The sequence below is a fragment of the Streptomyces sp. NPDC047525 genome (genome assembly GCF_040643025.1).
GTDB classification, from domain to species: domain Bacteria; phylum Actinomycetota; class Actinomycetes; order Streptomycetales; family Streptomycetaceae; genus Streptomyces; species Streptomyces durmitorensis.
In genome coordinates this window covers 627,490-683,523 of sequence record NZ_JBEYTL010000003.1, presented here as the reverse complement: position 1 = coordinate 683,523, position 56,034 = coordinate 627,490, and the positions used below count along the sequence as shown (strand labels likewise).

Below are 56,034 nucleotides of genomic sequence, written 5' to 3'. Positions count from 1 at the left end.
GTCGAGAGACTTCGTCTCCGTGCCCGCCGCATCGTCCCCGGCGGCGAGATCGAACCCGCCGCCGGTCCGCAGCGCGATGACCGTGGCCTGCTCGTCCATCGACGTACCCCGGTGGCCGAGCCCTTGCCAGTCGTCGAGCGCGGTCCACACGACAGGGGTATGGCTGTACGAGGCGTCCGACGCGACCCGCGCGACACGCTCCTCGACCCCGCTGCCGCCGAGCCGCACCGTGTCCCCGGCACCGAGGCCCAGGTCCGCAGCGGCCTTCTCGGAGAGCACGGCCTCACCCGGTGCGACGCCTTCCGGCGCGATCCCGGAGTCCGGTTCGACCCCGAAGGCGGACACCGCGGCCGAGCGGTCGCCCGCGGTGGCGTTGAGGGTGCTGATGCCGATGGGCTCGGCGGACCGTACGCCCGGCTGTCGCGCCCAGGACTCCCAGGCGCGCTGTTCCACCTGGGAGCTGGTGAAGGAGACGGACTGGCCGGGCGGCGGCGCGGCGAAGGCGAGGTGGTCGGCGGGGAGGCCGGTGATCGCTGAGGTGTTCTCCCTCGCGAGCCCGGCCGTGAGCCCGGAAAGCAGCCCCACGAGCAGAGTGATGAGCACGACGACGGCTCCCATCAGGGCGAACCGCCCCTTGGCGAACCGAAGGTCTCTCCATGCGACGAACATGCCCCCACCCTCCTTCCGCGCACGCCGCCGGGGCATCGCGCCACAGCACGCTTCACCCGAATCGAAGGGGGGAGCCCGCGATCAACCTTTCGGTTGACGGAAGGCGGGGCGGCTGCGCCTACGCTGGAGGGTCCGATGAACACCTCCACCGGTCCTCCACCCCCGCACCGGGTCGGTGCCCCGCCTCCGTACCTGGTCGGGCTCCGGCTTCGCACGGGGTCGGGCTTCCGTCCCCGCACCGGGTCGGTCCTCCGCCTCCGTACCGGGTCGGGCTTCCGTCCCCGTACCGGGTCGGGCTTCCCTCCCGGCACCGGGCCGGTCCTCCGTGTCGGGCCGTGCTCCGGCCTGTGCCGCAGGCCGAGTCCCGGCCGACGGCGCGGTCCGAGGCCCAGCCCGGGGTCGGGGCCGGGGTCGGCGTCGCGGTGCGGCCCCGGTCGGAGCCGCGGGACGGCCCCCGGCCCGTGGGTCGCGTCGGGCCCGCGACTCCGCTCCTGACCCCGCCCCGTCCCCGTCCCCGTCCTCGTCCCCGCTCCCGCTCCCGCTCCCGCTCCCGCCCCCGACCGAGGCCCCGATGCTCTCCGCCGACTCCCTGCCCTCCTCCCTGCCCCCCTCCCGGCTCCCTTCCCGGACCCCCGTGGCTCTGGCCCTGCGCCTCTGTCTGCACGGGCTGTTCGCCGGGCTGCTTGCGCTTGCCCTGGTGCGGGCCGTGGCCGACGGGGCGGCCCAGGGCGGTGCCGTCGTGGGAGTCGTGCTCGGCATGGGGGCCGTCTACGCGGCGGGCACGCTCAGCCCGGCCGTGGCGCGGTCGCAGCGCGCGGCGGCCGTGTGGCTCGCGGTGCTCGGCGTGTGCTGGGCGGCGCTGCTCGTCCTGTCGCCGGACGGGCTGTGGACGGCCTTCCCCCTCTACTTCCTGCAGCTGCATCTGCTGCCCTTGCGCTGGGCCCTGCCCGCGGTCGGGCTGACCGCCGCTGCCGCCATCGCCAGCTTCGTGCTGCACGGCTCTCCGATGTCCCCCGGCAGCTTCATCGGGCCGCTGCTCGGCGCGGCCATGGCCATCGCCACGGTTCTTGGGTACGAGGCGCTGTACCGGGAGAGCGAGCGGCGCCGCCAGCTGATCGACGAGCTCATGGCCACCCGGGCCGAGCTCGCCGCCGCCGAGCGGACCGCGGGCACCCTCGCCGAGCGCGAGCGCCTCGCCCGCGAGATCCACGACACGCTCGCGCAGGGGCTCTCCTCCATCCAGCTCCTGCTGCGCGCCGCGCAACGCGCGCTGCCCGTGGGATCGCCCGCCGCGCCGCACATCGAGCAGGCTCGTGCCGCCGCACAGGACAACCTCGCGGAGGCACGGCGTTTCGTGCGGGCCCTCAGCCCGCCGGACCTGGAGCACGGCTCGCTGGCCGGAGCGCTGGAGCGGCTCTCCGCGTCCGCGTCCGCCGCATCCGGCTCGCCCGGCTCGGACGTCCACGTCCAGTTCACGGTGAGCGGCACACCCACCGAGCTGCCGACGCCGTACGAAGTCGCGCTGCTCCGCACCGCTCAGTCCGCCCTCGCGAACACGGTCCGGCACGCGGGCGCGGGGCGCGCCGAGATCACGCTCAGCTTCATGGACACGTCGGTGTCCCTGGACGTCGTCGACGACGGGCGTGGCTTCGATCCGGCGTCCGCGCCCCGGGGGAGCGGGGCGGGCGGCGACGACGGGGGCTTCGGGCTGCCCGCGATGCGGGCGCGGGCCCGGTCGCTCGGCGGGACGCTGAGCGTGGAGTCGGCGCCGGGGCAGGGGACGGCCGTCGCGGTCACGCTGCCGCTTCCGACGGCAGCTGTTCCGAGGGCAGGAGTTCCGACCGCAGCCGTTCCGACCGCAGGTGTTCCGGCAGGGACTGTTCCGTCGGGAGCCGGTCCGACGGAGGCCGCGTTGTGAGCGCCGAAGTGCCGGAGCCCATCCGGCTGCTCCTCGCCGACGACCACCCGGTCGTGCGCGCCGGGCTGCGTGCGGTGCTCGACACCGAGCCCGACTTCGCCGTGGTGGCCGAGGCGGCGACGGCGGAGGCCGCGGTGTCACTCGCCGCGACCGGCGGCTTCGACGTCGTCCTGATGGATCTTCAGTTCGGGGCGGGGATGCACGGGGCGCAGGCCACGGCCGCGATCACCGCCGTGGCGGGGGCGCCGCGGGTGCTCGTCCTGACGACGTACGACACGGACGCCGACATCCTCGCCGCGGTCGAGGCGGGCGCGGCGGGCTATCTCCTCAAGGACGCGCCGCCGGAGGAGCTCGCCGCGGCGGTGCGGACCGCGGCCGCGGGGCAGTCCGCGCTCGCGCCGGCGATCGCGCATCGGCTGATGGACCGGATGCGGGCGCCCGGGGAGGCCTTGACCGGGCGGGAGTTGGAGGTGCTGCGGCTGGTGCGGGAGGGTCTTTCCAACCAGGAGGTCAGCAAGCGGCTCTTCCTGAGCCAGGCCACCGTGAAGTCCCATCTGGTGCACATCTACGCGAAGCTGGGGGTCGATTCGCGCACGGCGGCGGTGGCCGTGGCCACGGCGCGTGGGCTGATCCGGGGCGGCACGCACCGTTGATCACCGGCTTCACCGGCTTCACCGGCTTCACGGGCGTCGCCAGCGTCGCCGAGTTCGTTCTCGAACGCCGGACGGGCTGAAGATCCCCCCGACCGGGGATCTTCAGCCCGTCCGTGGCTGAGAGGGGGGAGCCCGTTACGCCGCAGGCCCCGAACTGGCCAGCGCGGCCGACAACTCCACCGCCACCTCCTGCAGCACCGGAACGATCTTCTCCACCGCGGCCTCCGTCACGCGGCCCGCCGGGCCGGAGATCGAAATGGCCGCCGCCGTGGGGGAGTTCGGGACCGAGACCGCCAGGCAGCGCACCCCGATCTCCTGTTCGTTGTCGTCGACCGCGAAGCCCGCCTTGCGGACCTCCTCCAGCGCTTCGAGGAAACCCTCGGGCGTGGTGATCGTCTTCTCCGTGGCCGCGGGCATCCCGGTGCGGGAGAGCAGGGCCCGTACTTCCTCCGGCGGCGTGTGGGCGAGGAGTGCCTTGCCGACGCCCGTGGAGTGCGGGAGGACCCGGCGGCCCACCTCGGTGAACATCCGCATGGAGTGCTTGGACGGCACCTGCGCGACGTACACGATCTCGTCGCCGTCGAGCAGCGCCATGTTCGCCGTCTCGCCGGTCTCCTCGACCAGGCGCGCGAGGTAGGGGCGCGCCCAGGTGCCGAGGAGGCGCGAGGCCGATTCGCCGAGGCGGATCAGGCGCGGGCCCAGGGAGTAGCGGCGGTTGGGCTGCTGGCGTACGTAGCCGCAGGCGACCAGCGTGCGCATCAGACGGTGGATCGTGGGGAGCGGAAGGCCGCTGCTGGCGGAGAGCTCGCTCAGGCCGACCTCGCCTCCGGCGTCCGCCATCCGTTCGAGGAGGTCGAAGGCGCGCTCAAGGGACTGGACACCACCGCTGGCAGCGGGCGGCTTGGAGGCGGCGACTTCGGTGGAGGCGTCGCTGGCGCTTGACGTCGGCACGGCGCAGTCCTTTCGGGGCTGACGGGCAAGGCAGCAGCCTACCGGGCGGTTCCTCGCGGGGGCCCTGACCGGCCCTGGCGTCTTTGCCGGTCAGGGGTGGTCGGGGACCGGTCGGGGAGCCTTTGTCCGCTTCTCCGCCGTCACGTCTGGTGATCGTTTGACGGCCCGGTTGTGCATAGCTACGTTCTGGCCTGCGGAATTCTAATTCCACTTTGTGGAAACGTCCAGAGTGCATCAGGTGGCCTCTTGACGGTTCGGGGTCGGCCGTGAAGACTCATTCAACAGAACGTTGAATTCCGTTTAGCGGAATCGAATGGTCTGTGTAGCGGAAAAGAACGAATCAAGAAGGCAACAACGAAGAGAGGGCGTTGAGGACGTGGACGTAGAACTGGTGCTGCGCTCGACCCGCGTGATCACCCCGCAGGGAACCCGCGCCGCGTCGGTCACGGTCTCCGGGGGGAAGATCGCGGCCGTGCTCGCGCACGACGCCGACGTACCGGCCGGGGCCAGGATCGAGGACCTCGGTGACGACGTCCTGCTGCCCGGGATCGTCGACACGCACGTCCATGTGAACGACCCGGGCCGCACGGAGTGGGAGGGCTTCTGGACCGCCACCCGTGCCGCCGCCGCCGGTGGCATCACCACCCTCGTCGACATGCCGCTCAACTCCCTGCCGCCGACCACCACGGTCGACAACCTGCGGACGAAGCAGGACGTCGCCCGTACCAAGGCGCACATCGACATCGGCTTCTGGGGCGGCGCCCTGCCCGACAACGTCGGCGACCTCAAGCCCCTGCACGACGCCGGTGTCTACGGCTTCAAGTGCTTCCTCTCGCCGTCGGGCGTCGACGAGTTCCCGCACCTCGACCAGGACCGGCTCGCCACCTCCATGGCGGAGATCGCGGGCTTCGGGGGACTGCTCATCGTGCACGCCGAGGACCCGCACGAGCTGGACGCCGCCCCGCACAAGAGCGGCCCCAAGTACACGGACTACCTGGACACCCGGCCGCGCGTCTCCGAGGACGTCGCGATCGAGGGCCTCATCGGGCTCGCCAAGCGGCTCGGCGCCCGTGTCCACGTACTGCACCTGTCGTCGTCGGACGCGCTGCCCCTGATCGCCGCCGCCAAGCGCGAGGGCGTCAAGCTCACCGTCGAGACCTGCCCGCACTACCTCACGCTCACCGCCGAGGAAGTCCCGGACGGCGCGAGCGAGTTCAAGTGCTGCCCGCCCATCCGCGAGGCCGCCAACCAGGACCTGCTCTGGGACGCGCTGGCCGACGGCACCATCGACTGCATCGTGACGGACCACTCGCCGTCCACCGCAGACCTCAAGACCGACGACTTCGCGACCGCGTGGGGCGGCATCTCCGGGCTCCAGCTCAGCCTCCCCGCGATCTGGACCGAGGCCCGCAAGCGCGGCCACAGCCTCGAGGACGTGGTGCGCTGGATGTCGACGCGCACCTCCGAACTGGTCGGACTCGACCAGAAGGGCGCCATCGAGGCCGGCCGCGACGCCGACTTCGCGGTCCTCGCGCCCGACGAGACCTTCACCGTGGACCCCGCGGAGCTGCAGCACCGGAACCGAGTCACGGCGTACGCGGGCAAGACCCTCAGCGGCGTCGTGAAGTCCACCTGGCTGCGCGGCGAACGCATCCTGCACGGCGGCGAGTTCAGCGAACCCGCAGGCCGACTTCTGGAAAGGAAGAACTGATCACTGTGACGGCGATACCGAGCTTCACCGGCGACGCGAGCCCCTACGGCGGCGGCGACCCGTACGCGGACTACCGCACCGCCGACTTCCCCTTCACCCAGTACGCGAACCTCGCGGACCGGCAGCTCGGCGCGGGCGTGATCGCCGCCAACGACGAGTTCTTCGCGATGCGCGAGAATCTGCTCCTGGCGCACGACGCCGTCTTCGACCCGGAGCACTTCGGGCACAAGGGCAAGGTCATGGACGGCTGGGAGACCCGCCGCCGCCGTGGCGTCTCGGGCGAGCACCCGTGGCCCACCGCCGACGACCACGACTGGGCGCTCGTACGCCTCGGCGCCCCCGGCGTCGTCCGCGGCATCGTCATCGACACCGCCCACTTCCGTGGCAACTACCCGCAGGCCGTCTCGGTCCAGGGCGCCAGCGTCGAGGGCTCGCCGACCCCCGAGGAGCTCCTCGCGGACGATGTGAAGTGGACGACTCTCGTGCCCCGCACGGCAGTCGGCGGCCACGCGGCCAACGGCTTCGCGGTCGACGTCGAGCAGCGCTTCACGCACCTGCGCGTCAACCAGCACCCGGACGGCGGCATCGCGCGCCTGCGGGTGTACGGCGAGGTCGTCGCCGACCCCAAGTGGCTCGCCACGCTCGGCACGTTCGACGTGCTCGCCCTGGAGAACGGCGGCCAGGTCGAGGACGCGTCCGACCGCTTCTACTCCCCGGCCACCAACACCATCCAGCCGGGCCGCTCCCGCAAGATGGACGACGGCTGGGAGACTCGCCGCCGTCGCGACAACGGCAACGACTGGATCCGCTACCAGCTCGTCGCCCAGTCCGAGATCCGCGCCGTCGAGATCGACACGGCGTACCTCAAGGGCAACTCGGCGGGCTGGGCCGCGCTTTCGGTACGGGACGGCGAGAGTGGCGAGTGGGTCGAGGCGCTGCCCCGCACCCGCCTGCAGCCCGACACCAACCACCGCTTCGTCCTGGACGCCCCGGTCGTCGGCACGCACGTGCGCATCGACATCTTCCCGGACGGCGGCATCTCCCGCCTGCACCTCTTCGGTTCGCTCACCGAGGCGGGCGCGAGCCGTCTGACGGCACGTCACCAGGAGCTCGGCGGCTGAACATCGGCCGCTGAAGCCCACTGAAGAACGTGGGGCGCACCGGGTGGACAGCCCCGGTGCGCCCCATCACCATGCGCGCGGTACCGCGCCCCGCAAGCGGAGCGATCAGGCCCCGTAGCCGCCGTCCACCACCAGCTCCGCGCCCGTGATGAACGCCGCGTCGTCTCCCGCGAGATAGGCGACGAGTGAGGCCACCTCGTCCGCCGAGCCGAATCGGGCGAGCGCCGTCGCCGCCTTCTGGGGCTCGGCGTACGGCCCGTCGGCCGGGTTCATGTCCGTGTCGATCGAGCCCGGGTGCACCACGTTCACGGTGATGCCCCGCCCCGCGAGCTCACGGGCCAGCGGCTTCGTCATGCCGACGAGCGCCGCCTTGCTCAGCGCGTACAGCGTCGCACCGGGACCACCCGCGAACCGCGCGAGTCCCGATCCGGTGGAGATGATGCGGCCCCCGTCGGCCAGCCTCCCGGCCGCTGCCTGCGAGGCCAGGAAGACCGAACGTACGTTGACGGCGAGCACCCGGTCGACGTCCGAGAGCGCCAAGTCCCCGATGGGGCCGAGGACTCCGATGCCCGCGTTGTTCACCAGGATGTCCAGGCGGCCCAGGTCGTCCGCCGCGCGCTCCACCGCGCCCGCCGCGTCCCCGGGGTCGGCCGCGTCGGCCCTGATGGCGAAACCGCGGCGGCCCGCCGACTCGATCTTGGCGACGACCTCATGAGCGGCGGCCTCGCCGTTGACGTACGTGATGGCCACATCGGCACCGTTCTGTGCGAGCCGCAGCGCGATCGCCGCGCCTATGCCGCGGCTGCCGCCGGTCACCAGAGCCGTCCTGCCGGTCAGAGAAGACATGTTCGTGAACCTCATTCGCGTGGTTATGTTCCGCAATGCGGTGAGAAGTGCTTGTGGGTTCAATGAAAGCGGGCGGCGCGTGCCGTGGCTGGCGGGAAATGGACACCGAAGCCACTGCCGCCGCACGGGCTGCACGGGACCGCACGGACCGCACGGTGAGACGGCCGCCGCCGTCCCTTCCCGGCGTGATCTCCGCCGGATACGGTGATCGACCCACGTGAGAGCCGCCGAAGTCTCCACACCGCCGCATCCGTTGGAGACCGCGCCCCGTGTCGACGCTCGCCGCCCCCGCCGCGCCCGCAGTGCGCCGCGCCTGGCTCACCGATCTGCCCGTCCTGCTCGTCGCCGTGGTCTGGGGCGCCAGTTACCTGGCGGCGAAGGGCATCACGACGACGCACACGGTCGTCGCCGTCCTGGTCCTTCGGTTCGCCGTCGTGCTGCCCGCGCTCGTGGTGGCCGGATGGCGCGGCCTGCGCGCGCTGACGGCGCCGCAGTGGCGCGGGGCGGGAGCGCTCGGACTGATCCTGAGCGGGATCTTCCTCCTGGAGACGTACGGCGTCGTCCACACCTCGGCGACCAACGCGGGCCTCATCATCAGCCTCACCATGATCTTCACCCCGCTCGCCGAGGCCGCGGTGACGCGGAAGAGGCCGCCGCGCGCCTTCCTGGCGGCGGCCGGGCTCTCCGTGCTCGGCGTGGTCCTGCTGACCCAGGGCGGCGGCTTCACGCGGCCCTCGACGGGTGACGGTCTGATCCTCCTTGCGGCGCTGGCGCGCACCGTGCACGTCCTGGCGATGTCGCGGATCAAGGCCGTCCGGGCCGCCGGGGAAGCTGACGCGCTCTCGCTCACCACCGTCCAACTGGGCTCCGCCGTGGCCGTGTTCGCGGTGCTCGCCGCAGCGGGCACGGGGGCGTCGCCCTGGTCCGTCGCCGCGGGCTTCGGCGCGCGCGAGTGGGCCGGACTGCTCTTCCTCTCCGTGTTCTGCACGCTCTTCGCGTTCTTCGTGCAGATGTGGGCGGTGCGCAGGACGTCTCCCTCGCGGGTGAGCCTGCTGCTCGGCACGGAGCCGTTGTGGGCTGCCGCGGTGGGGATCGCGCTGGGCGGGGAACGGCTGGGTGTGGTGGGTCTGGTGGGAGGTGTGCTGGTTCTGGTGGGGACCAGCTGGGGGCGCAGGGTGCGGTGATACCTTCCGTGGTCGATCAAGCAGGGGGAGACCATGAACGAGTACTTCGAGCAGGAATTCGCCGCGGGCGCGCAGAAGCGCCGCGTCTGGGGCGGCGCGCTGCTCCTCGCGGCGTGCGTCATCTGGATCGTGCTCGCGTACCAGCTGATGGCGCCGTTCAGCGACGGGGACGACTCGTACTCCAACAGCCGCAAGTGCCAGTCGATGCTGTTCTACGAGGGTGACGACCCGACCTGGGCCGAGGCCACGTGGGACGACTGCCGTGCGGAGCGCAGGTGGCCCGAGATGCTGGGCTGGCTGGGGCTCTCGGTGCCGCTGTCGGTGGGCGGCGCGGTGCTCTACACCAGTGGGTCCACCAGTCTGCGGATGCGCGAGTACATGGCGGAGCACCGCATCGCCGCGGCGAAGGCCGCGGCCGACAAGGACTGACGGCGGCCAACCGGTGGCGCTTGGTTAACTCCCGGAAAATTCACTGCACTTGACGTTGACACGACAACCTCTACGCGCGTCACACTGGTCGCATGCGAATCCCCCCACGAATCGTGAGCGTCACTGCCCTCGCCGCCGCCCTGCTCATCGGCGGCCCCGTCGCCGCCTCCGCGAGCGCGCCGCCGGACAGCCATTCCCCCGTGTCGACGGCGTACTCCATCACCGCCGTCGGCGACATCTGCTACTCCGCGCTGCCCTCCCAGGCGCACGACACCCTGGACCTGATCGAGGCGGGCGGCCCCTACCCGTATCCGCAGGACGACACCGTCTTCCAGAACAGGGAAGGCATCCTGCCCTCGCAGGGCTCCGGCTACTACCACGAGTACACCGTGGTGACGCCGGGCTCACCCGACCGCGGTGCGCGCCGCATCGTGACCGGTGAGAAGAACCAGGAGGACTACTACACCGCCGACCACTACGAGTCCTTCGACCTGGTCGACTACGCCTGCTGACACACGGTCCCAGCGGGCCGACGGGCCGGCGGGCCGGCGGGCTGGCGGGCTGGCGGGCTGGCGGGCTAGCGGGCCTTCCGGCTCTCCGCGACGGCGAACAGCGCGAGCGCGAGCACGATCAGCGTGACGCCCGCGTAGATCTCGTAGCCGTCGAGGAACCCGATCCGCTGCACGACGCCCCAGCCGCGCAGCCGGCCGGTCAGCTCGTGCACCAGGGCGGCCACGCCCTGGATCAGGAGAAGGACGCCGAAGACCTCAAGTACCTGCTTCATACCGAAGAGCCTCGCCCCGTGGACCCCCCACGCACATCGCCCACGGGGTGAGGCCTCTTCCTCCTGGCCCCCTCCGAAAGTCTGCGCGTGCGCGACTTTGGTAGACGATCACGTCCGGACGGCGCCCGATGCCCCCGACAGTGCGTAGATTTGTCGACCATGAGCGGCAGTGAGCCCCCGGCGGTCCCCTCGGCGCCCTCGGCCCCCCTGGCCAGGCGCCCCTGGGCGCTGCCCTCGGCCGTCGCCGCGGAGTTCGACCCGGACCGCGCGACGACGAAGGGCAAGGGCAAGGGCACGGGCAGGCGCAGGCCCCGGCGGACCGTGCGCGACTGGCTGGTCGACTTCGCCTGCTTTTTCGTCGCCGTCGCCATCGGCATGGTGGGCGCGGACGCGGTCGGCAACAACCCGCACGTCTCGCCCGGCTTCGCCGAGGCCGACCAGCTGATCGGCGCGCTCGCCTGCGCCGCCGTCTGGCTGCGCAGGCGCTGGCCGGTCGCCCTTGCCATCGCCATGGTGCCGGTCAGCGTGCTCTCGGACACCGCGGGCGGCGCGGCCGCGGTGGCCCTGTTCACCCTCGCTGTGCACCGGCCCTTCCGGTACGTCGGCTGGATCGGCGGGGTCTCGATCGCCGTGGTGCCGTTCATCTACTGGCTGCGGCCCGACGCCGACCTGCCGTACCTCGTCGTCGTCATCCTCGGCGGGCTGCTCAGCGCCTCCGTCATCGGCTGGGGCATGTTCGTGCGCTCCCGCCGCCAGCTCCTGCTGAGCCTGCGCGACCGCGCGATCCGCGCCGAGAACGAGGCGGCGCTCCGTGCCGAACAGGCCCAGCGCCTGGCCCGCGAGTCCATCGCGCGCGAGATGCACGACGTGCTCGCCCACCGCCTCACCCTGCTCAGCGTGCACGCGGGCGCCCTGGAGTTCCGCCCGGACGCGCCCCGCGAGGAGGTCGTCCGCGCGGCCGGGGTCATCCGGGAAAGCGCGCACGAAGCGCTGCAGGACCTGCGCGAGGTGATCGGCGTCCTGCGCGGCAGCGGCAACGGCGACGGTGAGGCGTCCGGCCGCCCGCAGCCGACCCTCGCCGCCCTGGAGACCCTGGTCGCCGAGTCCCGCGACGCGGGCATGAAGGTCGCACTCGACCACCGCGTCACCGACCCCGAGGCCGTGCCCGCCGCCGTCGGCCGCACCGCCTACCGCATCGCCCAGGAGGGCCTGACCAACGCCCGCAAGCACGCCCCGGGCGCCGAGGTGACCGTCCTGGTGTCCGGAGCGCCCGGTGAAGGCCTCACCCTGTCGGTACGGAACCCGCCGCCGCCCGGCGACGTGCCGAACGTCCCCGGTTCCGGCCAGGGGCTGATCGGCCTCACGGAGCGGGCCACGCTGGCCGGCGGCCGCATCGAGCACGGGGCCGCGGGGGACGGCGGCTTCCGGGTCGACGCGTGGCTGCCGTGGGACTCACCCTCCGGCCGGGGCGACGAGCTGTGAACGCAGGAGCGCGCCCACGGCCGCCGTCTCGTAGTTGAGAGAGAAGTGGCCGCCGGCAAACACCTTCAGGTCGAACCCCTGGGGCCCGGTGGTCGGCGCGGAGCGAGGGCAGGATCATCCGGCGTACGTCCGGGTCGGCGAGCAGCGCGCTGTGGGTTCCGGCGGGGCTCGCCCCTTCGCGCAGCAGACCGTCGTCGTCCCGCAGATGCACGCTCTCCTCGCGGAATCGGGAGGGGGCCCGGCGCCCCGAGGCGAAGAGCCTCAGCGGCACGGTGCCGTCGGAGGCGAGCCGCAGCGCCACCTCGAACGCCACGACCGCGCCCATACTGTGGCCGAAGAGCGCCAACGGCACGTCGGTCCAGGGCTTCAGGGCCTGATACGCCTGGTCGGCCAGGTCGGTGACGCTCTCCAGGGACTGCTCCGCGCTCCGGTCCTGGCGGCCCGGGTACTGCACCGCGAGGACGTCGACGTCCGGGGCGAGGAGCTGCGTGAGGCCGTGGAAGCAGCTGGCGGAACCGCCCGCGTGCGGGAAGCAGACCAGTCGGCACGGTGCCCCTGCTCCGCCGGCTTGAAGCGCCGTATCCAGTCGCTTGCCCGTCCACCGCTCACGGCGCACCGCCCTTTCCGGTCAGCGGGACTTCCCGCAGGTCGCTCAGGACGACCAACTGTGTCTCCGCCAGCATCCCGGCGAGGGCCTCCGGTGCGCTGCCCTCGTAACCGCACCCGGTCCACCGCGCCTCCCCGCCGCCCGGCGGATGGTGGAGCCCGGCAACGCCCCACCGCGCGACATGCCCGACCTCCAGGGCCATGGCGCCGCCCTCCCGCAGATGCGGGCAGTGCTCGGCGGCGACCGCCCAGCAGGAGCGGCAGGTGGGTGGCGTGCCGGTGGTGTGCAGGCGCTTGCGGCGGCTGCCGTACTCGGCGGCGGGCAGCAGCCACGGCAGGCGGCCGTCCTTCGGCGCCATCCGCTCGCCGCAGACCTGGCAGAGCGTGCGGAACATGCACTCCCGCTGGCGGCGGGCGTGCGTCTGGGAGAAGAGGGGGCGGCCCTCGCCGCGCGGACCGAGGTGGCGCATCCACAGGACGCCGTGGTCGTCGCGGTCCTCGGGCTCCTCGTGCGCGTAGCGGACGGCACCGCTGACCGGATCGACGCGCACCGGTTCCAGCCGGGACTCGCCCTCCCAGAGGGCGACCCAGGGCACCGCGGCGGCCGGGCTTGTCGGCCTTGACATGACGGAATCGGTCTCCTGTGGCTAGACGACGGGGGTGCTTGATCGCGGCGGTGCGAGCGGGTGGGTGCCCGGCTGGTCCGTGCGGTACGCCTCCGCCTGGAGGTTGTAGAGGTCGGCGTACAGGCCGTCGGACGCCATCAGCTCCTCGTGCGTGCCGCTCGCGGTGACCCGGCCGTCGGCCAGGACGTAGATGCGGTCCGCGTAGCGCACGTTGGCCAGGCGATGGGTGATCAGTACGACCGTGCGGTCCTCGGCGTGGCCGCCGATCGCGCGGAACAGCTCGTGCTCGGCCCGTGCGTCCAGGGCCGCGCTCGGCTCGTCGCAGATCAGCAGCCGTGCGTCGCGGTAGAAGCCGCGGGCGGCGGCCAGGCGCTGCCACTGCCCGCCGGACAGCTCGCGGCCGTTCGCGAAGCGCTTGTCCAGGAGCGTGTCGTAGGCCTGCGGGAGCCGGTCGATGAACTGGTCCGCGCCCGATTCGGCCGCCGCGCCGCGCGTCCGCCGTTCCTCGCCGCCGTCGCCCATCGCGATGTTCTCGCGGGCCGTGAGCGGCCAGTTGGTGGGGTTCTGCGCCACGACCGCGATGTGCTCCCACAGTTGGGAGCGGTCGGCGTCGGCGAGCGACGTGTCGTCCCAGAGCACCGCCCCGCTGTCCGGTGTGTACAGACCCGCGAGGATCTTGGCCAGGGTGGTCTTGCCCGAGCCGTTCTCCCCGACGAGGGCGATGACCTCACCCTTGGCGATCTCGATGGACGTACGCGAGAGGGCGGGCGTCGACGCGCCGGGATAGCTGAACGTCACGTCCCGCACGGTGATCCGCTCGAACGACGAGGGCGCCGCGCGTTTCTCGGACAGGGTGAGGACCCGCTCGGCCTCGGTGCAGAAGTCGAGGTAGTCGCAGAAGTAGAGGCCTTCGGTGTAGAGCCTGTTCATCTCCTGCACCAGCAGGTGCAGGGACTCCTTGCCGCTGCGGATGGCCAGCACCGCCGCGCCCGCGACCTCCAGCGGGATCGCGCCGACGCCGAGCAGCAGACCGAGCGCCGCATACGTCGCGCCGGTGGCCACCCCGCTCATGGCGTCGCCTGCCAGGCGCACCCCGGTCTCCTTGCGGGCGAGGTCGATCTGCACGTCGCGCTCGACCGTGGCCACCCGGTCGTACTGCCGCAGCAGGAAGTCCCGCATGGTGAACGACCGCACGTCGGCGGCCGACCGGCGGTCCGTCATCAGCTCGAACATGATCCATTTGCGGCGGCGGCTCGCGATCAGGTCCCACAGCGCGCGATAGCGCATCCGGGCCGAGCGCACGGCCGCCCACCAGTCGGGCGCGGCCGTGATGAGCAGCAGGGGGAGCAGTACCGGGTGCAGTACGCCCAGCGTGACGGCGACGGCGGCGAGCCCGACCAGGTTGCTGAACACCTCAAGGGTGGCGCGGGCGGTGACGGGCGCGTTCGCCGTTCCGCGCTCACGGGCCCGCTGCAGGCTGTCGTGGAACCGCGCGTCGTCGTACGACGCCAGGTCCACCTCTGTGGTCAGCTCGATGAGCCGCAGCTCGACCGCCCGCTCGATGCGGGGGATGAGCCGGGCCTGGGCCCACGCGGCCGCCGCCTGGAACCCGGACCGCAGCGCGAGGGCGAGCGCCACGAGCAGCAGCGAGGGAAGCGCGTCGCGCACCCGGTCCGGGGTGGGGCCCTCGGTGAACAGGGACTGCATCACCGAGGTCGTGGCCAGCAGGCCGAGTGAGAGGAAGCCGCCCGACACGGCGTTGAGGACGATGGCCGCCGACGTGTCGAACCGGCTGGTCCGCCAGGCGAGCCGGAGCACGTGCCCGATCAGCGCGGGCAGGCCGCTTGCCATGGCCCAGAACCCCGCGGAGAAGAGGTTCGCCTCGTTCATCTCCCAGGGTTCCTTGGCGAGTTCCGGGGTGCTGGGCGCGGTGGCGTCCCGCGCACCCTGCTGTCCGGCGTTCCGTCCGCTCCGGTCGGAGCGGCGCGACAGCCTGATCCGCATGCTTCTCCCTTCCTGCCGTGGTGTGAACTCCCGTTGTCTACGGCGGTCTACGGCGGTCTACGGCGCTGAAACCCGCCGGGCGAGCCAGTCGTCGATGAGCGCGCTCTCCCGTGCGGCGGGCAGGGAACCCGCCTCCGCCTCGCCCCCCGCGGTGTCGCGCAGCTCGGCCCAGGTGTCCTCGACCGTCTCGCCCAGCGGCCGGCAGGAGAGGCCCGCGGCGTACGCGGCGCCCGCGTCCACCGTCCAGAGGTGGTCGAAGCCAGGGGTGTCGTGCGGCGTCCACAGCGGCAGGTCGAGCCAGGGGCGCACCCCGGCGGCGGTCAGAAAGCGGTCGTCGGCCCACACCGGTTCGGCGCCCGCCCCGGTGACGGCCATGCAGGCGTCCATGAGCCCGCCCCGCGTCGAACACCCCACCGGGCCCGCGGCGTTGAGGCTTCCGGTCCTGCCCTCCCGCGCGCAGGCGAGCAGCCAGGACGCCACATCGCGGCAGTCGAGCAGCTGCACCGGATCACCGGGGTCGCCGCCCATGAGGACCCGGCCCCCGCGGGCGGCCCGGAGCAGCCAGCCGCGCACCGGACCGGCGTCGTCGTGCGGCCCGGTGATGATGCCGGGCCGCACGACAAGGGCCCGGTCGCCGAAGGCCGCGCGCACCGCCCGCTCGCAGCCCGCCTTCAGCGTCCCGTACCCGGTGTCCTCCATTCCCGCCCCCAACGGGCACTCCCGCGGCTCCAGTTCGTCGGACGCGGGCTCGGCGGGCCAGGGCAGCGCGGCGAGCGAAGAGACGTACAGATACGTACCCGCCCGGTCGGCGACGAGCCGCGCCGACCGGGCGACGGACGCGGGGACATGGCCGCTGGTGTCGATCACGGCGTCCCAGCGGCCGGAGGCGAGCGCGGCCAGGCCGTCCACGGCCTCCCGGTCGCCGCGCAGCGCCTCGGCCGCCGGATGGTCGGCCCCGGTCAGACCCCGGTTGAACGTGGTGACGTGCCAGCCGCCGAGCACGGCACGCTCGACGATGTGGCGGCCCAGGAAACCCGTGCCGCCGAGCACCAGGAGCCTCACGCGGGGGCCTGCGGGGCGCTCGCCCCGGACGACGGGCCGCCGGACACCGGACCGCCGGAGACTCCGTGCACGCCGTCGTCCGGGCTGCCGATCATGGCCAGCTCCCGCATCCTGGCGATGACCGGGGCCATCTTCGGGTCGCGCACGGCCTTCTCCACCCACCGCTCGTCGTAGCGGGGGTAGGCCGTCGTGTCGTAGGCGGCGTCCGGGTCGACCGAGCCCGCGCTGTGGAAGAAGCGACTGAACGCCGTCTCCTCCTCGTCGGTCGTCGGCTCGTTGGCGTAACTCACCGACCACTGGAGGCGGTCGACGCCGTTGATGCTGGCGTGCCACACCTGCCAGTCGAAGACGATGACGTCGCCGCGCCGGGTCTCGGCCACGTCGAGCGGCAGCTCCGACACCTGCTTGCGGACGGCCTTCTCGCCCCACTCGTCCGCCCAGATGCCGTACGTCTTCTTCCACACGTCGGAGGCGGCCGAGAAGTCGGCGTGGTGGGATCCGGGCAGGAAGCGCAGCGCGCCGGTGTCCGCGGTGAGCGGCTCCAGGTAGACCGCGAAGGTGACCCCGTGCATGCCTGGCATGCAGTCGCGGTGCAGCGGCGTCTGCGTGAACAGCAGGATGCTCTCCGCGAAGGTGGGCAGCGCGCGGGCCCCGACCAGGTCGTCGGCGACGCCGTAGAACCGCTTGTCCTCCATCAGTTCGAGGCTGAGCGGGGTCCGTTCCGTGCTCATCATCGGCAGCAGGTACGAGGGCAGCCCCTGGCCCTCGGGCCGTTCGCCCGCCAGATAGCCGAAGGCGTCGGCGTGGCACCGCTCGACCTCGGCGGAGAGCCGGGTCATCTCGTCCTCGTCGAGGAGCTGCGGCAGGACGAGATAGCCGAACGTGTGGAAGAAGTCGATCTGTTCCTTCGTCAGATACCGCTGGCTGTCCGTTCCTTGCTGGTCGTTCGTCATTCCGAGAACCTCCTTCGCGCCTGTGCCACCCGGGCACGTGCATCGGTGGATTCGCCGGCGTGCTCCTCATCGGCACGCCGCCACGCCTCCCACGCCGTCTGCTCGGGCGTGGTGAAGCCCGCGTTCTGCCGCCGGTCGAACATCTCGTCCTCGCCGAAGAGGCGCAGCATCCGCCGGTCCCGTGTCCGGCGCGCGGTCGCGACGATCGCCCGGACGTTGGGTCCGGCGTAGGACTCGTCGTGGCGCATGGCCGAGGTGTTGTAGCCGATGCCGAGGAACTGGCGTCGGTCCTCGCTCACGCTGTGCGTGCCGGAGTGCAGCAGGTTGTGGTGGATGAGGACGACGTCCCCCGGCGTGGTGTGCAGCAGCACCTCGTCCTCGTGCGGCTCCTCCAGGCGGTCCTCGGGGATGTTCACCGGGGTGCGGTGGGAGCCGGGGATGACCCGCAGCGGGCCGTACTCGATGGTCATCTCCTGCAGGTACGCGAAGCAGATGACAAGGAGCGGCTTCATGTACGAGCCGTTCGGGAAGTACCCGAACCGGTCCCGGTGCCAGTGCACGGGCCGCCCCTTCGCCTCCGGGTCCTCGGCGTCGGCGCTGAACAGGACGGTGCTGTCCAGCTGCACGGCCGGGCCCATCACGGCCTCCGCCAGGTCCAGCAGGGCGGGGCGGGTGACGGCGCCGAGTGCCACCCGCGGGTTGCGCTCCACGAGATGGCCGACGATCAGCGGGGGATCCTCGCGGCCGTGCACGAACTGCCAGTCGTCGGCGCCCTCGTCGTACAGGCGCCGGAACGCGGCGACCTCGTCCGTGCCGAAGACCCCGGGCAGGACCACATAGCCGTCCTCGCGGAACGCCCGTACGCGGTCGGCCAGTTCGGTGTCGCTCATCGTGATGTCACCTCTGTGCGGTCGGGTCGCTGTTCCAGGGCGTCCAGGGCCTTGCGCCAGAACGCGTAGATCTTCCGCTCACGGCTGGGGCCGATGCCGCACACCCGGTTGACGTGCATGTGGATCAGGCTGGCGAGGATCTCCCGCGGGTCCTGCCAGAGCGATCCCTCGCGGTGCAGCTCGGTCAATTCCTTCGCGGTGTCGGCGAGTTGGGTGTATGGCTCGGTCATGGCGAGCAGGACGCGGCGCTGCGGGTCGTCGGCGGGCCGCCGCCAGGGGCGCAGCAGCTCGCAGAGTTCGGAGCGGTGCGGCTTGAACGCCTCGCTGAACTCGTCCTTGTCGGAGCGGGCCCGGATGAAGGCGAGCCGCTCGTCGAAGCCGAGCCCCCAGGCCTGTGCGAGGCGGTCCAGGCAGTACGCGGTCGTCACCGCCGGGTCCAGGCGCAGCGCCCCGGCCTGCCGCGCGGCGAGCACGGCCTGGGCGGTCTCGCTGTCGGTCCCGAAGGCCCGCTCCATGGCGGTCATGGCCGCCGGGCCGCCGTACCGCCACACCTCGGGGAAGTACGTGTCGAAGCCGAACTTCCAGGCGAGCCCGGAGCGCACCAGCTCGCCCGCCCACGCGGCGGTCCTCGCCAGGAGTTCCCCGCCGCGCTGCGCGTCGGTGGCCAACAGCCGCACCCGCAGGTGCGGTTCGGGGTCGGCGAAGCGCATGAAGAACCAGTCGGCGAGCAGCCCGTCGGAGCGCAGCGCCGCCACGAACGGTGCGAGCGGCCCCGCGACGGCCTCGTCCTGCCGCTTGGCGGACGTGTAGAGCTTGAGGTACACCCAGTCGTCGCCGGGCAGCCTGCGCAGCTGCTCGGCGGCCGGCGGACGCGCCGGATGACGCGCGAGCCGTACCGGCAGCGGCTCGTCCGCACCGGGGCGCGGCGGCGTATCGGCCCGCGCGCGCCGCGTCACCGGCACGACGACCTCCGACGTGTACGCCCTGCCCCCGGTGTCCCGCAGCCAGTGGTCGCCGTGGCCGGGCAGCGCCTCCTGCACGGCGAGGCGGCCGGGGGCCTTGGTCTTGCGCAGCGCGGTGATCAGTTCGGCCACGCACATGGGGTGCCGCAGATCGAGCAGCAGCCGGTTGTCGAACTCGACCAGGTGGACCCAGCGGGGCACCCGCCAGCGCGCACGCCACTCCTGGACGCCCCGGAACCAGCGGGTGCTGTCGTCCCCGGGGCCCGTGGGAGTCACCGAGCCGTGCTGGAGGATCCACTGCGCCGGGCTGATGACGACCTTGCCCCGCACCAGGCGCGGCAGGAACGGCGCGCTCTTGTACGGGCCCCAGTGGAAGGCCGCGAGCAGCGGATGCCTGTCCTGCCCGATCTCCAGGAGGAACCGGCAGACGTTGGGCGCCTGGAGATCGGTCAGGAGATGGCTCTGCCCGACCACGACCTCCTTGCCGAGGCGCTGCGAACAGACGTAGAAGTGGCCGTCGTGCACGCCCACCATCAGGTCGGAGAGGGCGATCGTGCGGTCGTCGGGGACCGAGGCCGAAGCGTTCACCACGATCTCGTGGTCGCGCAGTTCCGGGTGGACGACGACGTTGGCGGCCCGCCGTACCAGGGGCAGATAGCTCAGCTCGGCGAAGACGGCGTCCGGCCGCGCGGCCTCCTCCAGGCGCGCGCAGTGCCGCAGCGCCCCGGTCACCCCCGGCGGCAGCACATCGGTGAACCGGCCGAACGTGCGGCCGCCGTCCGCGAGCGGCGTCGGGCAGAGCACCGCCCGCCAGTCGTCCCCCTCCAGCGCCTCGGCGTCGGCTGCCTGCAACTGCAGGTACACGTCGAGGACTTCGGGGGACCGCGGTCCGGTCTCCGGTCGCCAGGTGGAGAGTGTGTCGAGGAGGTCGTCGGTGAGCTCGACCTCCTGGGCGCCGGTGCGCAGCGCCTCGGACACCAGGCCGCACAGGGCGACGTCGCGGTGCGGGTTCAGGGGGGCGGGCGGTGCCTGGCGCGGGGGGTCGGGGAGCGGCTCGGTGTAGGTCGCGGGTGGTCCGAGGCCGGACTCGGTGCCGAGGAGTTCGAGCAGCGGGACCTGCGCGTCCTCGCCGTAGCGCTGCGCGAAGTCGTCGTGGTAGCCGCGCAGATGCTGGAAGCCGTTGGGGAAGAGCCCGAGGCGCAGAAGCGTGTCGGCGGCGTCGGCCGCGGCGTCCCCGACACCGTGCGGGAGACGGTCGCCCACGGTGTTGAGTGCCATGTCGACCTGGAAGGGCGGTGCGCTCGACTCGTGGATCCCGCTCTGGTGGTGGTGCAGCTCGGCGAAGAGGCGCTCGCGCTCGGCGGGCTCGGCGAGGTGCGTGCGCCCGGCGAGGTCGAGGGCGGTGCCGAGCGCGGCACGCAGGGGCGCGGTGCTGGGGCCGTCCGGCAGCAGCTCGGCGAACGTCTCGGCCGCCCGGGGGTCGCTCAGCGCGGGCCGCAGGTCACTCATCAGGAACCTGTTGGCCCACAACTTCCGCAGCAGCGCGTCGATCTGTGCCTCGCTCGCCTGCGGCAGATCGCGGACCAGACCGGCACGGAGATCCGCGTACGGCAGCGGGCTTCCGGCCCGGCGCAGCACCTCCAGGACGACCGAGGTGGCGCGCAGCGTGATGGAGCGTGTGTCGCGCGTGCCGTAGATGTCGGCGACCGGCAGGACCAGACGGTCCCCGGCGACATGGGCCGTGGGGTTGGCGACGACGCCGAGGAGGTCCGGCGAACCGGCGTCGCGCTCGACCTGTTCCACGAGCGCCATCAGCCAGTTCATGTCGGGCCTTGTCCGGACGGTCCCGGTCACGGGCAGGCCCAGCCGCAGCGCGGCCCCGGCCGCACCCGTCTCCTCCCGCGCGGTGTCCGTGAAGCGGCCGGCGGCGACGCCCGCGAAGAGGCCGAAGGGCGTGGCGCGGGTGCTCATCCGCGTCAGATAGCGCAGCAGGCTCCGGTAGGTGCGCTCGGTCCGCCGCTCCGAAGTACCGTCCGCGTCAAGGGAGTCCACGGCGGCGAGCAGCGGCGGGCTCGCGACCGCGAGCGCCTGCCTGACCTCCGCGTCGGACGCGTACTTGCGCAGCAGCGCCCGGGTCCGGTTGCCCGCGTCGCGCAGGGCCGGCTCCAGGTCCGCGCCCCCCGGGCCCTCGGGTACGTCGTCGGCGGGTGCCGTCAGCAGGTCGAAGGAGCCCATGGGCAGTGCGGGCGCGCGCAGCAGGAAGAAGCCCGCGGGTTCATAGGTGGCACCGGACCCGGAGGGGGACGGGGGAGGAGGTGTGCCCTTGTCGTGCCGGCTCATGGGTACGTGATTCCTGCCTTTCGGTCTACATGGGTCCACCGCGCCGCCCGCCCGGTCACGACATCAGCAGCGCCCGGTCCCAGGACGGGGCGACCGGGGTGGCCGCGGCGAGCAGGGCCAGCGCCACGCCGGCGGCGCCGGTGAGGAACCCCGGGTCGTCGACGAACACGCCGGGCTGCTCCTCGTCGCGGAAGCACAGGGGTGCCTCGGGGTCGAAGAGGCCGAGGATCTGCTCGGTCAGGACGGGAATGTGCTCCTGGATCAGGGAGTTGGGGGCGTCCGGCCCAGGGGAGCCGGGCTCCTCCTGGGCCAGCCGCAGGCACACCGTCAACAGCCCCGCCACGCCGTGGCAGAGCGACGGCGAGGGGATGTGCCGCTCGGCGGCCGGGCGGCGCAGCACGCTCTGAACGGCCTCGACGGCGAGCCGCCTCGGCTCGGGCGCGTCCAGGGCGTGCCCCGCGTGCCACAGCGCCATGGCGATGCCCGGCGCGCCGTAGCACCAGCCCGCACGTGACGGCGGCCTGTCGATGGCCGCGCCCCGCCCCGGCGGGTCGTGCAGGCCCATGTGGTTGGGCCAGTTGACGCCCCACGGATCTTGTACGCGGTGGTCCACGAGCCAGTCCGTCAGCGCCCGCACGGCCTGGAGCTGGCCGGGGACGCGGTACCCCGCACGGCAGGCGAGCGCGAGGGCGGCCAGCGGTCCCGCGGCGCCGTGGGCGGTCCCGAGGTCGAAGTAGCCCTGCGGGCACTCCTCCAGGAGCGCGGGGTCGACGGCGTCGGCGGGGGAGAGCAGCCGCCCGGTGCCGTTCCCCCCGGCGTCGGCGACACCGGTCAGGTAGCGGATCAGGAGCTCGGTCGCCTCCTGGCTCGCCGCGTCCTCGGCGCCGGTGGCGAGGAGCGCGCCGAGGACACCGGAGGCGCCGGTGACGACGTCGTACAGATGATCCTTCGTGTACGTCCCGCGGGGTTCGGCATCCTTCAACGCCCATGGCCCTGCCGTCACTTGACCCAGGAGCGCGGCGTGCACCTTGCCCGCCGACGGCGCGTACCGCGGCTCGGTCTCGGCCGCCCCGGCGAGCACCAGGGCGAGGCCGCTCGTGCCGCCGTACAGACCCGGGCCGTGCAGCGGGCTCTGCGCGGTCGAGCGCGCGGAGAGCCCGAGGGCGGTGTGCAGGCGCTGCTCCCAGCCCTCGCCGGGCAGCGCGCGCGTGAGGTGCAGGAGCACCATGGCGATGCTTGGGAAACCGCAGGCCAGCGAGGGCCCCGCGAACTCGAACCGGTGGGAGCGGCGGGTGGCTTCGGCCGCCGCGGCGTGCACCCGCTCCTGGTCCGCGAGCCGCAGGCCGACGGCCCTCGCGCAGGCGATGGCCCGCTCCTGGAGGGCGCCGGACAGTGCCGGCCGCCACGAGGGGACGGCCGGGCTACCGGTGTCATCGGGGCTCTGCTGGACCGTAGGGGGGTGTGCGCGCGACGGCGATGGCATGGGCATCCTTACGTGCGGTCGGTGCCAGAGCTGGGACGAGCCGCTGATGGACCGCGGCACGTCCCAGCCGCCGGTCTCCGTCGAGCGGAGTCATTCCGGCGGGAGCAAACGGTCGCTCCCGGTGCGGCTGCTAGTTCCAGTACTCGGTGGGCATGTTCTGCATGAGCTCACCGGAGCAGCACTTGGTCCAGCGACAGCTGTAGCGGTGGGTGCACCACCAGGCCATCGGGTCGGTGTCCTCCGCTCCGGCCTCCGGGACGTCGACCCGGATATCCAGATCGAATTCGTCCAGGGGTATGTCGATCAATTGCTGGGTTGTCATCGGTTGAGCCTCCAAGTCGATTGAGGCAGGACGGTCAGTGACGCTAGAGACCCCGCTCAAAGGCCGAAACCCCTATGTTGAACAAGGGGATGCCCCTATTCCGAAGGGGGTTCTACTGGGGTAGCCAGGGCGCGGGGCGCCTGTCAGCCTCATCGCCATGCGCGGATTCCGGTTTTCCTTCAACATCTGCCAGGCGGATTCCCGAGAAGCCTTCGCCCAGAAGTGCCGGGAAAGTGAGGAGTACGGCTATGACGTAGTTCTGGCGGCCGATCACCTGGGAATGCTGGCGCCTTTCCCCGCTCTGGTCGCCGCCGCGGACGCCACCGAGCGGCTGCGCGTCGGCACGCTGGTCCTGAACACCTCGTTCTGGAATCCGGCGCTGCTCTCCCGCGAGATCCTGAGCACCGACCTGCTGACCGGCGGCCGTCTGGAAGTGGGCCTCGGCGCGAGCCACATGCGCTGGCAGTTCGACGAGGCCGGCATCCCCTGGGACCCGATCGGCGTCCGTGCCGAGCGGCTGGAGACCACCGTCACCGAGCTGGAACGGCACTTCACGACGGAGGTCGGCGCGCCGCCCGAGGCGCGTGGCGAGTCACGTGCCGTGCAGCGACGCGGATTCCACCGCACGGGGCCGCCGCTGCTCATCGGCGGTGTCGGCGACCGGGTGCTGCGCATCGCAGCCGAACACGCCGACATCGTCAGCATCTCCGGCGTCCATCAACTGCCCGGGAAACCCGCGGGAGCATGCCGCCTCGGGTCCGCGGCGGAGGCCGCCGACCGCGTGCGCTTCGTCCAGGAACACTCGGGAGACCGGCTCCCCGACCTGGAGTGGCACATGCTGGCGCACGCAGTGGAGGTGACCAACGACCGGCGTGCCACGGCGGAGAAGCTGCTGACCCAGCTCGGCATGGGCATCAGCGTCGAGGACGCCCTGGAGACCCCCTACCTGCTCATCGGCACCGTCGAAGAGATCGCCGAACAGCTGGTGACCAACCGCGAGAAGTACGGCTTCTCCTACATCACGGTCCACCAGCCCTACATCGAGACGTTCGCCCCCATCATCGAGAAATTGCGGGGCAGTTGACCGGTCGTTCCCCCTGCGGCCGGCGTGCCCGCGGCGCCTTCCGTCCGGTTCCCCCACCGGACGGAAGGCGCCGTTCCATGCTGCCTCCCATGCCGCTGCCACTCCGCTCAGGCGTGAATCCGCCGATGGTACTGTCGCGGGTGCAAATGCCCCTCTTGAGTGTGGAAATGGGACGTACATGACCGAGACGCGGCAGCCCTGGCTGAAGCGGCCGTCCTCCCTGATCCTGCTGATCGGCGCGGCCCTCCTTGCCGCCTGGATGACGACGGTCATCGTCTCGATCGCCAGTGAGGAGCCGGACGGCGAAGCCACGCTGGACGGACTGAGCTCCGCGGTGCGACAGGCCCTGACCGACCGCGACGACGGGGAGTTCGGCCGTCTCGTCGACTCCGACAGCGCGGGCGACGACTACGCCAAGAACTACGTGGACCGCCTCGGCGACGCCGATCCGCGCCGGATCCGCGCCACCGTGTCCCAGGGCGGCGGGGCCCCGGTGATCACCGTCACCGCGGACGCCCGTGGCAAGGGCACGGTGTGCACCGCGTGGTCCGCTGTCCGCAGCGACGACCGCTGGGTCCTGGACGCCGCGCCGCCCGTGGGGAGCCAGAAGGAGTGCGGCGCGGACGCCGCGGGCTGAGCGCCGCGCACCGCGGGGTCGTACGTAGGCGTCGGCAGATGGCGGGGTCGCTCCTCCTCGTCCAGGCCGTGGAACAGGGCGGTCGGTGAAGGTCGCCAACCAGCCGTCGTGGCGCCGGAGTTCGGTGTGGTCGGCGACGTCGAGACCGACGTCCGGGCCGCGCCCGAGCATGAGGTCCGGTGCCCCCGGCCGATCGCCTCGGGCGAGGAGTCGACGCCGGTGACCCGGTACCCCCGTGAGGCGCGGAACGCGGCGTCCTCGCCGGATCCGCAGCCCGCGTCGAGGACTTCACTGCGGACGGTGCCCTCGCGGTCCCGCTCCACCACGGCGGGCTGCATCACGCCGATGTCCCACGGAGCCCGCTCGCCGGACGCGGCTCTCCCGTCATCAGGGCGTGCGTCCAGGAGTTCGCCCTGCCGGAAGGAGTCACCCGCGGCGGTCGGCGCCCGCCGCTCGCTCTCCAGGTGTAGCGGCACTCGTAGGGGGTGCTGTTCCGACCCCTACCGCGGGCCCGGACGCACGCCGGCCGCAGGCCGGCCCCGCACCGGACCGCAGGCGTGATCGGCCGCCCGGGATCTCGTTACTGTGGGCCCATGAACCCCATCCGCGTGCTTCTCGTCGACGACGACCCGCTGGTCCGCGCAGGCCTGTCCTTCATGATGGGCGGCGCGGACGACATCGAGATCGTCGGCGAGGCGGCGGACGGCTCCTACGTCGCCCCGCTGATCGCCGAGCTGCGCCCCGACGTCGTCCTGATGGACATCCGCATGCCCACGGTGGACGGCCTCGCGGCGACGGAGGCCCTGCGCAAGCGCCCGGACGCCCCCGAGGTCATCGTCCTCACCACTTTCCACGCCGACGAGCAGGTCCTGCGGGCCCTGCGGGCCGGGGCGGCCGGGTTCGTCCTCAAGGACACCCCGCCCGCCGAGATCGTCGCGGCGGTACGCGCGGTCGCCGCGGGGGAGCCGGTGCTGTCCCCCTCCGTGACGCAGCAGTTGATCACCCAGGTGACCGAGGTGGACCCCCAACAGGGCCGCCGCGAGCGGGCGTTGGAGCGGCTCGCGCTGCTGGGGGAGCGGGAGCGGGAAGTGGCGGTCGCGGTCGGCAGGGGCGCCTCGAACGCGGACATCGCGGCGGAGCTCTACCTGAGCGTGGCCACCGTCAAGGCCCACGTTTCCCGCGTCCTGACGAAGCTGGACCTCAACAACCGCGTGCAGATCGCGCTGTTGGCGCATGACGCGGGGCTGCTCGACGGCGTGGAGTAGCCCCCGGGAGCCAGGGGATCAGCGCCCGGCGATCTCCTCAAGGCGCACCAACCGCCTTTCCCGCCGGGACAGTTCGCACGCCTCCGCGATCCGCAGCGCCTCAAGCGCCTCCCGGCCGTCGCAGGGGTTCGGCCGTTCTCCCCGTACGACGTCCACGAACGCCGCTAGCTCCGCCTCGTACGCGGGCGTGAACCGTTCGAGGAAGCCGGGCCACGGCTTGTCGGGCGGCGGCGGTCCCGAGGGTTCCACGGACGACAGGGGCATGCGGTCGTCGAAGCCGACCGCGATCTGGTCGTCCTCCCCCGCCAGTTCCATCCGTACGTCATAGCCCGCGCCGTTGCACCGCGTGGCCGTCGCCGTGGCGAGTGTGCCGTCGTCGAGGGTGAGGACCGCCGCGGCCGTGTCGACGTCGTCCGCCTCGCGGAACATCGCGGGCCCGGCGTCCGACCCGGTCGCGTACACCTCGGTCACCTCACGGCCCGTCACCCAGCGCAGCATGTCGAAGTCGTGGACCAGGCAGTCGCGGTAGAGGCCGCCGGAGAGCGGGAGATACGCGGCCGGCGGCGGCGCCGGGTCCGAGGTCATCGCGCGGACCGTGTGCAGCCGCCCGAGCCGCCCCGACCGCACGGCCTCGCGTGCCGCCTCGTACCCCGCGTCGAACCGCCGCTGGAAGCCCAGCTGGAGCACCGTGCCCGCGGACTCGACCTCCTGGAGCGCGGCGAGCGTGCCGGGCAGGTCGAGGGCGATGGGCTTCTCGCAGAAGACCGGAAGTCCCGCCCGCGCCGCCTTGCCGATCAGCTCGGCGTGCGCGGAGGTCGCCGCGGTGATCACCACCGCGTCCACGGCACCCGACCGGCCGAGCCCCGTGAAGACGTCGTCCACCGAGGCCGCGGAGGCCGCGCCGATCCGCGCCGCGAGCCCGGCCGCCCGGCCGGTGTCCGCGTCGGCGACGACCAGCGCCTCCACCTCGGGATGCCGCTGAAGAGCCGCAGAGTGAAATGTGCCGATACGGCCCGTTCCGATCAGTCCGATGCGCATGGACCCACCCTCGCGACGCCCCGCGATCCTGTCAATCCTTTGTCCGGACAACAGAACTTCCGAACTTCCCGTCATCATTCCCTGCGACTACGCTCACAGCGTGTCCAAATCAGCCGCCAAACCAGCCGTGGACCCCACCGTCTCCCTCCAGCTCGGCGTCGACCGCAGCAGCCCGGTCCCGCTGTACTTCCAGCTGTCCCAGCAGCTGGAGGCGGCGATCGAGCGCGGCGCCCTGACCCCGGGCACCCTGCTCGGCAACGAGATCGAGCTGGCGGGGCGCCTCGGCCTGTCCCGGCCGACCGTCCGCCAGGCCATCCAGTCGCTCGTCGACAAGGGGCTGCTCGTGCGCCGCAGGGGCATCGGCACCCAGGTCGTGCACAGCCAGGTCAAGCGCCCCCTCGAACTCAGCAGCCTCTACGACGACCTGGAGGCGGCGGGCCAGCGCCCCGAGACCCGCGTCCTGCGCAACACCGTCGAGCCCGCGTCCGCCGAGGTGGCCGCAGCCCTCGGGGTCGCGGAGGGCGACGAGGTGCACCTGGTCGAGCGGCTCCGCCTGGCCCACGGCGAGCCCATGGCGTACCTGCGCAACCACATCCCGTCGGGGCTGCTCGACCTCGACACCCCACGCCTGGAGGCCACCGGCCTCTACCGCCTGATGCGCGCCGCGGGCATCACCCTGCACAGCGCGCGCCAGTCCGTGGGCGCCCGCGCCGCCACCGCCGGCGAGGGCGAGCGGCTCGGCGAGCCCGTGGGGGCCCCGCTGCTCACGATGCAGCGCACGACCTTCGACGACACCGGCCGCGCGGTCGAGTTCGGCTCGCACATCTACCGGGCCTCGCGCTACTCCTTCGAGTTCCAGCTCCTCGTACGGCCGTAGGTCCCAAGTCGCTCACAGTCGTCAGAATGTTCTGACAAAGCCATTGACGCTGCCGCGCGCCCGCCGCTAGAACTCCCCCAGCCGCACTCGGGCGGCCGGGAGAAGAGGTGGTCCCCCATGCGTACCCCCAGGCGTAGCCCCATGCGTACGGCCCGCACAGCCCGCACGGCAGCGGCTCTCACCGCGGTGATCGCGCTCGCGGCCGGGTGCAGCGGTTCCGGCGGCAAGGACGACGAGGACAAGTCGGGCGACGGCGGCGGAGGCGGCAAAGGTGTGAACACGCCAAGCCTCAAGATCGCGATGGTCACGCACTCAGGCGAGGGCGACACCTTCTGGGACATCGTCCAGAGCGGCGCCAAGCAGGCGGCCCGCAAGGACAACGTCGATTTCCTCTACTCCAACGACAAAGAGGCCAAGGGGCAGGCCGAGCTCGTCCAGTCGGCGATCGACAAGAAGGTCGACGGCATCGTCGTGACCCTGGCCAAGCCCGAGGCGATGAAGGCGGTCCTCGGCAAGGCTCAGGCCGCGGGGATACCGGTCGTCACGATCAACTCCGGCGGCGAGTTCTCCGCCGACTTCGGCGCGCTGAGCCACATCGGTCAGGACGAGTCCGTGGCGGGCGAGGCCGTCGGCGACGAGCTGACCGAGCGGGGCAAGAAGAAGGTGCTCTGCGTCATCCACGAACAGGGCAACGTCTCCCTGGAGCAGCGCTGCGCCGGCGTCAAGAAGACCCTCAAGGGCTCGGTCGAGAATCTCAACGTCGAGGGCACCAACGCGCCGAACGCCCAGTCCTCCATCAGTGCGAAACTCCAGGCGACCAAGGACATCGACGCGGTCGTCACGCTCGGCGCGCCCATCGCCGCGCTCTCGGTGAAGGCCAAGGAGGACTCCGGCAGCAAGGCCGAGGTCGCCACGTTCGACCTGAACGCCGAGGTCGTCAAGCGGCTCAAGGCCAAGGAGGTCGGCTTCGCCGTCGACCAGCAGCCCTACCTCCAGGGCTATCTCGCCATCGACGAACTGTGGCTCTACAAGACCAACGCGAACGTCCTGGGCGGCGGCAAGCCCGTCCTGACCGGACCCGCCATCGTCACCGAGAAGGACGTGCCGAAGCTGGAGAAGTACACCGCCCGCGGTACCCGATGAACACATGCGTGATCCGCGTGGTCGATACTTGGGCCGCTGGGGCCGGGGATCCGGACCGGCCTCACCGAGGAGCAGAGCTAGAAGGGCACGGCGTCGTGGCAAGGGTTCAGACAGGGGTACGTGCGGTGGGCGCCGTGCTGGTCGCGGTGCTCGGGGTATCCCTCGCGGGGTGCAGCAGCACCGGTGGCAAGCGCGCCGAGGACGCACGCAAGGCGGCAACGGCACAGGGCAAGGCCGCGGTGAACACGCCGAACTGGACGTTCGGCATGGTGACCCACTCGGGTGACGGCGACACGTTCTGGGACATCGTCCAGGAAGGCGCCGAGCAGGCGGCCCGCAAGGACAACATCAAGTTCCTCTACTCCCACAATGCCGAGGCCCAGCAGCAGGCCCAGCTCGTGGACTCGTACATCGACAAGAAGGTCGACGGCATCATCGTCAGCCTCGCCAAGCCCGCCGCGATGAAGGGCGCCCTGGCCCGCGCCAAGAAGGCCGGCATCCCGGTGATCACGGTGAACTCCGGCTCCGCCGAGTCCAAGGCGTTCGGCGCGCTCACCCACATCGGTCAGGACGAGACGATCGCGGGCGAGGCCGTCGGCGACGAGCTCAACAAGCGCGGCAAGAAGAAGGCGCTCTGCATCCTGCACGAGCAGGGCAACGTCGGCCACGAGCAGCGCTGCGAAGGCGCCAAGAAGACCTTCGACGGCAAGATGCAGAACTTGTATGTGACCGGCACGAACATGCCCGACGTGCAGTCCTCCATCGAGGCCAGGCTCCAGTCCGACAAGTCCATCGACTCGGTCGTCACGCTCGGCGCGCCCTTCGCGGACACCGCGGTGAAGGCCGCGGACAGCGCGGGCAGCAAGGCCGAGGTCGACACCTTCGACCTGAACGAGAAGGTCGCGGCGGGACTGAAGGACGGCACGCTCGGCTTCGCCGTCGACCAGCAGCCCTACCTCCAGGGCTACGAGGCCGTCGACCTGCTCTGGCTCTACAAGTACAACGACGACGTGCTCGGCGGCGGCAAGCCGGTCCTCACAGGACCGCAGATCATCACCAAGGACCAGGCCGCCAAGCTGGAGGAATACGCGAAGCGAGGGACGCGATGACAGCGACCGCACCCGCACCGGCGCCTTCGCCGGACACGAAGACGGACGAGCGCCTCCTGAAGGCGTCGCCGCTGAAGAAGCTGATGGGCCGCCCCGAGCTCGGCTCCGTCGTCGGCGCCGTCGCCGTCTTCGTCTTCTTCTCGATCGCGGCGGACAGCTTCCTGCAGACCAACAGCCTCGCCACGGTGCTCTACGCGGCGTCGACGCTCGGCATCATGGCCGTGCCGGTGGCGCTGCTCATGATCGGCGGCGAGTTCGACCTGTCGGCGGGCGTCATGGTGACGACCTCCGCGCTGATCTCGTCGATGTTCAGCTACCAGATGACGGCCAACGTCTGGGTCGGCGTCCTCGTCTCGCTCGTCGCCACCCTCGGGGTCGGCGTCTTCAACGGCGTGATGCTGACGCGCACCGACCCGCCGAGCTTCATCATCACGCTCGGTACGTTCCTGATGCTGACCGGCATGAACCTCGGCTTCACCAAGCTGATCAGCGGCACGGTCTCCACGAAGTCGATCGCCGACATGGAGGGCTTCGCCTCCGCCAAGGACGTCTTCGCCTCGACGCTCACCATCGGCGGCGTCGACTTCAAGATCACGATCCTGTGGTGGCTCGGCCTGATCGCGGTCGCCACCTGGATCCTGCTCCGCACCCGCGTCGGCAACTGGATCTTCGCGGTCGGCGGCGGCGAGGACGCGGCCCGCGCGGTCGGCGTCCCGGTCGCGGCGACCAAGATCGGCCTCTACATGGGCGTCGCCTTCGGCGCCTGGATCTCGGGCCAGCACCTGCTCTTCTCGTACGACGTCGTCCAGTCGGGCGAGGGCGTCGGCAACGAACTGATCTACATCATCGCGGCCGTCATCGGCGGCTGTCTGATCACCGGCGGATACGGCTCCGCGGTCGGCGCGGCCGTGGGTGCCCTCATCTTCGGCATGGTCAGCAAGGGCATCGTGTTCGCCGAGTGGAACCCGGACTGGTTCAAGTTCTTCCTCGGAGTGATGCTGCTCCTGGCGACCCTGCTCAACCACTGGGTCCGCAAGCGCGCGGAGGCGACGAAGTGACCACCGAGACGACCGACGTCACCGACGCGGTGCCGGAGCCGGACCGCACCCCGCTCGTCGAGCTCGACGACGTCAGCAAGTACTACGGCAACATCCGCGCCCTCGAAGGCGTCTCCCTGGAGGTCCACGCGGGCGAGATCTCCTGCGTCCTCGGCGACAACGGCGCGGGCAAGTCGACCCTCATCAAGATCATCGCGGGTCTGCACCGGCACGACGCGGGAGAGTTCCGCATCGAGGGTGAGGACGCGAAGCTCGGCTCGCCGCGCGAGGCCCTGGACCGCGGCATCGCCACGGTCTACCAGGACCTCGCCGTGGTCCCGCTGATGCCGGTCTGGCGCAACTTCTTCCTCGGCTCCGAGCCGACGAAGGGCGTCGGGCCCTTCAAGCGCCTTGACGTCGACCTGATGCGCGCGACGACCCGCGCGGAGCTGCTCCGCATGGGCATCGACCTGCGCGACGTCGACCAGCCCATCGGCACCCTGTCGGGCGGCGAGCGCCAGTGCGTGGCGATCGCGCGCGCCGTCTACTTCGGCGCCAAGGTCCTGGTCCTGGACGAGCCGACGGCGGCGCTCGGCGTCAAGCAGTCCGGTGTCGTCCTGAAGTACGTGGCCGCCGCGCGGGACGCGGGCCTCGGAGTGGTCTTGATCACCCACAACCCGCACCACGCGTACCTGGTCGGCAACCGTTTCGTCCTCCTGAAGCGCGGCACGATGTTCGGCAGCTACGCCCGCGACGAGATCACCCTGGACGAGCTGACCCGCCAGATGGCGGGCGGCTCCGAACTGGACGACCTCCGTCACGAACTGGAGAAGCGCTGACGGCGCCCCCTCAGGGGCGTGCGGAAAAGCCCCGTAAGGGGCGCGGGGCTGTGTCATTAGCGGCTCCGCCGCGGGGCGCGCCCGTCAGGGGCGCGGGGAACTGCGCGATCAGCCACGACGGGCCCGCAGCCGAAGACAGAACCGGCGGCAGCTTCGCCGGGCCACGGGACACCGGTGAGCCACAGCGGCAGCACAATGGCAGAATCGCCGCAATGAGCACCTACCGCGACCTCGCGCACCGCGGCTCCGCCCGAGCCACCGTTCTGCGGACCGTGGGCACGCGTGAGCGCCGATCCCATCTGACGGCGCCCCGCGTCCCCACCGTCGGCATCGACATCGGCGGCACGAAGGTGATGGCGGGAGTCGTCGACGCCGACGGCAACATCCTGGAGACGCTCCGCACGGAGACCCCGGACAAGTCCAAGAGCCCCAAGGTCGTCGAGGACACCATCGTCGAGCTGGTCCTGGACCTCTCCGACCGGCACGACGTGCACGCGGTGGGCATCGGCGCGGCGGGCTGGGTCGACGCGGACCGCAACCGCGTCCTGTTCGCCCCGCACCTGTCCTGGCGCAACGAACCCCTCCGCGACCGCATCTCCGGCCGCCTCGCGGTCCCCGTGCTCGTCGACAACGACGCGAACACCGCCGCGTGGGCGGAGTGGCGCTTCGGCGCGGCCCGCGGCGAGGACCACCTGGTCATGATCACGCTCGGCACCGGCATCGGCGGCGCGATCCTGGAGGACGGCCAGGTCAAGCGCGGCAAGTTCGGCGTCGCCGGGGAGTTCGGCCACATGCAGGTGGTCCCCGGCGGCCACCGCTGCCCGTGCGGCAACCGCGGCTGCTGGGAGCAGTACAGCTCCGGCAACGCGCTGGTCAGGGAGGCCCGCGAGCTCGCCGCCGCCGACTCCCCGGTCGCGTACGGGATCATCGAGCGGGTCAAGGGCAACATCCCCGACATCACGGGCCCCCTGATCACGGAGCTGGCCCGCGACGGCGACGCGATGTGCGTCGAGCTCCTCCAGGACATCGGCCAGTGGCTGGGCGTCGGCATCGCGAACCTCGCGGCGGCCCTCGACCCGTCCTGCTTCGTGATCGGCGGCGGCGTCTCGGCCGCCGACGACCTCCTGATCGGCCCGGCCCGCGACGCCTTCCGCCGCCAGCTGACCGGTCGCGGCTACCGCCCCGAGGCCCGTATCGCCCGCGCCCAGCTCGGCCCCGAGGCGGGCATGGTGGGCGCCGCCGACCTGGCGCGCCTGGTGGCACGCCGCTTCCGCCGGGCGAACCGCCGCCGGGTGGAGCGCCACGAACGCTACGAGCGCTACGCGGAAGCGCGCCGCACCAACGACCGCACCTCTCAGGGAACCCAGTAAACAGATGACCGTGCCCCGCCAACCCTCGTCCCCGGACTCCCCGGATCCCGCCGACGGGGGTGGCGGCCCCCGCGAGGGCCGCCGCCACATGATCCGCCGCCGCTGGCTGACGGCCACGATCATCGTGCTCCTGATCGGCGTACCGGCCGGCTATCTGGTGATCTCCGCGAACCAGAGCCGCAACAGCGGCCGCGACAAGGAGGCCAAGTACTCCGCGACCGGCCTCACCGCGGGCTGGCCCTCCAAGGTGCAGCGCCGTCTCTACGACGTGCCGATCCCGCGCTACTCCAGGGAAGTCGCCTACTACGAGACGAACAACTGGCGCACCAGCCGGCTCTACGCCCAGTTCCTGACGAGCAACGAGGGCCTGGACAAGTTCCTCAAGCAGATCGGTTCGAGCACCAAGACGCTGAAGAAGAACGACATCACGATCAGCAAGCGCGACCGCAAGGTCGTCGGCTGGGAGTTCACGGACCCGGGCCCCTGGCTGGGCCTCACCCACGTGAAGAAGGACCCGGCGCCGACCCTGGACGTGGTGGTGAACCGGGGCAACCCGAAGCACCCCATGGTGTATGTAGTGTCTACGACAACCCCGTAACTGGCGTGTTTCATCGGTGAGTTGTCCAAGGGGCGGCTCATACGATGGCGCCCATGACGCCCATGATCTCCACAGAGACGTCCGACGGGTCATCCGAAGAGGAGTACGACAGACGCCGCCGCGCCCAGTGGCTCGCGGGGGAGGCACGGGCGGACGGGGTGGCACGCAGGGACATGCTGCGGCTCCTCGCGGCGGCGGGGGTGGCGGCCGGGGCGGCGACCGCCCTGCCGATGACGCTGGGAGCCCCCCGAGCACAGGCGGCGGCCGCCACCGCGACCGCCGCCATTGTGAAGCCGCTCCCCGAGGACCGCTTCACGATCCGCGGCACGAACGCGGAGACGAAGTTCGATGCGCTGGCGCAGACGGGCCACCTCACCCCCGCGTCCCACTTCTTTGTCCGCAACCACACGGCGACGCCACGCCTGGACGCGAAGACCTGGACGCTGAGGATCTGGGGCGACGGACTGCGGGGCGGGGAGCGGGAGTTCACGCTCGCGGACCTCATACGCCTCCCGTCGACCTCACGCACCGCCTTCGTCGAATGCGCGGGCAACGGCAGAAGCCTCTTCACGACCCAGCAGGGTCAGTCGGCCTCGGGCACGGCCTGGACCCTGGGAGCGATCGGCAACGCCCACTGGCGCGGCGTACGCCTCTCCGAAGTCCTGCGCCGGGCAGGCGTGTCGCGCCACGCGGTGGACGTGATGCCGAGCGGACTCGACGCGGACTACGTCACGGACGACGGCACGAACCTGGGCAGGGTCCGCCGCCCGCTCCCGCTCTCCAAGGCGATGGACGACGTCATCCTGGCGTACGAGATGAACGGCGCCCCGCTCCCCGCGGACCACGGCTACCCGGTGAGGGTCCTGGTCCCGGCGTGGGTGGGCATCGCGTCGATCAAATGGGTGGGCGACATCGAGGTCTCGTCGAAGCCCCTCTTCTCCCCCTGGAACACGCAGTTCTACCGCCTGTTCGGCGAGACGTACCCGCCGGAGGGCAGCGCCCCGCTCACCCACCAAACCCTGAAGTCAGCCTTCGAACTCCCCTGGAACGCAAGCGTCGACGCGGCCACGACCCACCACCTGACCGGCCGCTCGTGGTCGGCGACGGGCGCGATCACCCGCGTGGACATCAGCACGGACGAGGGCGCGACATGGCACCGCGCCCGCCTCAAGGACACACCCCACCGCGCCACATGGACCCGCTGGACCACCCCGTGGCACCCCAGGACCCCGGGCCCGACGACACTCCTGGCCCGCGCCACGGACACCACGGGCCGCACCCAGCCGGAGACGACGGTGCACAACACGCAGGGGTATCTGTTCGATGCGGTGGTGCGGCATGCGGTGACGGTGGTGTGAGGAAGGGGCGGCCTCGGGGGAGGGAGGGCGAGGTCAGCCGAGGCCCGCCCACCGCTCGTACGCGGCCGCTCCCACGCCCAGATCCTCCCAGGCCATCCCCGCCGACTTGAACAACCGGGGCCGGTCCTCGGTCAACTCCGCCTCGCCCCGCACCAGTTCGCCCAGAGTCCGCAGCCGGCCCATGTCAAAGGCCCCCGCGTCCACCGCGAGCACGATGTCCCCGCACTCCCGCAGCGCCACCTCATGGGACTCCGCCACCACCAGGCCGCGGCTCAGGAGCCCCTCGTCCACCTCGCGCGCGTCCGGCTCGTGCGAGCCCACCGCCGCCACCGTCGCGTGGGGCGGGAGCAGCGCGCTGTCGAAGAGCGGTGCGCGGGCCGTCGTGCAGCAGCAGACCACGTCGGCGGTCGCCACGTCCGCCGGGGTCGCGGGCGCCGCCGACAGGCCCGCCTCGCGGCAGCGGTCGACGAAGGCCGCCACCCGCTCGGGGTTGCGCGCCACCACGTCCACGTGTTCCAGCGCCGGGCGCACCGCGCGCACCGCCTCCACGTGGCCCCAGGCCTGCGGGCCGGTGCCGAAGACCAGGAGGCGGCGGGCCTCCGGGACCGCGAGGTGCTTGATCGCGGCCCCGGAGACCGCCGGGGTGCGCAGCGAGGTCAGGGCGATTCCGTCGAGCAGGGCGAGCGGCGTGTGCGTCTCGCCGTCCATGAGGAGGTACACGCCCTGCACGCGGGGGAGGTCGCGGGCCGCGTTGCCGGGGGTGACCGTGGCGATCTTCACCCCGGTGTACGACGCCGTGGAGGACGGCATCAGCAGGAGCTGGCCGCCCGGTACGCCCACGACCCCCCGCGCGGGCTCCGCCTCCGGGTCCAGGCCTGCCTTGAGGACGGCCTCCACCGCCTCGATCGCCGTGGACATCGGGACGAGCCGGGCCATCGCACCGGCGTCGATGTAGGGCGGGGCCTCGCTCATACGGGGTTCCTTTCGGGGCTGGCTGCTCGACGGGCTGCTCGGCTGGCTGTTCAGGGGCCGTTCTGCTCGCAGTGCGGCCCCTTCATGATCACCCTATGGAACAGCCGGGCGGGGGCTCGCGTCACTTTCGCCAGAACAGATGGTGCGTCACCGCCCCGCCCGGGCTCGGTACGACGTCGAGGTGGAACCGGTCGAGCAGTTCGTCGGGCGACTCCCACAGCCGCGACCCGGATCCGAGCTTCACCGATGAGACCGCCACGTGCAGCGTGTCGACGAGGTCGGCGTCGAGGAACTCCCGGATGGTGGCGGCCCCGCCGCCGAGCCGGACGTCCTTGCCCTGCGCGGCCTCCCGCGCCCGCTCGAGCACCGTCGCCGGGTCGTCGTCGACGAAGTGGAACGTGGTGTCGGAGAGCGTGAACGAAGGGCGCTCGTGGTGGGTCATGACGAACACCGGGGTGCGGAACGGGGGCTCGTCGCCCCACCAGCCCTGCCACTCGTGGTCGTTCCAGGGCCCGCGCTGCGGCCCGAACTTGTTGCGGCCCATGATCTCGGCGCCGATGTTGCGGGCGTAGTCCCGCGTGAGGTAGTCGTCGAGGCCCCGGCTGCCGCCGGGGTCGGTGCGCATGGGCCAGCTCGCCGTGGCTCCCGCCCAGGCGAACATGTCCCCGGGATCGGCGTCGCCGAACGGTCTCTCCAGGCTCTGGTTCTCACCGGCACCGAAGCCGTCCTGCGAGACGTTGAAGTTCTGCACTCTCAGCAACTGGGGCACGTGTCTTCTTCCATGTCGGAGGACCAAAGTCGCAGGACCCATGTCGGAGGTCCTGTGTCAGAGGTCCTGTGTTGGCGGCAACGGTAGGACTGTCCGGGCCGGGAAAACTCATCGGCGTGGCCCGTTCCGCTCGCTGGCCGCCGGCCGGACCCCGGAGATCTCCGTCACGTTCGCCTGCACGACGCCCGCTCGAACTGGGGCGGTTCGGTGCAGGCTGCCACCCGCGTCCGTGAGATTTGGCGAGATGTGGGAGCGTGAGCGGGTGAGTGAGAAGACGACTGCGACCCTGCAATACCGCTTTGACGGGCCGGAAGACGCCCCGGTGCTGATCCTGGGACCATCCCTCGGCACCACCTGGCACATGTGGGACCGGCAGGTGCCCGAGCTGGTCAAGCAGTGGCGGGTGTTCCGCTTCGACATGCCCGGACACGGTGGCGCCCCGGCACATCCCTGCGGCTCCGTCGGCGAGCTCGCCCAGCGGCTCCTCGCCACGCTCGACGAGGTCGGCGTGCAGCGCTTCGGCTACGCGGGCTGCGCGTTCGGCGGCGCGATCGGCGCCGAGCTCGCCCTGCGGCACCCGCAGCGCGTCGCCTCCCTGGCACTGATATCTGCGTCGCCCCGCTTCGGCAGCGCCGACGAGTTCCGCCAGCGCGGCGTGATCGTGCGGAGCAACGGCCTCGACCCCATCGCGCGTACGTCCCCCGAGCGCTGGTTCACGCCCGGCTTCGCCGCCGCGCAGCCCGCGATCACCGACTGGGCCGTACAGATGGTGCGCACGACCGACCCCGGCTGCTACATCGCCGCCTGCGAGGCCCTCGCCGCCTTCGACGTGCGCGCCGAGCTGAACCGCATCAGCGTGCCCGCCCTCGTCTTGGTCGGCTCGGAGGACCAGGTCACCGGGCAGGGCGAGGCCCGCACCCTCGTCGCGGGGATACCGGACGCCCGCCTCGCCGTCGTGCCGGGGGCCTCCCACCTCGCCCCCGTCGAGCAGCCCGCCGCCGTCACCGACCTTCTCGTACGTCACTTCTCCACCGCCTGGCAGCTCGCGACCGACGCCACCGGGACGCACGCGGCGATCAGCGCACCGCCCGTCAAGCCGATCCTCGCCCCGCCGCCGCCCGTCTTCCCCGTCGCCGAGATCGGGCCCATGGAGCAGCCCGAAGCCGTGGGCGGCGGACGCCCCGACCCCTACGACGCGGGGATCAAGGTCCGCCGCGAGGTGCTCGGCGACGCGCACGTCGACCGCGCGCTGGCCGCGGCCGACGACTTCTCCACGGACTTCCAGGAGCTCATCACGCGCTACGCGTGGGGCGAGGTCTGGAACAGACCCGGCCTGGACCGCCGCTCCCGCAGCTGCGTCACCCTCACCGCGCTGGTGGCGGGCGGCCACCTCGACGAGCTGGCCTTCCACACCCGTGCGGCCCTGCGCAACGGCCTCACCCCGCAGGAGATCAAGGAAGTGCTGCTCCAGGCGGCCGTCTACTGCGGCGTCCCCGCGGCGAACTCCGCCTTCAAGGTCGCCCAGGCCGTGATCCGCGAGGAAACCACGCCGCAGGAGTAGCAGGATGGGGGCATGACGACTGCCGCGAAGCGCATCAAGCTCACCAAGAAGACACACGCCTGTGTCCGCCTGGAGCGGGACGGACGGAGTCTCGTCATCGACCCCGGCACCTTCAGCGAACAGGACGCGGCCCTCGGCGCCGACGCGATCCTCGTGACGCACGAGCATCCGGACCACTTCAACGAGGACCGGCTGCGCGTCGGCCTCGAGGCCAACCCGGCCGCCGAGATCTGGACCCTGCGCTCCGTCGCACAGAAGATCTCGGCCGCCTTCCCCGGGCGGGTGCACACCGTCGGGCACGGCGACACCTTCACGGCCGCAGGGTTCGACGTGCAGGTGCACGGCGAGCTGCACGCGGTGATCCACCCGGACATCCCGCGGATCACCAACGTCGGCTATCTGGTGGACGGTTCGGTCTTCCACCCGGGCGACGCCCTGACCGTGCCCGAGCAGCCGGTGGACACGCTGATGCTGCCGGTCATGGCGCCCTGGAACAAGATCTCCGAGGTCATCGACTACGTCCGCGAGGTCAAGCCGCAGCGTGCCTACGACATCCACGACGCGCTGCTCACGGACCTGGCCCGGCCGATCTACGACGCGCAGATCGGGTCCCTGGGCGGAGCCGAGCACCTGCGGCTCACCCCGGGGGAGTCCGCCGAGCTGTGACCGGCGGCAGGACCGACGGCCACCGGCCGACCTGAGACTGTCAGTGGCGCCCGGTAGGTTGTGAGGCATGCGCATTGCCACCTGGAACGTGAACTCGATCACCGCTCGGCTGCCGAGGCTGCTCGCCTGGCTGGAGAGCAGCGGTACGGATGTGCTGTGCATCCAGGAGACCAAGACCACCGCCGAGCAGTTCCCCGCCGACGAGCTGCGCGAGCTCGGGTACGAGTCGGCGGTGAACGCGACGGGCCGGTGGAACGGCGTGGCGCTGGTCTCCCGGGTCGGCCTGGACGACGTGACGGTCGGCCTGCCCGGCGGGCCTGACTACGAAGGGGTGCAGGAGCCGCGCGCGATCTCCGCGACCTGCGGCCCGGCACGCGTCTGGTCGGTCTATGTGCCGAACGGCCGCGAGGTGGACCACGCGCACTACGCGTACAAGCTCCAGTGGTTCGAGGCCCTGAAGGCCTCCGTCGCCGCCGATGCGGCGGGCGCGCGGCCGTTCGCGGTCCTCGGGGACTTCAATGTGGCGCCGACCGACGCGGACGTGTGGGACCCCGCCCTGTTCGAGGGCGCCACGCACGTGACCCCCGCCGAGCGCGCGGCGCTCGCCGCCCTGCGGGAAGCGGGGCTCTCGGACGTGGTGCCGCGCCCCCTGAAGTACGACCACCCGTTCACGTACTGGGACTATCGCCAGCTCGGCTTCCCCAAGAACAGGGGCATGCGCATCGACCTGGTGTACGGGAACGAGGCGTTCTCGAAGGCCGTGACGGATTCGTACGTCGACCGCGAGGAGCGCAAGGGCAAGGGCGCGTCCGACCACGCGCCGGTCGTGGTGGACCTGGACGTCTAGGCAGGAGCAGGGGCCGGATCTTCCGGCCCCTGCGCCGCCCGGCCCCTGCGCCGCCCGGCCCCCGCTCCGCCCGGCGGCTGCGGCTAGTCCGGGACCAGCACCCCCAGATCAACCGACTCCGCGATCGCCGCGAGCCCCGCGTCCCCCGGGTGCAGATGGTCCCCGCTGTCGTACGCGGCCAGCATCCGCGCCGGATTCGCCGGATCCCGCAGCACCGCGTCGAAGTCCAGGACGGCGTCGAAGTCACCGCCGCCCCGCAGGTAGTCGTTGACCTTCATGCGTTCGGTGTCCGCCGCGGCCGTGCAGAGCGACTCCCCCTGGCAGGGGGCGATCGTCGCCGCCACCACGCGCAGGCCCCGCGCGTGCGCCCGCTCGGAGATCTCCCGCATACCGGCGGTCACTTGATCTGCCGACGCACCCCAGCGGACGTCGTTGATGCCTTCGAAGACGACGACCGTGCGGGCCGACGTCTGGGCGAACACATCACGGTCCAGGCGGTGCAGCGCGCTCACGCCGCCGGTGTCCGTGGAGACACCGTCGCCGGGGTAGCGGTCCGCGACCACGCGGTTCGCCGAGATCCCCTGGTTCAGGACCCCGAAACGCGGGACCTCGTCCTGCTGCAGGAGCCGCGTCGCCAGGATATTGGGCCAGCGGTGGTTCGCGTCCTGCGTCGACCTCACCCCGTCCGTGATGGAGTCGCCGAGCAGCACCACAGAGCCGGGCCCGCCCGACACGTCGACCCCCGTGAGCAGCGGCCAGGTCGTGATCGTCGACGTGTAGGCCTCCGGTGAGCCGTCCGCCGCGTGGTCGCCGGGGCCGCTCACGTACGAGCGCTGAATGGCCTGGCTGTGGACGGGCGCGGTCGTCACCGTCTGAGGGAGGTGGAAACTCACCAGGAGGTTGGTGTCCTCGGGCACGTCGAAGTCGAGCGGGTCGCTGAACGCCTGCGCCCCCGCCGGGACTTCGGTGCCGCCCTCGCCCCGGAACGAGAGCCGCCGCGGCTCGCCCCGGGCCCCCGCTCCGGACTCCTGCACCGCCACCGTGGCGCTCCCGATCCGCACCGGCGCCGAGGCGAAGGTGTTGTCGAGCCGGATCCGCACGCGCGGCCCGCCCGTGCTCGTGTGGACGACGAGCCGCACGGTCCGGTCGGCCCACGGGCCCACCGCCGTGTAGCCGGCCGTCGACGCCGACCAGCTGCCGGTCCACCCCTTCGCGGGCTGCCGCACGGAGAGCGAGAAGACGTGCAGGTCGGGGGCGCCGGGGTCCTTCGGCAGGGTCACCGAGGCGATCTCGCGCCCGCGCGCCACCGGCACGGTCACGACGTACAGCCGTGTCTTCTCGGCGAGTTGGCCGCCCGGAGTGTTCAGATGCGGCAGCGCGACCGCCTTCGTGGCGAGCGGGCCCGAGCGCCAGTCCGGCGCCGTCAGGCGGTACGTCCCCTTCGATCCGTCCCGGTAGCGCACCGTCCCCGTGCCGCCCGCGTCACCGCCCGTGCCCGCGACCAGGAAGGCCAGGGCGTCCCCGCGTCCGCGCACCCGTACGGACTGCCCGTCCGCGCGGACATTGTCCGCCTCTCCCGCGTCGGTCCGTGGCAGGGCGAGCCGCGCCCCGTCCACGGCGATCGAGCGGCCCGGGGTCCAGCCCGCCGTCGTCAGGTCCTGGGCCGAGAGCGAGCCGCCCGAGCCGTCGAAGTCCGCGTCGCCGGGCCGCGCGTCGTCGCTGATGGCCCTGTTGTCGAAGAGCCGCTCCAGGGGGAGCGGCCCGGGTCTGTGCGGGGCGGCCTGCGCCGCCGCCACGGGGACGATGCCGGTGGTGAGTACCGCGAGTACGGCGGCCGATCCCCAGATACGTGAGATACGCGAGGTACGCGAGCTGCGTGGGTTGCGTTGGCGCACACCAGACCCCTCCCCTTGGCTGAAGCTGACGTGACGACAGGTGCGCCATGAAGCTAAGGAGGTCAGGGAGACGCGTCAATGAGGTGCGCGTGAACACGACCCGAACTCGCCGGGATGCCGGATCAAGGGAGTGGCGCGGTGCCCGGCGCGGCGAGCCGCGCGCTACTCGTCGACCCGTACCGGCAGTTCGCCGACGCGGCGGGGCCACTCGCATGATTCCGTGATCAAGTGACGCAAGTTACATTCGTTGGACCGGGGAGCAGAGGCACCCTCACGGAGAGGCCGATCATGAACATCTCCTTCTTCGGCAAGTGGCGCAAGCAGCACGCCGCCGACCGAAGCCCAGGACTCGCCTCGGCGTTCGACGAGGACCCGGCCGGTGTGGCCGAACTCCTCTCCGAATGCGAGCTGCTGCGCTCCCAGGCGGCCACCGCAGGACTCGAACTCGACGACTCCCCGGCCTCGTTGACCGCGCTCGACCAGCTCCTGCCGCGCTGGCGCGATGACCCCGAGCTGCTCCCGTGGCTCGGCAACGACGCGGGCCTGTACCTCGGTTCGGTCATCGTCCGTACGGTGCCCGGCGCCACCTGGCACGTCTGGCCCGGCGGCGGCCCCGCCGTGCGGCTCGCGTCGGGGCGTGAGATCCAGGTGGTCGAGGCGGGGCTCGACTGGGCGGTGCAGGGGGCTCCCGAGCTGTCCCAGGTCTACGCGGAGGCGTCGGAGGCGTAGCCGCGGGACGCCTGCGTGATGACGTAACTGCAAATACGGTTAATGCCCATAAGTGCGTGTCGTCCAGTAAGTCCCGTTTTCACGTGGATAGTTTGCGACGACCGACACCGCTGAGAGTGGGCAGGGCAGGGCATGGCCGTCGATCCGCTGATCGAGCTGCGTGATGTGAACAAGTACTACGGGGAGCTGCATGTCCTTCAGGACATCAACCTCACCGTCGGCAAGGGGGAGGTGGTCGTGGTCATCGGCCCGTCAGGGTCGGGGAAATCAACGCTCTGCAGGACGATCAACCGGCTGGAGACGATCCAGTCCGGAGCCATCGCACTGGACGGGCAGCCACTTCCGGAAGAGGGCAAGGCACTCGCCACACTCCGTGCGGACGTGGGCATGGTGTTCCAGTCCTTCAACCTCTTCGCACACAAGACAGTGCTGCAGAACGTCTCCCTCGCGCCGGTCAAGGTGCGGGGCAAGAAGAAGGACGACGCCACGCGGCGCTCCCGCGAGCTCCTGGAACGGGTGGGCCTCGCGACACAGGCCGACAAGTACCCGGCACAGCTCTCGGGCGGCCAGCAGCAGCGCGTGGCGATCGCACGCGCGCTCGCCATGGAGCCCAAGGTGATGCTCTTCGACGAGCCGACATCGGCCCTCGACCCCGAGATGATCAACGAAGTGCTCGAGGTCATGCAGGGGCTTGCCCGCGACGGCATGACCATGGTCGTCGTCACCCACGAGATGGGCTTCGCCCGTTCGGCCGCCAACCGTGTCGTCTTCATGGACGCCGGCCGCATCGTCGAGGACCGGGCCCCCGAGGACTTCTTCAGCAACCCGGAGAGCGACCGGGCCAAGGACTTCCTCTCCAAGATCCTCAAGCACTGACGGGGGGCCAGCCATGATGCGTACGACACGTCTGCTCGCGGCGCTCGTCATCGCCGCCTGCGCCGCCAGTGCCTGCGGCAAGGAGGGCAGCCCTCCGGTGAAGGGGCCGCAGCCCGACGAACTGCCCAAGTACCAGGTGGCGAAGGGATTCACGCTGCCCGGCTCCGGCACCTGGAAGAAGGCGAAGCGGCGCGGCCACCTCGTCGTCGGAGCCAAGGAGGACCAGCCGTTCCTCGGGGAGAAGAACCCCGCCACCGGGCAGTACTCCGGATTCGACATCGAGATCGCCAAGATGATCTCGGCCTCGCTCGGCTTCGAACCGAAGTCGATCCGGTTCAAGACGATCGCGTCGGCGAACCGCGAGACCGCCCTGCAGAACGGGCAGATCGACTACTACGTCGGCACCTACACCATCAACGACCTCCGCAAGAAGCTCGTCGGCTTCGCAGGCCCCTACTACATGGCAGGACAGGGCCTCCTCGTGCGCACCGACGAGGACGACATCAAGGGGCCGCAGGACCTGAACGGCAAGAAGGTCTGCTCGGCGGCCGGGTCGACCCCCTACCAGCGCATCCAGAAGGACTACCCGAAGGCGACGCTCGTCGCGTACGACACGTACTCGGTCTGCGTCGACAACCTGCTGACCTATCAGGTCGACGCCGTCACCACCGACGACGCCATCCTGATCGGCTACGCGGCCAAGGTGCCCGACGAGCTCAAGGTGGTCGGCAAGCCGTTCTCCGAGGAGCCCTACGGCATCGGGGTCCCCAAGGGCGACAACACCCTGCGGTTCGCCGTCGACGACGCGCTCGCCGCCCGGGAGAAGAACGGCGACTGGAAGAAGGCCTACGACGCCACCCTCGGCCTCTCCGGGGTCCCGGCGCCGAAGCCGCCCGCCATCGACCGCTACCCGGCGAGCTGAGGAGGCGTCGTGGACGTACTGACAGACAACTTCTCCACCTTCGGCAAGGGGTTCGTCGGCACCGTCGAACTCACCGTCTACGCCTCCATCCTCGCCCTCGTGCTCGGCTTCATCATGGCGTCGTTCCGGGTGGCACCGGTCGGCTCCTTCCGGGCGTTCGGCACCGCCTGGGTGACGGTCCTGCGCAACACCCCGCTCACACTGCTCTTCTTCGCGGTGCTGCTCGGACTCCCGCGCTTCGGACTCGTACTGCCCTTCAAGGTGTTCGCCGTCCTCGCGCTCGGCTGCTACACCTCCGCCTTCATCTGTGAGGCACTGCGCTCGGGCATCAACACCGTCCCCAAGGGCCAGGGCGAGGCCGCCCGCAGCCTGGGGATGACCTTCGGTCAGACGCTGTCCATGGTCGTGCTCCCGCAGGCCTTCCGGTCCGTCATCCCGCCGGTCGGCTCCACCCTCATCGCCCTCGCCAAGAACTCGGCCATCGCCGGCGCGTTCAGCGTCACCGAACTGCTCGGCACGTACAAGACGCTCAGTGAGCTCGGCTACAACATCATCTGGACGTTCGTCTGGATCGCCGTCGGCTACCTGATCATCACCCTCGCCATCAGCGCCGTCTTCAATGTCCTCGAGAAGCGCTGGGGAGTCGCCCGATGAAAGCCCTCTCCCACGAATCCACCGCCCTCTACGACGTACCGGGCCCCAAGACCGAGCGCAGGCACAAGCTCTACGGGCTGATCTCCACCCTGGTCCTGCTCGCGCTGGTCGGCTGGATCATCTATCTGCTCTTCGACACCGACCAGTTCACCGCGACGAAGTGGACGCCCTTCGAGTACAAGGGCATCCAGGAACTCCTCCTGAAGGGCCTGGGGAACACGCTCAAGGCCTTCGCCATCTCCGCGGTCCTCGCGCTCGCGCTCGGCGGCCTGCTCGCCATGGGGCGGCTCTCCGACCACCGTCCTGTGCGCTGGATCGCCACGCTCCTCGTGGAGTTCTTCCGCGCGATGCCGGTCCTGGTGATGATCTTCTTCGTCTTCGTGGCGCTGAAGGTCCAGCCGCTTCCGGCCCTGGTCGCCGGGCTCACGCTCTACAACGGCTCGGTGCTCGCCGAGGTCTTCCGCTCGGGCGTGAACTCCGTGGAGCGCGGACAGCGGGAGGCCGCGTACGCGCTCGGGATGCGCAAGACGCAGGTGATGACGCACGTCCTCGTTCCGCAGGCCGTGCGCGCCATGCTGCCCGCCATCATCAGCCAGTTGGTGGTCGCCCTCAAGGACACCTCGCTCGGCTATCTGATCACCTATGAGGAGTTCCTCCACGCCGGGAAGCTGATCGCGTCGAACCTCGACTACGATCTACCTTTCATCCCCGTGGTTCTGGTGATCTCGCCGATCTACATCGGGATGTGCATGCTGCTCTCGTGGTTCGCCCAGTGGGTGTCCAAACGACAGCGGCGCAATCCCAAGACCGAGGCCGCGGACGTGGCCCCGGCCGAACCAGGGACGCTGCTGCCGGGTGTGCAGTAGCTAAAGGGGCCAGGGCCCGACCCGGCAGCAGCCGGTGATCACTTCTCGCGCAGCGGGACCGACACGTACGACGGGTCGGACGCGGGCGAGGAGAAGGTCAGCTGCGCGCCGGTCGGGTTGTGCTCGATGTAGAGCGGGTCGACCGTGTCGACCACCAGGGCGAGCCTGTGTCCTGCCGGAACGTCGTAGGCCGTGGAGAACAACTCCAGGTCCACGCCGAACGGCCGGCCGGGGGTCTTGCCGTGGAAGGTGTACGGCGCGTTGCTGACCAGCTTGCCGAGGCCGAGCGGGCCCACGTCGTAGAGGTACGCGACGAGGGTGCCGCTCTCCTTGGTGCTGGTGAGCGTGGTGTGCAGCTTCGCCGTCCCGCGCACCCGCTGGTCCGTGGCGTACTTCTCGGACTGCCAGACGCCCGCGTAGCGCCTCGGGAGCAGCGGCATCGAGGCCACCGGCGGGATCTTGAGGAACTGGTCCAGGGCGTTCGAGAGCAGCACGGTGCCGCCGTTGGCGCCCGAGTCGACGTTCGCGCGGATCGTGGTGGACCCCGCCAGGTCGATCTTCTTCTTCGTCGCGCCGACGGACTTCCAGTCGGGATAGCCCTCGTAGCCGCCTGTGGAGCGGGACTTGAGCTGGACGGGCTGCTCGGTGTCGACGCCGTTCTTCTCGCCCTTGAGGTAGCGGTCGAACCAGCGCTGGGTGGAGGTCCAGGTGTCGTTGGGCAGCCCGAGCAGACCGGTCAACTCGGATGTCGCATGGTCGCCGGGCCGGAATTCCAGGCGCTTGGGGCCGGTCAACTGCTCGTAGAACTTGGCGTATTGATTGGGCGGGAAGATCGTGTCGCCCCAGGCGTTGCCCATCATGACGGCCGCGCCGTTCTTGTTGATCTGGTCGATGTAGGTCGCGGGGGAGCGCTTGGCGCCCCACGCGATCATCTCGTCCTCCTTGTCCAGGTTGGACGCGAGGAAGTCCTTGAGGGTCTGCTGGAGTTCGGGGCTCGGGCGGCCCGTGAGCACTCCTGCGCCGCCGAGGAGACCGGCGGCCTGCTGGTGCTGGGTGCGGCCGCTGTAGATCGAGTCGATCAGGTCGCCCCAGCCGCTGAGCGCCGCGACGGCCTTGATCCGCTTGTCGTGCCCGGCGGCGAGCAGGCTGATGCCCGCGCCGTACGAGACGCCGCCCATGCCGATCTTGTCGGGGTCGGCCGCGGTGTTCTCCAGGGTCCAGTCGATGACCTTGGAGGCGTCCGCGATGTCCTCGGGGCCGCCGGTCTCGATCTCGCCGCCGGACTGCCAGAAGCCACGCGAGTTGTAACTGACCACCACATAGCCGGAGTTCGCGAGCTTCTGGGCCTGCGCGACGTACTCGATCTGCGGCATGGCCCAGCTGGTGGGCAGCACGATCGCGGGGAACTTCTCGCCCGCCTTCGCGCCCTTGGGGGTGAAGACGTTGGCCTTGAGGATCGTGCCGCCGTCGCCGGGGATGTCGACGAAGCGCACGTCCGAGGAGCTCGCCGCCTGTGGAGCGGCCGGCGGGTTTCCACCGGCCGCTTGGGCGGCCGGGGCGATGCCGAAGGCGGCGCCGGCGACGAGAGTCGCCGACACGGCGCCCACGGTGGTCGTACGCAGAGCCTTGCGCGGTTGTCCCACGGGTCACTCCTTACTCGTGCAAGCAAAGTGACCCGACGGTAACCGCGTGTCCTTACCGGGGGTAACCCGTCGGTAAGTTACGCACCGGTAACGATTGTTGAGCGCTTGATCGTCAGCTCAGCGCGCTCTTCGTCTGCCAGTCGTTCCAGGAGATGTTCCACTCGCCGTAGCCGTTGCCCGGGTCGGGGACGCCCTTCGAGCCGCTGCCGGAGACCTCGAAGGGGTCGCCGACCTGGACCTGGCCGTAGAGCCAGGACGCGTCGCCGTCGCTCATGCCGATGCAGCCCGAGCTGTGGTTGGTGTTGCCGAAGTACGAGGCGTTCCAGGGAGCCGCGTGCGCGTACATGCCCGACCAGGTCAGACGCATCGAGTTGTCGACCATCTTGTCGTAGGCGTCGCCCAGGCCGACCGTCTCGGAGCGCATGTTGATCGTGCCCTCCTTGGCCATCAGGACGGACGTGCCGCCCCAGGACGCCTTGTCGCCGCCGGGGGTGCCCGCCGACATCGGGACGGTCTTGACGCTCTGCCCGTCGCGCACGAGCGTCGCCTGCTTGCTGTCGAGGTCGACCTTGACCTTCTGGCTCTTGCCGACGGTGAAGCCGGTGACGTAGTCACGGACGAACCAGCCGCCGCCCGTGCCCGAGTCGACGCCGTTGAGCTGGGCGTCGAGCTTCACCTTCGTGCCGGACTTCCAGTAGTCCTTGGGCCGCCAGTCGATGCGGTCCTTGCCGTCGTAGTTCTTGATCCAGCCCCAGGACCCGGTGGTGTCGTTCGAGGTCGTCACCTTCAGGTGCTTCTCGATCTCGGCCTTGTTCTTCACCGGGTGGTCGAAGACGACCGACAGGGGCTGTGCGACGCCGACCGTGGTGTCCTTGCCGGGCGTCAGGCTCAGCTTGTTCACCTGCTCCGGGGCGGCTGTCTTGAAGGAGGTCCGCGCGCTGCCGCCCTCGTCCGTCGTCGCTTCGACCTTGTACGAGGTGCCGGGCGCCGCCTTGCGGTCCGAGGTCCAGGTCTTGCCGTTCGCGGCGACCTTGCCGGTGAGCTTCGTGCCCTTGGAGTCGGCGACCGTGACCTGCTTCAGCTTGCCGTCGGCCAGCTTCACCTCGACCGGGGAGCCCGCCTTGGCCTGCTTGCCGTGCAGGTTGACTGATATGTCCGGCTTGTTCGCAGATGTGTCGGCGGATGCCGGGGTGCTGCCCGAACAGGCGGTCAGCGCGGCGGCCAGTGCCGCAAGACCGGCGGCCGTGACCGCGGCCCCGGTGTGGCGGGTGCGTAGGGGGCGTCGGTGACTCGGCGAGCTCAGGGGCCTCAAGGGAACGTACCTCCGTGCGAATGTGGAACTGCACGGTGAGATGGCCAAAGGTCCCGTTGGGTTGTCTCTTGCCCCGAATTGCCGAATAGGTCACAGAGGCGGGATATCGGCCGGGTGTGGAGGTCGCGCCCGGTGGTCGGCGCTCGGTGGCCGGTCGCCTACTTGGCGCGATGGGACGTGCGCGCCGGTGCGATCGCGGGAGCCGGGGCTTGGGCGGCGCGGGTGACGTCACCGACGAGCTCGACGACGTCGGGACCGTACGCCTGGGAGTTGACGACCTTCAGGAGCAGCACGAAGGTGTTCGCGCCGTGCTTGCGGGCGAGGCGCTCGTGGTGCCGGGCGAGATAGCGGGTCGCCGCCTGGTTGGTGATCGCGCGCTGGCCGCAGAAGAGGAAGACGGGTCTCGCCTCCTGGCCCTGCCCCGCGGTGAGCCGCGCGAGGATCACGTACTCCGTGATGCCGCCCTCCATGCGGTACCGCTCGCTGCCGATCTGGAAGGCCCCGCGGTCGGGTCCTGGCTCCGGCTCGGTGTTGATGCGGACGCCGGGCAGCAGGGAGTGCATGTGCGCGGCCATGCGGCGGTTGGCCGTGGGGGAGCCGACGCAGAACTCGGTGCGTTCGCCGAAGCTCTGCTGGGCGGCGTCGTGCGCGACGAGCTGGGCGTGCGCCCCGCAGTCCTTGATCAGCGCGGCGAGTTCGAGCAGCGCGAACACGTCGTGACGTACGACGGTGAGCTCGGGGCCGCCCGCCTCGCGGTTCACCACGAGCAGCGACTCGGAGTTGTCGGGCAGCCCGAAGAAGGCCTGCTTGCGGCGGAGCTTGCGCCGCCAGAGGTAGGTACGGGCGAGCCAGCCCAGCACGGCACCGAGGCCGGCCGCGATCAGGCCGAGGACGATATTGCGCACGTCTTCAGTCATGGGGGCGCATGCTAGCGGGCTCTAGGACCCGTGTTCGAGGGGGTCCTGACGTGGCGGGTGCACCGAAGTTACGCTGCGCAGACGGTTGTTGACTGGAGGTACGAATGCGTCGTGCTGTCGTACGGAATCTGACGCTATTGGCGGTCGGAGGGGTGTTGGTGTCGGTCGGAGCGGCCGTGCCCCCTTCGTCTCCGCGCTCAGCTGAACCGGCCTCGCGGTCCCCGGAGAAGGAGCCGGTGGCCGTCGGCTACGGCGGCGCGGTCTCCAGCGTCGACGCGGACGCGTCGGCCGCCGGGATCGAGGTCCTGAAGAAGGGCGGCAACGCGGTGGACGCGGCGGTCGCCACCGCGGCGGCCCTCGGCGTGACCGAGCCCTACTCGGCGGGCGTCGGGGGCGGCGGCTACTTCGTCCACTACGACGCCAAGAGCCGCAAGGTGAGCACGATCGACGGCCGCGAGACGGCCCCGCGGACCGCCGACTCCGGCCTCTTCCTGGAGAACGGCAAGCCGATCCCGTTCGCGGACGCCGTCACCAGCGGCCTTGGCGTGGGCACCCCCGGCACGCCCGCGACCTGGCAGTCCGCGCTCGACCGGTGGGGGAGCAAGCGGCTCGGCACGCTCCTGAAGCCCGCCGAGCGGCTCGCGCGCGACGGGTTCACGGTGGACGGCACCTTCCGCTCGCAGACCGAGTCGAACCAGGAGCGGTTCGCCGACTTCCCGGACACGGCGAAGCTCTTCCTGCCCGGTGGCGCGCTGCCCGTCGTCGGCTCGACGTTCAAGAACCCCGACCTCGCGCGGACGTACGAGGAGCTGGGGCGCAAGGGTGTCGGGGCGCTCTACCGGGGCGGCATCGGCAAGGACGTCGTACGCACCGTGAACAAACCGCCCGTGGACCCGGCGTCCGGGCGGGTGGCCCGGCCAGGCGATCTGTCCGCGAAGGACCTCAAGGCCTACGCGGTGAAGCGGCAGGCGCCGACGAAGACCTCCTACCGTGGGCTCGACGTCTACTCGATGGCCCCCTCGTCCTCCGGCGGCACCACTGTCGGCGAGGCGCTCAACATCCTTGAGCGGACCGACCTTTCGAAGGCGTCGAAGAAGAAGTACCTGCACCGCTACATCGAGGCGAGCCGCGTCGCCTTCGCCGACCGCGGGCGCTGGGTGGGGGACCCCGCCTTCGAGGACGTACCGACGAAGGAGCTGCTCTCGCAGAAGTTCGCCGACTCGCGGGAGTGCCTGATCCGCGACGACGCCGTCCTCAAGAGCCCCCTCGCGCCGGGGAACCCGCGGAATCCGGCCGCCTGCAAGTCCGGGGACAAGGCCGCCCCGACCACGTACGAAGGGGAGAACACGACGCACCTCACGGCTGCCGACAAGTGGGGCAACGTCGTCGCCTACACCCTGACCATCGAGTCGACGGGCGGCAGCGGGATCACCGTGCCCGGACGCGGTTTCCTGCTCAACAACGAACTGACCGACTTCTCCTTCGCGCCGGCCGACCCGGCCGTGCACGACCCGAACCTGCCGGGTCCGGGGAAGCGGCCCCGGTCCTCGATCGCGCCGACGATCGTCCTGGAGAAGGGCAAGCCGGTGGTCGCGCTCGGGTCGCCGGGCGGAGCCACGATTATCACGACCGTCCTGCAGACCCTCACCGGATTCGTCGACCGGGGTCTACCGCTCGTCGAGGCGATCGCCGCGCCGCGCGCGAGCCAACGCAACGCCGCACAGACCGAGTTGGAGCCGGGCCTCTGGGAGAGCCCGGTGCGGGCCGACCTGGAGGCGCTCGGGCACTCGTTCAAGCAGAACCCGGAGATCGGTGCGGCGACCGGGGTGCAGCGGCTGCCGGGCGGCAAGTGGCTGGCCGCGGCGGAGAAGGTGCGGCGCGGTGGCGGGTCGGCGATGGTGGTGCGGCCTGGCTGAGGGACGGTCCGGGCGGGCCCGCGGGGGCCCGCCCGGCGGGCTCAGCGAGCCGCGCAGTTCTGCTCAAGCTCGTTGGCCGCCCAGCGGATCGCGCCCTCCGGGTCGTCGTGCAGATGTCGCAGCGTCGGCAACGCGTCGCGCACCGCGGCCAGTTGGGCGTCGCCCCTGCCGCCGCGGGCCTGGTGGACGTCCGCCAGGTCCGCGATCAGGAGCAGCAGCGTGCTGCGCGAGCGGTTGTCCGGGTCCGTCATGAGCTCGACCAGGAACGGGACGGCCGGGACCGCGGCGGTCGATGCCGCCTCCTTGGAGACGAGGAGGCGGTAGAGGTCGTGGACCGCGTCCATGGCCGTCTTCTTGTCGTCCGACGCCACCTTGCCGATCAGCTCGGGGACCATGTGGCCGGGGCCGCGCGCCGTCCACAGCGAGCCCCAGTCGACGCTCTCCAGGCGCAGCTGGAGGTCGCGGTGCGGCCACAGCTTGGCCAGGTCGAGGCGGAGCGCTGCGGTGGAGTCCGCGTCCGTGACGCGCAGGATGCCGTCGGCGCCGTCCGCTTCGAGGCCGAGGAACTTGATGCCGGTGCCGAGGCGGAGGTTGGCCACCGCGTCGGACGCCAGGTCCCAGACGCGCACCAGGCCGTCCGCCCAGGCCGCGGCGAGCGCGGGCCCGGTCGGCAGGACCGCGGCGGCCAGTGAGGCGACCGGGGTGCTCCTGCGGGCGAACGGCGCGCGCAACGGCTTGCGGCGGGTCGACCAGTAGCGGATCACGCCGTGGGCGTCGCCGCTGAGGACCAGGCGCGTGCCGGTCGCGAGCTCCAGGCAGGTCACGGAGGTCACCGGCGCGCGGTGCAGTCCGAGGGTGATGGTCTCCGGGTCCTCGTCGTCCGTCTCGCGGACGTGCACGTGGCCTTCCGTGTCGCCCGCGACGAGTAGCGTCGGCCCGTGGAGCGAGGCCACCGCCCTGAGGGTGCCCGGGGTTTCGACGAGCGCGGCCGCCGCTCCGGCGACGGCGGGCGGCTGCGGGAACTCGCGGGTGAGGACCGTCCACCGGCCGCGCGGGTCGGAGTCTGCCGCGGAGAGCGAGACCGGCCCCAAGTCCTCCAGGGGTACGGGTACTTCGGCCGGCGGACGGATGTCCTTGTCGGTCCACTCAAGGCCCAGGGTGCGGGCGACATCGAGCAGGGCGTCGCGGGTGCGGGCGTTGATCACGATCTTGAAGTCGGCCCTCGGTCCGCGTCCGTGACGTATGACCGCGTCCGGGGCGCCGTACGAGAGCGCGTCGGTGCCCATCTCCTGCCAGGGCAGCAGGCCCAGTTCGCGGTACGAGGCCTCAAGACGGCGCACGATCTCGGGGTCGGCGTCGACGGTGTCGCGGCCGAACCGCAGCGTCCAGCCGTAGTGCGCGGGCATCCGCTCGAAGGCGAGCTGCATCAGGAACTCGGAGAGCGAGCGGCTCTGCTCCACCCACTGGCCGCCGACGCTCACGAGGACGCGGGGGTCGGGGAGTTCGGCCTCGGCGGCGAGGTAGCCCCACTCGTGGGTGTAGTGGTACTCGGACATGAACACGCACACGCGCGCGTCGTCATCGGGGGTGACGATCCCGCCGGACCCGTCCGTCGAGTCCACGTCTAGCTCGGAGATCTTGGGCGGCCACTGCGTGTGGACCCAGTACAGGCGCGGGTTGAAGGCGAAGGAGTTGAGCGGGGAATCCCACCATTCGTTCAGCGCCCGGGGGACCGGGAGGTCCCAGTCGACGCCGTGCTCCTCGTTCTCGCCGCCCCAGCGGGAGTGGCCGGGCTCGCCGCCCGGGTCCTCGTATCCCCACTCGCGCTGCACCTCGTCGAGCAACGTCCATCGGGGGCGCCCCTGTTGACGCTCCAACCGGTCCGCGAACTGTCCGTAATCAATGATCTCGTGTGTCACCGAGGCATCGTACGGATGATCTACGTGGCGGATGTCGCCACGGCGTCACGGTGCTGTGCCGAGCTGTGTGACGTGTCCGTCGCGAGTTCGACCCTGCCAATTACTATACCGGTATGAGAATGGTTTTCCGCGCGCGGTGGGACTAGGATGGGCGCATGGTACGGACTCCCCTGACCCCAGAAGAGCGCGAGCGCGGTGAGCGTCTTGGCCGCCTGCTGCGTTCGGCGCGTGGCGAGCGGAGCATGGTGGAGGTCGCCGCGTGCGCCGGACTCTCCGCGGAGACACTCCGGAAGATCGAGACGGGGCGGGCCCCGACGCCCGCGTTCTTCACCGTGTCGGCCCTTGCACTGGCGCTCGGCCTCTCGCTGGACGAGGTGGCTCAGGCGTGCGCGCTGGTGCCGCTCGCCCCTGTGTGAGGGGTGGCGCGGGCCGCCGGGCTCACGGGGTCACGGCCCCGGGGTCCACTCGGCGGCGTGCTCGGCGGCGAAGTCCGCAAAGCCGCGGGCCTGCCTGCCGGTGATCCGCTCGACGGCGGGATCCACGCGGTCCTCGGACCCGTGCGCGATGGAGTCGTCCATGGCGGCGAGCACGCGGGCGAACGCCTCGGGCATCCCGGTGGCGACGAGCTGCTCGCGGAAGTCCGCCACGGGGACGGAGCGATGGCGGATCCCGCGCCCCGAGACCTTGGAGACCGCCTCCGCGACGTCCGCGTAGCTGAGTGCCTGTGGCCCGGTGATCAGGTGCGCCGCGTTGTGCGGCCGCTCGTCCGTCAGGGCCCGTACGGCGACGGCGGCGATGTCGCCCGCATCGACGAACGCCACCCGGCCCTGCCCGGTGGCCGTCACGATCTCGTCCGCGGCGCGGATGCTCTCGACATGGAGATGCCCCGGGTTGACGAAGTTCTGCATGAACCAGGACGGGCGCAACACCGCCCACTCCGGGGCCAGTTGACGTAGCGCCCGGTGTACCTCCCCGGCCCCGGGGGCGCCCTCCTCGATCGCGGAGGAGCTCAGGAGCACGAAGCGGCGCACACCCGCGGCCAGGGCCTGTTCCAGGAACGGCACCATCAGCCGGGCGGGCTCCGCGTCCCCGATGGGCGGCACCAGATAGACGCCGTGCGTGCCGGTGAGGGCGGGGCCGTGGGTGGTGGGATCGGCCCAGTCGAAGCGGACCTGGCGGGTGCCCGGCGCCGGGGCGCGGCTCGCGACGCGTACGGACGCGCCCTGGTCGTCCAGTGCCTTCGCCACGCGGCTTCCGGTGGTGCCGGTGCCGCCGGTGATGAGGAATCGCATGGTCATCGGGCCTCTCCGGAGTGCGTGGCGCCGACGGGGATCGGGCCGTCGAAGGCGTCGGCGGCCAGTGTGCCGTTCCAGTAGTCGCGGAACCGCGTGATCCGTCCCTCGTGGACGGTGACGACCTGGATGTACGGCATGTCGAAGGGGCGCCCCGTGGCGACCACCCGGCCGATGCCGCGCAGCTCCACGACGATCGTCCCGGGGTCCTCGGTGCGGTGGACGGACAGGTCCTCGAAGCTCCGCAGGTCGATGTGGTCGGGGTAGTCGGCCATGTAGGAGCGCACGGCGTCGCGGCCGACGAGCCGGTGCGGGGCCCCGGGGAGCACGAAGGGGAACTCGAGGACTCCGTCCGGCGCCCAGAGGGCGACCCAGCCGTCGATGTCCTTGGCAAGGAGGAGGTCGAGGGAGCGGGAGAAGACTTCGGTGGGTGAAGCGTGCGTCGCGGGGTGTGTCGTCATGGGGGCGACGTTAACCTGACCCCGGGTCCGTTTACAAGTACCGGACCCTGGGTCGACTTATGCTGGTGGTCGTACCGCCGTTCCGTTCGCCCGTCACCGAGTCGCTCGCCGCCGAGCCGCCCGCCACCGAGCCGCTCGCCGCCGAGCCGCCCGCCACCGAGTCGCCCGTCACCGAGGAGGAATCATCACCGCCCGCAAGGAGAGAGCCGACTCCGTCCGCAACAGGGCCGCGCTGCTGGCAGCCGCCGCCCGGCTCTTCAAGGACGCAGCCGACCCCGACACCGTCAAGATGGCCGACATCGCCCAGGCCGCCGGGGCAGGCAAAGGCACGGTCTTCCGGCACTTCTCCGACCGCATCGGCCTGGTCAGGGCGCTGGTCATCGAGGAGACGCAGCAGCTGCGCGAGCAAGTCGTCGACGGGCCACCGCCGTTGGGGCCCGGCGCGCCGGTCGCCGAACGGGTGCCC

General features: G+C 71.3%; 52 protein-coding genes and 2 pseudogenes (2 of these 54 cut by a window edge). 30 read left to right on the top strand and 24 right to left on the bottom strand.

Annotated features, from left to right (window positions below; translation table 11 throughout):
• A protein-coding gene (locus tag ABZ833_RS11970) for an ABC transporter permease (protein ID WP_361044533.1) crosses the window boundary here: on the bottom strand, positions 1-669 show its 5' portion. Its footprint begins 417 nt before the window's first position; the window shows 669 of its 1,086 coding nt (coding positions 1-669); it begins with the start codon at positions 667-669; its stop codon lies beyond the left edge, outside the window.
• Positions 670-1,240: 571 nt separating this feature from the next.
• On the opposite strand from ABZ833_RS11970, the gene ABZ833_RS11965 reads away from it, so the two are divergent.
• Positions 1,241-2,587, top strand: a complete 1,347-nt coding sequence (locus tag ABZ833_RS11965; protein ID WP_361044530.1) for a sensor histidine kinase — start codon at positions 1,241-1,243, stop codon at positions 2,585-2,587.
• A gap of 8 nt (positions 2,588-2,595) precedes the next feature.
• Positions 2,596-3,240 carry a response regulator transcription factor gene (locus ABZ833_RS11960; protein WP_361044843.1) on the top strand — a complete coding sequence of 215 codons (645 nt, stop codon included), beginning with the start codon at positions 2,596-2,598 and terminating at the stop codon, positions 3,238-3,240.
• A 135-nt stretch (positions 3,241-3,375) separates the two neighbouring features.
• On the opposite strand, the gene ABZ833_RS11955 is transcribed toward ABZ833_RS11960, so the two are convergent.
• Positions 3,376-4,191: an IclR family transcriptional regulator gene (locus ABZ833_RS11955; RefSeq protein ID WP_361044528.1), complete on the bottom strand. Its 816-nt coding sequence runs from the start codon at positions 4,189-4,191 to the stop codon at positions 3,376-3,378.
• Positions 4,192-4,567: 376 nt separating this feature from the next.
• Between ABZ833_RS11955 and allB the strand changes: the two genes are divergently transcribed.
• Both allB and alc read left to right on the top strand, forming a co-directional pair.
• Positions 4,568-5,902 carry an allantoinase AllB gene (allB, locus tag ABZ833_RS11950; RefSeq protein WP_361044526.1) on the top strand — a complete coding sequence of 445 codons (1,335 nt, stop codon included), beginning with the start codon at positions 4,568-4,570 and terminating at the stop codon, positions 5,900-5,902.
• 5 nt (positions 5,903-5,907) lie between these two features.
• Complete coding sequence (gene alc, locus ABZ833_RS11945; RefSeq protein ID WP_361044523.1) at positions 5,908-7,023, top strand: allantoicase; 1,116 nt, start codon at positions 5,908-5,910, stop codon at positions 7,021-7,023.
• Positions 7,024-7,128: 105 nt separating this feature from the next.
• On the opposite strand, the gene ABZ833_RS11940 is transcribed toward alc, so the two are convergent.
• Entirely contained in the window at positions 7,129-7,869 is a 741-nt protein-coding gene (locus ABZ833_RS11940) for an SDR family oxidoreductase (RefSeq protein ID WP_361044521.1), read from the bottom strand.
• 269 nt (positions 7,870-8,138) lie between these two features.
• On the opposite strand from ABZ833_RS11940, the gene ABZ833_RS11935 reads away from it, so the two are divergent.
• From ABZ833_RS11935 to ABZ833_RS11925, 3 genes are all read left to right on the top strand, one after another.
• Positions 8,139-9,053: a DMT family transporter gene (locus ABZ833_RS11935; protein WP_361044518.1), complete on the top strand. Its 915-nt coding sequence runs from the start codon at positions 8,139-8,141 to the stop codon at positions 9,051-9,053.
• Positions 9,054-9,086: 33 nt separating this feature from the next.
• Complete coding sequence (locus tag ABZ833_RS11930; RefSeq protein WP_361044515.1) at positions 9,087-9,482, top strand: hypothetical protein; 396 nt, start codon at positions 9,087-9,089, stop codon at positions 9,480-9,482.
• A gap of 92 nt (positions 9,483-9,574) precedes the next feature.
• Positions 9,575-9,994 (top strand): ribonuclease domain-containing protein, encoded by a 420-nt coding sequence (locus ABZ833_RS11925; RefSeq protein ID WP_361044513.1) that lies wholly within the window; start codon positions 9,575-9,577, stop codon positions 9,992-9,994.
• A 65-nt stretch (positions 9,995-10,059) separates the two neighbouring features.
• On the opposite strand, the gene ABZ833_RS11920 is transcribed toward ABZ833_RS11925, so the two are convergent.
• Complete coding sequence (locus ABZ833_RS11920; RefSeq protein WP_361044511.1) at positions 10,060-10,266, bottom strand: hypothetical protein; 207 nt, start codon at positions 10,264-10,266, stop codon at positions 10,060-10,062.
• 159 nt (positions 10,267-10,425) lie between these two features.
• On the opposite strand from ABZ833_RS11920, the gene ABZ833_RS11915 reads away from it, so the two are divergent.
• Positions 10,426-11,748 carry a histidine kinase gene (locus ABZ833_RS11915; RefSeq protein ID WP_361044509.1) on the top strand — a complete coding sequence of 441 codons (1,323 nt, stop codon included), beginning with the start codon at positions 10,426-10,428 and terminating at the stop codon, positions 11,746-11,748.
• Positions 11,749-11,890: 142 nt separating this feature from the next.
• Here ABZ833_RS11915 and ABZ833_RS11910 read toward each other — a convergent pair.
• The 9 genes and pseudogenes from ABZ833_RS11910 to ABZ833_RS11870 all read right to left on the bottom strand — a co-directional run.
• Positions 11,891-12,364 (bottom strand): annotated as a pseudogene (locus ABZ833_RS11910) (alpha/beta fold hydrolase); the annotation flags it as partial.
• Entirely contained in the window at positions 12,354-12,980 is a 627-nt protein-coding gene (locus ABZ833_RS11905; RefSeq protein WP_361044507.1) for a hypothetical protein, read from the bottom strand. The gene ABZ833_RS11905 and the pseudogene ABZ833_RS11910, both read right to left, overlap by 11 nt.
• Positions 12,981-13,001: 21 nt before the next feature.
• A complete protein-coding gene (locus ABZ833_RS11900) occupies positions 13,002-14,984 on the bottom strand; it encodes an ABC transporter ATP-binding protein (RefSeq protein WP_361044504.1) in 1,983 nt (660 codons plus the stop codon).
• A gap of 57 nt (positions 14,985-15,041) precedes the next feature.
• The gene (locus ABZ833_RS11895) at positions 15,042-16,046 is read right to left on the bottom strand and encodes an NAD-dependent epimerase/dehydratase family protein (protein ID WP_361044502.1); all 1,005 of its coding nucleotides are present in this window, start codon (positions 16,044-16,046) and stop codon (positions 15,042-15,044) included.
• A complete protein-coding gene (locus ABZ833_RS11890) occupies positions 16,043-16,999 on the bottom strand; it encodes a phytanoyl-CoA dioxygenase family protein (protein ID WP_361044500.1) in 957 nt (318 codons plus the stop codon). The genes ABZ833_RS11895 and ABZ833_RS11890 overlap by 4 nt, the downstream gene beginning before the upstream one ends.
• A complete protein-coding gene (locus tag ABZ833_RS11885; protein ID WP_361044497.1) occupies positions 16,996-17,889 on the bottom strand; it encodes a phytanoyl-CoA dioxygenase family protein in 894 nt (297 codons plus the stop codon). The genes ABZ833_RS11890 and ABZ833_RS11885 overlap by 4 nt, the downstream gene beginning before the upstream one ends.
• Positions 17,886-21,191, bottom strand: coding sequence for a lantibiotic dehydratase (locus tag ABZ833_RS11880; RefSeq protein ID WP_361044494.1), 3,306 nt, complete (start codon positions 21,189-21,191; stop codon positions 17,886-17,888). Before ABZ833_RS11880 ends, ABZ833_RS11885 begins: the two co-directional genes overlap by 4 nt.
• A 55-nt stretch (positions 21,192-21,246) precedes the next feature.
• On the bottom strand, positions 21,247-22,674 hold the full coding sequence (locus tag ABZ833_RS11875) for a lanthionine synthetase C family protein (RefSeq protein ID WP_361044492.1): 1,428 nt from the start codon (positions 22,672-22,674) through the stop codon (positions 21,247-21,249).
• A 130-nt stretch (positions 22,675-22,804) separates the two neighbouring features.
• Positions 22,805-22,996: an FDLD family class I lanthipeptide gene (locus ABZ833_RS11870; protein WP_361044490.1), complete on the bottom strand. Its 192-nt coding sequence runs from the start codon at positions 22,994-22,996 to the stop codon at positions 22,805-22,807.
• A gap of 157 nt (positions 22,997-23,153) precedes the next feature.
• Between ABZ833_RS11870 and ABZ833_RS11865 the strand changes: the two genes are divergently transcribed.
• Complete coding sequence (locus tag ABZ833_RS11865; RefSeq protein ID WP_361044487.1) at positions 23,154-24,080, top strand: LLM class F420-dependent oxidoreductase; 927 nt, start codon at positions 23,154-23,156, stop codon at positions 24,078-24,080.
• A gap of 178 nt (positions 24,081-24,258) precedes the next feature.
• A complete protein-coding gene (locus tag ABZ833_RS11860) occupies positions 24,259-24,717 on the top strand; it encodes a hypothetical protein (RefSeq protein ID WP_361044861.1) in 459 nt (152 codons plus the stop codon).
• A gap of 185 nt (positions 24,718-24,902) precedes the next feature.
• Here ABZ833_RS11860 and ABZ833_RS11855 read toward each other — a convergent pair.
• Positions 24,903-25,055, bottom strand: a pseudogene (locus tag ABZ833_RS11855) (class I SAM-dependent methyltransferase); the annotation flags it as partial.
• 255 nt (positions 25,056-25,310) lie between these two features.
• Between ABZ833_RS11855 and ABZ833_RS11850 the strand changes: the two are divergent.
• Positions 25,311-25,982, top strand: a complete 672-nt coding sequence (locus ABZ833_RS11850) for a response regulator transcription factor (RefSeq protein WP_361044485.1) — start codon at positions 25,311-25,313, stop codon at positions 25,980-25,982.
• A gap of 18 nt (positions 25,983-26,000) precedes the next feature.
• Here the strand turns inward: ABZ833_RS11850 and ABZ833_RS11845 are convergent, their stop codons facing one another.
• Entirely contained in the window at positions 26,001-27,020 is a 1,020-nt protein-coding gene (locus ABZ833_RS11845; RefSeq protein WP_361044484.1) for a Gfo/Idh/MocA family oxidoreductase, read from the bottom strand.
• Positions 27,021-27,147: 127 nt separating this feature from the next.
• Between ABZ833_RS11845 and ABZ833_RS11840 the strand changes: the two genes are divergently transcribed.
• The 8 genes from ABZ833_RS11840 (at position 27,148) to ABZ833_RS11805 (ending at position 35,351) form a co-directional block, all read left to right on the top strand.
• Entirely contained in the window at positions 27,148-27,897 is a 750-nt protein-coding gene (locus tag ABZ833_RS11840) for a GntR family transcriptional regulator (RefSeq protein WP_361044840.1), read from the top strand.
• A 141-nt stretch (positions 27,898-28,038) separates the two neighbouring features.
• Positions 28,039-29,040, top strand: coding sequence for a sugar ABC transporter substrate-binding protein (locus ABZ833_RS11835; protein ID WP_361044483.1), 1,002 nt, complete (start codon positions 28,039-28,041; stop codon positions 29,038-29,040).
• Positions 29,041-29,135: 95 nt separating this feature from the next.
• Positions 29,136-30,149 (top strand): sugar ABC transporter substrate-binding protein, encoded by a 1,014-nt coding sequence (locus ABZ833_RS11830; RefSeq protein WP_361044481.1) that lies wholly within the window; start codon positions 29,136-29,138, stop codon positions 30,147-30,149.
• Positions 30,146-31,207, top strand: a complete 1,062-nt coding sequence (locus ABZ833_RS11825; protein ID WP_361044478.1) for an ABC transporter permease — start codon at positions 30,146-30,148, stop codon at positions 31,205-31,207. Before ABZ833_RS11830 ends, ABZ833_RS11825 begins: the two co-directional genes overlap by 4 nt.
• Positions 31,204-32,025, top strand: a complete 822-nt coding sequence (locus ABZ833_RS11820; RefSeq protein WP_361044476.1) for an ATP-binding cassette domain-containing protein — start codon at positions 31,204-31,206, stop codon at positions 32,023-32,025. The genes ABZ833_RS11825 and ABZ833_RS11820 overlap by 4 nt, the downstream gene beginning before the upstream one ends.
• Positions 32,026-32,237: 212 nt before the next feature.
• The gene (locus tag ABZ833_RS11815) at positions 32,238-33,395 is read left to right on the top strand and encodes an ROK family glucokinase (protein WP_249586856.1); all 1,158 of its coding nucleotides are present in this window, start codon (positions 32,238-32,240) and stop codon (positions 33,393-33,395) included.
• Positions 33,396-33,399: 4 nt separating this feature from the next.
• On the top strand, positions 33,400-33,993 hold the full coding sequence (locus tag ABZ833_RS11810) for a sugar kinase (protein WP_361044472.1): 594 nt from the start codon (positions 33,400-33,402) through the stop codon (positions 33,991-33,993).
• Between the two features lie 62 nt (positions 33,994-34,055).
• Positions 34,056-35,351 carry a sulfite oxidase gene (locus ABZ833_RS11805; protein WP_361044837.1) on the top strand — a complete coding sequence of 432 codons (1,296 nt, stop codon included), beginning with the start codon at positions 34,056-34,058 and terminating at the stop codon, positions 35,349-35,351.
• Positions 35,352-35,384: 33 nt separating this feature from the next.
• On the opposite strand, the gene ABZ833_RS11800 is transcribed toward ABZ833_RS11805, so the two are convergent.
• Together ABZ833_RS11800 and ABZ833_RS11795 are read right to left on the bottom strand one after the other, a co-directional pair.
• The gene (locus ABZ833_RS11800; RefSeq protein ID WP_361044470.1) at positions 35,385-36,323 is read right to left on the bottom strand and encodes an ornithine cyclodeaminase family protein; all 939 of its coding nucleotides are present in this window, start codon (positions 36,321-36,323) and stop codon (positions 35,385-35,387) included.
• A gap of 121 nt (positions 36,324-36,444) precedes the next feature.
• Positions 36,445-37,092: a dihydrofolate reductase family protein gene (locus ABZ833_RS11795; RefSeq protein WP_361044467.1), complete on the bottom strand. Its 648-nt coding sequence runs from the start codon at positions 37,090-37,092 to the stop codon at positions 36,445-36,447.
• 262 nt (positions 37,093-37,354) lie between these two features.
• Between ABZ833_RS11795 and pcaC the strand changes: the two genes are divergently transcribed.
• The 3 genes from pcaC to ABZ833_RS11780 all read left to right on the top strand — a co-directional run bounded on the left by pcaC (position 37,355) and on the right by ABZ833_RS11780 (position 40,166).
• Entirely contained in the window at positions 37,355-38,653 is a 1,299-nt protein-coding gene (gene pcaC, locus ABZ833_RS11790; RefSeq protein WP_361044464.1) for a 4-carboxymuconolactone decarboxylase, read from the top strand.
• 33 nt (positions 38,654-38,686) lie between these two features.
• Positions 38,687-39,319: an MBL fold metallo-hydrolase gene (locus tag ABZ833_RS11785; RefSeq protein ID WP_361044834.1), complete on the top strand. Its 633-nt coding sequence runs from the start codon at positions 38,687-38,689 to the stop codon at positions 39,317-39,319.
• Between the two features lie 67 nt (positions 39,320-39,386).
• Entirely contained in the window at positions 39,387-40,166 is a 780-nt protein-coding gene (locus tag ABZ833_RS11780) for an exodeoxyribonuclease III (protein ID WP_249586801.1), read from the top strand.
• An 83-nt stretch (positions 40,167-40,249) separates the two neighbouring features.
• Here ABZ833_RS11780 and ABZ833_RS11775 read toward each other — a convergent pair whose 3' ends face one another.
• Positions 40,250-42,061 carry an SGNH/GDSL hydrolase family protein gene (locus ABZ833_RS11775; RefSeq protein ID WP_361044461.1) on the bottom strand — a complete coding sequence of 604 codons (1,812 nt, stop codon included), beginning with the start codon at positions 42,059-42,061 and terminating at the stop codon, positions 40,250-40,252.
• A 288-nt stretch (positions 42,062-42,349) separates the two neighbouring features.
• Here ABZ833_RS11775 and ABZ833_RS11770 point away from each other — a divergent pair, with 288 nt between their 5' ends.
• The 5 genes from ABZ833_RS11770 to ABZ833_RS11750 all read left to right on the top strand — a co-directional run bounded on the left by ABZ833_RS11770 (position 42,350) and on the right by ABZ833_RS11750 (position 46,108).
• The gene (locus ABZ833_RS11770) at positions 42,350-42,790 is read left to right on the top strand and encodes a DUF6278 family protein (RefSeq protein ID WP_249586799.1); all 441 of its coding nucleotides are present in this window, start codon (positions 42,350-42,352) and stop codon (positions 42,788-42,790) included.
• A gap of 132 nt (positions 42,791-42,922) precedes the next feature.
• The gene (locus tag ABZ833_RS11765; protein ID WP_361044457.1) at positions 42,923-43,666 is read left to right on the top strand and encodes an amino acid ABC transporter ATP-binding protein; all 744 of its coding nucleotides are present in this window, start codon (positions 42,923-42,925) and stop codon (positions 43,664-43,666) included.
• 16 nt (positions 43,667-43,682) lie between these two features.
• The gene (locus ABZ833_RS11760) at positions 43,683-44,588 is read left to right on the top strand and encodes a glutamate ABC transporter substrate-binding protein (RefSeq protein WP_361044831.1); all 906 of its coding nucleotides are present in this window, start codon (positions 43,683-43,685) and stop codon (positions 44,586-44,588) included.
• A 9-nt stretch (positions 44,589-44,597) separates the two neighbouring features.
• On the top strand, positions 44,598-45,242 hold the full coding sequence (locus ABZ833_RS11755) for an amino acid ABC transporter permease (RefSeq protein ID WP_361044454.1): 645 nt from the start codon (positions 44,598-44,600) through the stop codon (positions 45,240-45,242).
• A complete protein-coding gene (locus tag ABZ833_RS11750) occupies positions 45,239-46,108 on the top strand; it encodes an amino acid ABC transporter permease (protein ID WP_361044451.1) in 870 nt (289 codons plus the stop codon). The genes ABZ833_RS11755 and ABZ833_RS11750 overlap by 4 nt, the downstream gene beginning before the upstream one ends.
• 38 nt (positions 46,109-46,146) lie before the next feature.
• Here the strand turns inward: ABZ833_RS11750 and ABZ833_RS11745 are convergent, their stop codons facing one another.
• The 3 genes from ABZ833_RS11745 to ABZ833_RS11735 all read right to left on the bottom strand — a co-directional run bounded on the left by ABZ833_RS11745 (position 46,147) and on the right by ABZ833_RS11735 (position 49,980).
• The gene (locus ABZ833_RS11745) at positions 46,147-47,751 is read right to left on the bottom strand and encodes a CocE/NonD family hydrolase (RefSeq protein WP_361044449.1); all 1,605 of its coding nucleotides are present in this window, start codon (positions 47,749-47,751) and stop codon (positions 46,147-46,149) included.
• A gap of 112 nt (positions 47,752-47,863) precedes the next feature.
• A complete protein-coding gene (locus tag ABZ833_RS11740; protein ID WP_361044828.1) occupies positions 47,864-48,976 on the bottom strand; it encodes an Ig-like domain-containing protein in 1,113 nt (370 codons plus the stop codon).
• Between the two features lie 245 nt (positions 48,977-49,221).
• Positions 49,222-49,980, bottom strand: a complete 759-nt coding sequence (locus tag ABZ833_RS11735) for a hypothetical protein (protein ID WP_361044446.1) — start codon at positions 49,978-49,980, stop codon at positions 49,222-49,224.
• A gap of 104 nt (positions 49,981-50,084) precedes the next feature.
• Here ABZ833_RS11735 and ggt point away from each other — a divergent pair, with 104 nt between their 5' ends.
• Positions 50,085-51,896 carry a gamma-glutamyltransferase gene (ggt, locus tag ABZ833_RS11730; RefSeq protein ID WP_361044443.1) on the top strand — a complete coding sequence of 604 codons (1,812 nt, stop codon included), beginning with the start codon at positions 50,085-50,087 and terminating at the stop codon, positions 51,894-51,896.
• A gap of 41 nt (positions 51,897-51,937) precedes the next feature.
• Here the strand turns inward: ggt and ABZ833_RS11725 are convergent, their stop codons facing one another.
• A complete protein-coding gene (locus ABZ833_RS11725; RefSeq protein WP_361044440.1) occupies positions 51,938-53,815 on the bottom strand; it encodes a hypothetical protein in 1,878 nt (625 codons plus the stop codon).
• Positions 53,816-53,970: 155 nt separating this feature from the next.
• On the opposite strand from ABZ833_RS11725, the gene ABZ833_RS11720 reads away from it, so the two are divergent.
• Complete coding sequence (locus ABZ833_RS11720; protein ID WP_249586792.1) at positions 53,971-54,231, top strand: helix-turn-helix transcriptional regulator; 261 nt, start codon at positions 53,971-53,973, stop codon at positions 54,229-54,231.
• A gap of 30 nt (positions 54,232-54,261) precedes the next feature.
• Here the strand turns inward: ABZ833_RS11720 and ABZ833_RS11715 are convergent, their stop codons facing one another.
• Together ABZ833_RS11715 and ABZ833_RS11710 are read right to left on the bottom strand one after the other, a co-directional pair.
• Positions 54,262-55,113, bottom strand: coding sequence for an NAD(P)H-binding protein (locus ABZ833_RS11715; protein ID WP_361044436.1), 852 nt, complete (start codon positions 55,111-55,113; stop codon positions 54,262-54,264).
• Complete coding sequence (locus tag ABZ833_RS11710; protein WP_361044433.1) at positions 55,110-55,568, bottom strand: nuclear transport factor 2 family protein; 459 nt, start codon at positions 55,566-55,568, stop codon at positions 55,110-55,112. Before ABZ833_RS11710 ends, ABZ833_RS11715 begins: the two co-directional genes overlap by 4 nt.
• A 181-nt stretch (positions 55,569-55,749) precedes the next feature.
• Here ABZ833_RS11710 and ABZ833_RS11705 point away from each other — a divergent pair, with 181 nt between their 5' ends.
• Positions 55,750-56,034: the beginning of a TetR/AcrR family transcriptional regulator gene (locus ABZ833_RS11705; protein ID WP_361044820.1), read on the top strand. It continues 312 nt past the right edge of the window; 285 of the gene's 597 nt are visible here — the first part of the coding sequence; it begins with the start codon at positions 55,750-55,752; its stop codon lies off the right edge, out of view.

Bases quoted from the DNA above. Each gene is read 5' to 3' on its own strand.
- ABZ833_RS11965 (WP_361044530.1), top strand. From the start codon at position 1,241: ATGCTCTCCGCCGACTCCCTGCCCTCCTCCCTGCCCCCCTCCCGGCTC.
- ABZ833_RS11940 (WP_361044521.1), bottom strand. From the start codon at position 7,869: ATGTCTTCTCTGACCGGCAGGACGGCTCTGGTGACCGGCGGCAGCCGC.
- ABZ833_RS11930 (WP_361044515.1), top strand. From the start codon at position 9,087: ATGAACGAGTACTTCGAGCAGGAATTCGCCGCGGGCGCGCAGAAGCGC.
- ABZ833_RS11925 (WP_361044513.1), top strand. From the start codon at position 9,575: ATGCGAATCCCCCCACGAATCGTGAGCGTCACTGCCCTCGCCGCCGCC.
- ABZ833_RS11920 (WP_361044511.1), bottom strand. From the start codon at position 10,266: ATGAAGCAGGTACTTGAGGTCTTCGGCGTCCTTCTCCTGATCCAGGGC.
- ABZ833_RS11915 (WP_361044509.1), top strand. From the start codon at position 10,426: ATGAGCGGCAGTGAGCCCCCGGCGGTCCCCTCGGCGCCCTCGGCCCCC.
- ABZ833_RS11905 (WP_361044507.1), bottom strand. From the start codon at position 12,980: ATGTCAAGGCCGACAAGCCCGGCCGCCGCGGTGCCCTGGGTCGCCCTC.
- ABZ833_RS11900 (WP_361044504.1), bottom strand. From the start codon at position 14,984: ATGCGGATCAGGCTGTCGCGCCGCTCCGACCGGAGCGGACGGAACGCC.
- ABZ833_RS11890 (WP_361044500.1), bottom strand. From the start codon at position 16,999: ATGACGAACGACCAGCAAGGAACGGACAGCCAGCGGTATCTGACGAAG.
- ABZ833_RS11885 (WP_361044497.1), bottom strand. From the start codon at position 17,889: ATGAGCGACACCGAACTGGCCGACCGCGTACGGGCGTTCCGCGAGGAC.
- ABZ833_RS11880 (WP_361044494.1), bottom strand. From the start codon at position 21,191: ATGAGCCGGCACGACAAGGGCACACCTCCTCCCCCGTCCCCCTCCGGG.
- ABZ833_RS11875 (WP_361044492.1), bottom strand. From the start codon at position 22,674: ATGCCATCGCCGTCGCGCGCACACCCCCCTACGGTCCAGCAGAGCCCC.
- ABZ833_RS11870 (WP_361044490.1), bottom strand. From the start codon at position 22,996: ATGACAACCCAGCAATTGATCGACATACCCCTGGACGAATTCGATCTG.
- ABZ833_RS11865 (WP_361044487.1), top strand. From the start codon at position 23,154: ATGCGCGGATTCCGGTTTTCCTTCAACATCTGCCAGGCGGATTCCCGA.
- ABZ833_RS11860 (WP_361044861.1), top strand. From the start codon at position 24,259: ATGACCGAGACGCGGCAGCCCTGGCTGAAGCGGCCGTCCTCCCTGATC.
- ABZ833_RS11850 (WP_361044485.1), top strand. From the start codon at position 25,311: ATGAACCCCATCCGCGTGCTTCTCGTCGACGACGACCCGCTGGTCCGC.
- ABZ833_RS11845 (WP_361044484.1), bottom strand. From the start codon at position 27,020: ATGCGCATCGGACTGATCGGAACGGGCCGTATCGGCACATTTCACTCT.
- ABZ833_RS11835 (WP_361044483.1), top strand. From the start codon at position 28,039: ATGCGTACGGCCCGCACAGCCCGCACGGCAGCGGCTCTCACCGCGGTG.
- ABZ833_RS11825 (WP_361044478.1), top strand. From the start codon at position 30,146: ATGACAGCGACCGCACCCGCACCGGCGCCTTCGCCGGACACGAAGACG.
- ABZ833_RS11815 (WP_249586856.1), top strand. From the start codon at position 32,238: ATGAGCACCTACCGCGACCTCGCGCACCGCGGCTCCGCCCGAGCCACC.
- ABZ833_RS11810 (WP_361044472.1), top strand. From the start codon at position 33,400: ATGACCGTGCCCCGCCAACCCTCGTCCCCGGACTCCCCGGATCCCGCC.
- ABZ833_RS11805 (WP_361044837.1), top strand. From the start codon at position 34,056: ATGATCTCCACAGAGACGTCCGACGGGTCATCCGAAGAGGAGTACGAC.
- ABZ833_RS11800 (WP_361044470.1), bottom strand. From the start codon at position 36,323: ATGAGCGAGGCCCCGCCCTACATCGACGCCGGTGCGATGGCCCGGCTC.
- ABZ833_RS11780 (WP_249586801.1), top strand. From the start codon at position 39,387: ATGCGCATTGCCACCTGGAACGTGAACTCGATCACCGCTCGGCTGCCG.
- ABZ833_RS11770 (WP_249586799.1), top strand. From the start codon at position 42,350: ATGAACATCTCCTTCTTCGGCAAGTGGCGCAAGCAGCACGCCGCCGAC.
- ABZ833_RS11765 (WP_361044457.1), top strand. From the start codon at position 42,923: ATGGCCGTCGATCCGCTGATCGAGCTGCGTGATGTGAACAAGTACTAC.
- ABZ833_RS11760 (WP_361044831.1), top strand. From the start codon at position 43,683: ATGCGTACGACACGTCTGCTCGCGGCGCTCGTCATCGCCGCCTGCGCC.
- ABZ833_RS11750 (WP_361044451.1), top strand. From the start codon at position 45,239: ATGAAAGCCCTCTCCCACGAATCCACCGCCCTCTACGACGTACCGGGC.
- ABZ833_RS11735 (WP_361044446.1), bottom strand. From the start codon at position 49,980: ATGACTGAAGACGTGCGCAATATCGTCCTCGGCCTGATCGCGGCCGGC.
- ggt (WP_361044443.1), top strand. From the start codon at position 50,085: ATGCGTCGTGCTGTCGTACGGAATCTGACGCTATTGGCGGTCGGAGGG.
- ABZ833_RS11720 (WP_249586792.1), top strand. From the start codon at position 53,971: ATGGTACGGACTCCCCTGACCCCAGAAGAGCGCGAGCGCGGTGAGCGT.
- ABZ833_RS11715 (WP_361044436.1), bottom strand. From the start codon at position 55,113: ATGACCATGCGATTCCTCATCACCGGCGGCACCGGCACCACCGGAAGC.
- ABZ833_RS11710 (WP_361044433.1), bottom strand. From the start codon at position 55,568: ATGACGACACACCCCGCGACGCACGCTTCACCCACCGAAGTCTTCTCC.